Raw genomic sequence first — 56,010 nt, forward strand, 5'->3', positions numbered from 1 at the left:
GATGCCGTCGCCCGCATTGTCTCTGGTCGCTATCGGCTGGTAGTGCTGGACTTCATGCTTCCGGGCAAAAGCGGTATCGACATCCTTCGCGAAGTGCGTACCCAGTCATCCACTCCGGTGTTGATGCTCACCGCGAGGGGAAGCAATATCGACCGCATCGTCGGGCTCGAGCTTGGGGCCGACGACTACGTGTCCAAGCCGTTCGATGCCCGCGAGGTCGTCGCTCGCATCCGGGCTATCATCCGACGGACCGACGCTAACGTTAGTCAGCCCGACCTCCTTCGCCTCTCTGATCTCTCGATTAATCCTCTCAGCCGTACCGCCTATCGTGGAGCCGAACCGCTCGACCTTACGGCCGCCGAATTCGATATTCTCTCCGCTCTGATTTCCGCACCTGGTAAGGTCGTTCCTCGCGAAGAACTTTCGAACTGCCTGGGACGCGAACTCCTTCCATTCGATCGGAGCATCGACATGCACATCAGCAACCTCCGCAAGAAGCTTGGTCTTGGCGTAGACGGTCTGGACCGCATCAAAACCGTGCGTAGCTACGGCTACCTGCTCGCCGTCCCGGCTGACCCATCGCCATGAAGCGCTTTTTCTGGTCTCTCTACATTTCTCTGTTCATCGGCGTCGCCCTGACGGTCCTACTCCAATTCGTCTTTCTGCTTAGCGTTTCGACGCGATCGTTTGGTTTTCGGCATTTCCAGGAGATGAGCGCGTCCACGATGCAGGCTCCCGGGACTCTCGCCGCCAAGTATTTGGAAGAGCAGGGGCCCGATGCTTGCCGAGCCTATCTCCGCTCTCTAGGAACCTCGAAGGAACTTAGTTACGGTCTTGTCTCGAACGGGGTGGGTTACGGCGACTTGCAAGAAGGTTGGCGGAGCGTCTACGAAGCCAGTTTGAAGAAGCAAGGAAGGGAGGTCAGATTCTCGATGACCGGCCCGATCTCGGCTGCTAGCTATATTGGTGGCACGAGCCGCTCCGTCTTCATTGTCCAAGCTCCTCCGCTTGGCAGTCCACTCACCCTCATTCGGGTGTTCCTCATCATTGCGGTGCCGGTGCTGATGTGTCTTATCGTGGCTCGTCGATACGCGCTCCCGGTTGAACGCCTTCGTGCCGCTGCCCATCGGATCGCGAACGGCGACTTATCCGCCCGGGCCGGTGAAGGAAAGCGAAGATTCGCCGAACTGGAAGACCTTACGACCGACTTTGACCAGATGGCGACCACTCTTGAAGAACAGGCCAAGGAGCAGACCCGCTTTCTTGCCGACGTATCGCATGAAATTCGGTCTCCGGTCGCGCGCATGAAGCTGGTCAACGAACTGCTGCGGAAGAATCCGCCCAACCGAGAAGACCTACTGGATCGACTGGATCAGGATTGTGAACGCCTTGGATGGATGGTGGGACAGTTATCCTCGCTGTCTCGCCTCGATCACCACCAGGTTCTCGACACCCGCGAATACGACCTCGCCGGCCTGGCTCAGAGTGTGGTGGAGCAGTACTCGCTGGAGGCATCGGCCAAGAAGGTTTCGCTGAGCTACGAAGGTCCACTATCCCTTAGTCAGCACGGCGAACCTGGGTCGATCTATTCCGCCTTGGAAAACTTAGTTCGCAACGCGCTCCGATTCGCCCCCGCCAGCACGGCGGTAACGGTCCACCTCTCGACCTTGGACCATTGGGCAGCCCTCCAGGTGCTCGACCAAGGTCCAGGCGCACCAGAAGAGATCGTCAACCGCTTGACGAAGCCGTTCTATCGTGGCGTAGACCAACCGGCGGGAGGCCAGGATGGTTTGGGCTTGGGTCTTGCCATCGCCGGAAGAGCGGCAAAGGCCAACCACGGCACTTTGGAACTTAAGAACCGACCCGAAGGCGGCTTTTCCGCAACCATCAAACTCCCTTTGCTGAAGGCATAAAAAAGCCCTGGCCGAAGCCAGGGCTCAGTGAACTTACTTGCCGCCCATTCCGCGGTCGGGAGCCGTCATTCCTGGAGGTCCTCCGCCCGGCGGGGGAGCCGTGGAGTTTCCTTTCATATCGGAGCCCGGCGCCATGCCCGGGGCAGTCGTTTGAGCGCCGCCGGTTCCACCACCGTTGCCTCCACTGCTGATGCCTCCCGGACCTTTCTTGGCCGGATCCGTCTCCTTCCAAGGCGGAACGCCTGGCGTGTATTTCACCTGTCCTTGGTCCAAGTCTCCGGCTCCGCACCCAATGAGGGCGAGGAGCGCGGCGACCGCCAGCGATGCGATGAGGGTATTTCGGTTCTTCATAGGCTTACTGTCGCTTATCCCACATACCAACCGGCCACGGCCAGTCGGTTCCAGACGGCCAGTCGGCCGGCTTGGCCATTCCAGACTGAGCGCCCTGTGGGACGAGGGTTGCGGCGGGGGCCATGAACTTCGAGTGTCCGTCGCAGAAGCCATAGTTGGTTCCGTTGCCGAACATCTTCTGTCCACCACCCTGCATGGTGAATTCGCCGTAGTTGAAGAAGACTTCCGTCGCCCAACCTTGGCACCACTGGTGGTACCAGTTCGGTCGCGGGGCCATAATGATCGTGGTCGCAACCGAAGGAACGGACGTCTGCGATGCGCCGCCGGCCGAGGACGTCGGCGACATCAGTTCCTGCTCGTCGTTGGACGACCAACCCCAACCGCCTGCGGGCCAGGTGTAGTTCATGGAATAGGTCACACCGATCGCGGGCTTGTTGGGATCGCTACAGTTGGCAGGATCGATGGCGGGGTAAGTGGAGGTATTGCCACGATTCCAGTTGTCAACCGGCGAGCGCCAGATTTGCAGGTTCTTGACGTAAGGTGCAACCTGAATATGCCACGGTCTCCATTCGGAATTCCATCCCCAGCAGAAGGGATAGGTGTCGTCCACATCGGAACCATACATATAAATTCCGAGTGCGAGCTGCTTGGTGTTGGAGAGGTCGCTGGCCTTTTTGGCTGCGAGCTTCGCCTGAGCGAAGACGGGGAAGAGGATCGCCGCAAGAATTGCGATGATCGCGATGACGACAAGGAGTTCGATAAGTGTGAACGCCTTGGATGATGGTCTCTGCGTTGATTGTTTCATGATGTCTCACCTTTGAGCAAAACCGGGGTGGGGCCAAGCGTGGTCCCAGGGGAGAGTGAAATTGGAAGGGTTTCTTCGATCAGCGGGCCGTCGTAGCCGCTGACGTAGCGATCCAGAATGCGGACACCCATTTCCGCCAGAATTTCCAGATCGACGTGAATGGACGCCGCGACATGGCCAGATCGAGCAGGCCAGCGAATACCGTCGTAGCCGATAACGGAAAGCTGACTGGGAACAGAAACGCCGATGCGCTCGCAGGCATCGAGCACGCTGTAGGCCAGTTTGTCATGCCAGCAGAATAGAGCTGTCGGGGGGGTGGGTTGACCCAGGAGCTTCTGTAGCACCTCGTCGATGGCCTCGGCATGAACGTGTTCGCAGACCATCAGTTCCTTGATGCCCCGTTTGGCCAGCCATTTACCCAGATTGCGGACGCGGGTTTCGGCGTCGCGGATGTCGCTGCCTTCGCTACTGAATGCTGCAATGTTTGAGTGGCCGAGGTCGACCAGCGTTTTGGCTAAAATCTTGAGTCCGGTGTCGTTGTCATCTGCCACGGAAGGGAACATGCCCGCGTGATCGCGAGTGTTGAGCAGAACCACGGGGAGATCGCTTCGGCGCAGGAGCTCCATCAGCGGGTCCTTCGTGTCGGGAGCGAACATCAGCACACCGTCTGCCATGCCACCGTTGAGGAATTCGTAGCTCTCCTGGTTACTCCGCTGGTAGTTGCATTGGACCAACACGTCGTATCCGTGCGAACCGCCGGCGTACTCGATCGACGTCGCCAGCTTGTCCATGTACAGGTCACTGCTTTTGCGATGTCGGAAGCCGTTGTAGAAGGAGATGATATGGGAGCGCCCTTTGCGAAGGGAGCGGACGAGCATGTTCGGCGCGTAATTCAGTTCCGCAGCGGCTTTCAATACGCGGCCTTGGGCGTTTTCCGAGATTCGGCGAATCTCATGTTTCCCGCTTAAAACCAGGGAAGCCGTCGTGACCGAAACTCCGGCCTTATCGGCTACTGCCTGCAGCGTTGCCCTATTTTGGTTCCTCTTCGTTCCCATAAGCTTCGTTGCTCAATTATTTGAGCATTATACGACTCTTTCGGAAAATGTGAAGGGGTTTTGCATCGAAATTACAAAAATGCCCTCGTTTAGGTTCAAAAATTGGTCCCAAAGCGGCTAAGAAGTTGCGCAAATGATTTAGCAAGCTTTTCCTGCGCAATCCTACACCGACCCATTCGGGCCGATGTAGGCATGAAGACGGGATGAAGAAGCCAGTTTGAACCTGGGCAGCCATCATTTCCAAATAATTTCCAAACAAATCTTTGGGACTCTAGATCAACGCGGTCGATGAATCCGCGACAGGAGAGCACCATGGCACCGGAAGCACCACCAGGCATTCGCTAAACCATCTTTCCTTCCAATCCAAAAACCCCAACAACAGCCCGCCGCAAGGCGGGCTCCTTCTCATCCCTTACGACAGGAACAAACATGATTCGACCCAACATTCGAACCTGGGGACTTCGGTCCTCGTTAGCCGTCGCACTCGTCGCTACGCTGATTGCGTGCGGGGGAGGCGGAGGCACCGCCACCGTGGCTGGACCGTCCATCGTTACCCAGCCCAGCTCCGTATCCGTCGCCGAAGGCAGCGCGGCATCGTTCTCGGTGACCGCCTCGGGAAGCGACCTCCAGTACCAGTGGTACAAGGACGGGGCCACCCTCTCCGGTGCCACCACCAGATCCTACTCCGTCGCCGCTGCGGCTACGACCGATATCGGCAGCTACTACGTCGTCGTCTCCAACATTGATGGATCGGTTTCCAGCGATGTCGTCAGTCTCAGCGTAACCGGCAGTGGAGGGCTGGATACGACCATCAAATAAACCTCATGATCAACTGTAAACTTCACCGATTTTGCGCCTATGCCGCCCTCGTCGCAACGCTGAGCGGGTGTGCGGGCTCGTCCTCGACAGCCTCAGCAACTGGCCAAGCGACCATGACGATCACCTGGCCCGACCAGTCTCGTTTGATTCCCGAGGCATCCAACAGCATCAACGTTTCGCTATGGCAGGGTACGACCGTGATCGCTAGCAAAACCGTTGCCCGGCCCACGTCGAGCAACCAATCCACACTCAGCTTTACGGGTCTTCCATCGGGAACTCTCACGCTGGTGGCTCAAGCATTCCCGTCAACCGACGGAAGCGGAGTCGCCCAGGCTAGCGCCACTCAAAGCGTGGCCATCACCGCCGCGAGCACCACTTCGGTAACCGTGACCATGGCCTCGACGATCACAACTCTGTCGGTATCGCCCAGCACGGTCTCTTTGGACCCCGGATACACGCAGTCGCTGACCACCACGGCATTCGATTCAACGGGCGCTACGGTGTTGATCACCGCCTCGACCCTTACTTGGGCATCGTCAGATACGTCGGTCGCTACTGTTGATTCGCTGGGCGTCGTGACTGCAGTCGCCTCGGGTTCGGCCACCATCACAGCCACTGAAACAGAGTCGGGCAAGACCGCCACATCGACCGTCACCGTCTCTGGGACGGGCGGCGCGAATGTAACCGTCAAGTAAAGAGGCTAGACCAGTTCGTAGCGGGTGTTTCGTCGGTGCGGGGTGTATCCGGCATCGACGATCAGCCGCTCGAACTCCTCGGCGTTCAAAATGAATTTGTTACCTGCCGCCGAGACCACGTTCTCCTCGATCATCACGCTTCCGAAGTCGTTTGCACCGTACTTGAGGCCCATCTGGGCGATCTTTGGACCCTGGGTCAGAATCGAAAGCTGGATGTTATCGAAGTTGTCGAGGAATATTCGCGAGACCGCCAGCGTTCGCAGATAGTCGGCCGCTGAAGCCTTCTGTGGAATCTGAAGCTTGGTGTCCTCCGGCTGGAAGTTCCAAGTGACAAAGGCTCGAAACGGCGAGCACTCGTCTTGGAGATCACGGATGCGCGAGAGGTGCTCGATTCGGTCGTCGATTGTCTCGACGTGGCCAAACATCATTGACGCCGTGCCCTTGAGCCCCATCGAAGCCGCTGTGCGCATGCACGCCAGCCAGTCCTCGGTCTTGTCCTTGTAGGGGGCGATGATGTTGCGCACGCGGTCCACAAGAATCTCGCCACCGGCGCCGGGAATGGAGTGCAAACCCGCGGCGTGGAGCCGCTTCAGTGTCTCGGGGAGCGTCAGTCGGGAGATGTGGGCGACGTAGATGATCTCGGCCGGAGAGAGGGCGTGGAGGATCACGTTCGGGAATCGCTCCATGACCTTACTGAAGACGCGCTCGAAATAGTCGATCTTCAGCGCTGGATTGAGGCCGCCCTGGAAGAGAATTTCAACACCGCCCTTATCGACCGTATCTTGGACCTTTTCTAGGATAGCTTCGTCCGAGTGGGTGTAGCCTTCGTCGTTGCCCGGCGGCCGGTAGAAGGCGCAGAATTTGCACCGCACCCAGCACACGTTCGTGTAATTGAGGATGCGCCCGACGATGTAGGTGACGGTGTTCGGGTCGGTCCTCTGCTCGCGTCGGAAGTTCGCCAGCGCGGCGACTTCGACTGGATTTGGATGGTCGAAAAGAAACTTTGCTTCTTCGCTGGAGATGCGCTGGTTGGCGTAAACCTTATCTGCAATCGTGTCGATCGAGATGCCGGGAGAAGTTGTGAACGCCATACCGATATTCTACTCAGAATAACGGATGAAGTTTCAGAAATTGCCATAGGTACGCAGTCCTTTACAGCTTGAACCTGAGCTAGATTTCAACTGAATCTGAAAGTAGTTTTGGGTAACTAGACTAGCTTGAATCGCCCATATTGGTCCGAATTTGCTTTAACGTCTGAATGACCTTGTCAAGTGCTGGACCAAACTGGGAGTTCTCCGGTCCAGACGGAAATCTATCCTTATTCTGAGTTAGCCATTGCTCCAGTTCCTTTATAGAGGCTGTACATGCTTTCAAGTTCTGGTTTTCCTGGCTAAGCGATTCGGCTTCATTAATGAGTTCGTTACAAACTCTCCATATGCCAGCCGCCTGGAGTCCCCATTCTCCGGGAAAATTTCCTCCAAACGCAGTTTTAGAATCTATGGTTCCGTAAAGTTCTATCGGAATTTGGCGAGTAGTATTAGGCGCAAGTCCGACTTCCGTGACTACAACTCTTCCGAATGAACGTGACGACATTCGGTCATTTTACTTTGCAATTGGGCAAGTTCATCCATCTCGCTTTTTCGCCGCTCATTTGCGGTTCTGTGGTCAAGAATTGCTCGTTCCTGTTCGAGCCGTATTTGCTCAAGTTTCCTAGCAAGCCTTATAGTTGAGCTCACAAGGTCTTCTGCTTGTTTGTGTTCAATGCTCTGGCACTTATTATCTTTGGGAGGCTGGATTGAAATTATATGGGCATCGACAGAATTGTTCATGCCCCGACTTATACAGGATGCAGTCGGGGCGGACTGCACCCTGTATTCAGTCGGTTATACCGCTTCAAGTGGGAGTTGAGAATGCTCACGAACGGTTGAAGCTGAAATAAGCAGTTGCTCCCGGATTATTTTTCGCCAATATCCCAGTAGTGGACATTGAGATTAATTACATCTTTCATGAAAATTACAAGATAGTCGGAGTCAGTAATCCAAACGAATGGAGCATACACGTCCATCCCGTTCTTTTCCTGTTCGAGAACATCAGATAAAACTGCCCGTTGGGCACAAATAAGAAGAATTCTGTCAAGAGTTCCATCGTCGGCGAAATAGTACTTGTCTACAATTCCTCGGTATATAAACGTTTTGCTGTCTTGTTCAACAAGAACGGATGTAAAGACAGCATCAACGTTGCTGCTCGGGAACGGTCCAGCCATTTTGTCGAAATCAAGGATATTGGATTCGAAAAGGTAATACCAAGGATGGTCAAAACGCAACAACCTCGATTGCAGGTCACACCTACCGGCCCGGACAAAAACGTGCAAAATAACCGCAAACAAGTATGAGCATATGTACAAGACCGAGAAATACGCTGCGATTGCTCCAGCATTTGACGAGACATTTTTTAAAGCTAGGCTAAACTTGTCATTTCCGCTCGCGGGCCCGAAAAGTAGGGCCATAGCGTATTCTATGTTTACTCTTTTTTGCGGATAGAAATGGTCGATTCCAGTAATAAATGCCAAGTGAAGTACGACTGAAATCACTGCGCTGAATGCAGCTTCTTCGGCAATAGATTTGGCTTTGAATGGATGAGCCTGGAACGTTCCTCGCAAATATGAATTACGTGCAATAACGCCTGGCAACAGGAGAAGGAGTATTAGAAGCGCAGGCGCAGCGAAGTTCATCGACCTCGCTTATATTATCACTCTGGGTTAGAATTTGGATTAGTAATACGACCGGACCGGTCGGTTGCGCTCCTGATGACATAAGTTTTGTTGCCGTATCGAAACTCTCGCAGTCCCTCGGGCTTAAAAGCAGCGTCCACCATGTCACGTCGGGCTCGGGAATCCCGCAGAATCTCTTTCACCAAATTGGATTTGTGAGCTTCCATGTCTCTCTATTATGACGCCTGAAGGGCTTTCACTACTGCGTGGAGCGCAAATATTGAAGTAAAAGCCCTGCTTTTAGAGTTCATGCAGCTTCAAGCGGAAGTTGAGCCTGCGCACCAAGGACGTCTTTTCCAGCTTTGCAGATAGGCAGAAATGAACAGAGACGGCAGTTGTGTGGCACTGGTTTGGGCTGGAAGTCCTCGAAGTCGGCGAAGAAGACGTTGCTTCCATGCTCATCCTGCATCTTATGCACCATGTTCATTTCCTGACCATGATGGTTGACAATTTCAGTTCTAATCTGGTCCAGCTCATTTGAATTGACTTCATGCGCAACCCACGCTGGACGAGAATGTAAGAAGTACGGAACGGTACGAACTGACTCAAGGGCAATGTTCGAGTTAAGTGCGTAGAGTGAGTAGGCCGTCAACTGCTTCCTGCAGCTTTGATATGAGCTTGCTGAGAATTTGCCAGTTTTCCAGTCGATGAAGAAGAACTCGCCCTCGTGCCTCAACGCGAGGTCGTAAGGCGTGTAGATGCGTAGGCCATTGCACTCGCTAAGTCCAAGTTTTGCCGACGCATCAACATACGGAACTGCCGAGTTCGAGTTGTTGACATCAAGCCATTCCTTTCTGTCCGTCGTTTGCAGGAACTGCAGGGCCGGCGATTGGTAGAAGGCATCCAGTCCGTCGGACACGGCTTTTCGACCCGCATTTTCAAGTTCTTCACTCGGCCCAGAGTTGAAGTGGTGCATCAGGACGGACCCCGCACCCGGATTCTTTCCATCTTTTACCTTGCGTGCAAGGGCCAAGCTGTCGCTGAGCGCAGTGTCGAATCTCTGAATCGCATATTCTTTTGGGTTTGGTCCGAGGACACCATTCTTCTTATATTGGTGCAGCGTAACTGCAATGAAAGAATGGATGATGTCTCCGACGAGGAGGGGAATCGTACGCGCATTTTTCAAGAAAATGTACGTATTCTGCCTTTCTTCGCCCCATGGGTAGTAGTTGTAAGCAAACGCCCGGGGGCACCGCTTCAGCAGAGCTTGTCGCGAACAACTCCAACTTACGTTCCTTGCTGTGCCCATGTGAAGCCCTCCTGCAGTTCAGTCCCAAAGTCAATCCATTCCCGATTTGCTTTTCTCGTGGACGCATTTGGTGTGGGTCGACCACTGGACCGCCAATATGGAACTGCCTTAACGCTCATTACGGCCGTGGCAAGTTCAGGAAGCATTGCCAATGGCGTTGAGAATCTTCTTCCTTCAAACCGGAAGCAATACTCGTCCAAATAGCCCTGGATATGACGCTTCGAAAATGAACCTTGATGACATCCCCTGAGAATCCTTTTCAGCAAGGAGAAGACGCGGTGAATTCTAGGCAAATATCCTTCTGCGACTTTGCTACCGTCGCGCATTCTGTTTGACTGGTTTTCCTTGTAGGCAACCATGGGAGCATGGAAGAACTGCGGAGAACGATATGGACTGCCGTCTGAAAAGATAATTGAGCCAGGTGCAATTTGGTCTGACTGAAATGTGCGGACCTCTTTAGCGATGGTCTTGTTGCTTGTGACGAGTCTGAGTCTCGCGCGGCCGCTTCCAGATTTTCGCTGTTCAACCGCACCCGCAACGATGGTTTTAGTTGGGTCGGATAAACCAGCGAGGTTGGCACCTTCCTTTTTGGAGCCAAATACCATCAAGTCGGCTTCGACCGCCCCCGTCAATGGTGGGCGGCCATCCATTTCTTTGCTGATTGCTCGACGGATTTCCCGGAGCCAGCGCAAAGCGGTGTTATAGCTTCCAAAACCCATCACCCGTTTCAATTCCAGCGCACTAATGCTCTGCTTGGAACTGATAACGTAGAACAACGCTGTGAGCCACTCACGGAGCGGCTTTCGCGAATTGTGCAGAACGGTTCCGGACCTAAGGGAGGTTGCCTTGTCGCAAGAAGCACAAATCCATTCTTCGCGCTTAGTGCGAAGATAAGCCATCTGGAATCCGCAATGAGGACATACAAAGCCGTTTGGCCAACGAACGCTGAACAAGTAGTCGCGACAAGCCTCTTCCGTTCCGAAAGTGTCGTGGAATTCCAGCGTCGTTCTGGGGAAATTAGCAAAATTCATATTCCCCTCCGCAAGCATTGCATCTTGCAATCGGGCGATACATTTGCAACCATTCCCAAAGCTTTCTGTTGTCGGAAAGGTCCATATTCAGCCTTACAATAACGTAACTGGCAAGTTGGTCGGTAAACGAAACGTTCTCGACACAAGGAATCGTTGAGAGGGCTACTACAACGTGCATCATCGTTTCCTCGTCATCAAAGTTACTTTTCAGGAGCCATAACGTTGCCTCGGCGTAGCTATCGGTTCTTTCCCAACTCAGGCTGTGGAACATGTATTCGACTTCATTCGGCCCTGAAATCCTGAATCCAAAGCGTCGAGATGCAGCTTCCAAGAAAATCGCTCGAGCAGTCAATTCCATCGCAATTTCCGTGTTGTAGCCAATCTGGTTCATGCGTTACCTCCGAGGAAAGTTCTCGCGCCTTGGGTAGGCAAATTAACGAAACGGTTGTGAGATTTACTTCTAAATGACATTTAATCACCATCTAAGGCTCCATTTGAGCCATAGATTTATTAAACGCCGCTCGCTTCGGTAAATGGACCGGGGCCTTTACCAGTTTGGGCCAGTTAAATTACTTGTTTGAGCTCAGGAAATGGCGATTTCCATCATCGAGACCCGCCGGAAAGAGTTCTTCGGCAGGCTTTTGCAGGATGCTAATGAGAACGGCAGCTGTCTTCAATCTGGGTCGAGTCCACCCCAATTCCAGACCCTTAATGGTCGAAACCGAAACTGGATTGAAGCGAACTGGGTCTTGAACGACCAATTGCTCGGCCAGCTTAGTGAGTTGGTCACGAGTGAGTAATTTCTCTTCTCGAACTGCCCGAAGGTTATTCGGATATTTCCCTCGGACTTTCTCGTTCGGCATCAAGCATATTATTGGCTTGAGCGAATCGAATTTTCAATCTACTTCAGGACGACATTGTTTTCATATCGCCATAGTTTCCCGCTGGCGTCGCGTCGATATGTCAGTAGCGTAATGGCGTCTCCTGGATGCTTACCGAATGTGGCGTCGGCCAATGGGTCACCCGAATTAAAGCTGTTGAGGATGCTTCCGTTGGCCGCAATAAGGAAGTCTCCTGCTCGAATTCCGCTGTTCCATGCTGGACCTCCCTTGCTAATTGAATTGACGTACCAGCCCTGGCCAGGAGACAAGCCGCACTCCTGAGCGTTTGACGCAAGTATCGGTTCAAGACTCACACCAATCCCACTTGGCTTGGCATTCTCGGCACTCCGCCCTGATGTGACTTGATTCGCAGTCGCTCCCAGCTCAATCAAATGCTCGACGAAGCCATTTCCATCACGCAAAGCCAGAGATTTTGGCTTAGCCGAGTAGTTGTAGTCCACGATGGTCAAAGAAATTTTGGCTCCAGAGGGTCCAGTCACCACAAGGTATGGATAGTCGACTGCGTACTTCAACACGTTGCCGTTGGAATCCGTATACGAACCATCTGACTTAAAGTTATAAATCGTTCCAAGTTCTTGGCTCTTCCACGAGCCCACTAGGTTGGCCTCCATGGCGACGCCTTGCGAAGCGTGTCCAACCGATGAGCAGGATGCCATCACCAAAGCGGTTAACGCTAATGCAACACACATATCTATTTTTGAGAAGTAACTTGCCATTTGTGCCATATGTCTATCTTTGACATAAGTATATGTCTATCTTGGGCATGTCGATGATTGAAAGTCAAGCTATGGGCCATAGGCCGTGGTCAAGTCGATTTATTCGAATGAATACAAACTGATGGTTCGTCTCCTTCGAGAGGCGAGGGAAGGTCATGGCATAACGCAAGAGCAAGTTGCACAGAAACTAGACATAACGGCTTCGATGCTCTCGAAGTGGGAACTTGGACAACGGCGGATTGACCTGCGTGAATTGTCCCTATATCTTCAAGCATGCGGTGTTGACATCGTTGAGTTCGTCAGTTCCTGGCAACAAGCTATCGGTGACGGCGATGGAACCATAAGTCTCAAGAAGGGCAGACCTGGCGCACGCAATTAGTCCGTCGCCATGAAATGATAGTTAGCTTTGCCCAATTGAATTTGGCTGGGAACTCGCTGAACTTTCGAACTGAGGCACCGCACTATTTAAACGGTTGGCCTCAAAAAGAGCTTTGCGCTTCTCACGTTCTTCTTCCATTCGCTCCTGTTCAAACAGGCGATTCTCAAGAACAGACATATCAAGCTTCTTCACATCAACTTCTTTTCTGTCAAAGTACACTTTGAGCTCGTTGAGGTATGTAAGGCTAGGAGGACGGAAAGTTTTCAACTTTCTTTTCGTAACGAATACATCGGAAGCAAGTGCTTCCTCAGCATCAACCAGAGCACGAAGGTCACTTATCAATGCAGATGCATGGCCATATGCATCCCCAGCTTGACCATATTCAAACGACCTCGCGTCAAGGGTGAATCCTAAGCTTCCATCCATTACAAAACTTACATAGGAACTAAGGTGCTTGTCTGGAAGGTTGCACCAGTCGGGAATCAACCCATATTTCTCGGCTTCAAGAAGTGCCTCATCAGACAGTCGTGCGAAGTTATCGACATGACGCTCATAATTTGCTTGAGACCTTAAAGCTACTTCTTCAAGATTCGACTTTTTGTTGAGGTCAGAATAACGGGCATCACCCGCCGCAGACCTTGCTCCAACCACCGCGGCGATTAACCTTCGAAGTGTATCGGCCTTTTCCAAGTGGCGGTCCCGAGTGCGAACAGCAATGGCATGTCGACGGTCGATACCTTCCTTATATTTGGCAACCAGGATATTCCCGAGAATTGTTCCTCCTCCAATCGTGAGGAGGACAGGAATAAGAATTGTCCACCAATTAACTGCTTGTTGCGTCGCGTCAGCCACTTCCTAATATTTAACTACGGAATGAGGGCATCGGGTCGTTACACACAGCAAAACTGAATTCGTTGACGGCAACAAAGACATAACTCTCTGGCCAACATTACGCGCCTCCGTGTAAGCTGTGTGCGGATGCGGATAACTAAGCAGCCGAGTGGTGGTTCAAGCAGAACGGGAGGCCGAGGCGAATTCGAATTAGCGGAAGACGTTCCCGGTGGGCCTCGAGTAACGGACCTTTTTGAACATGACCTCATTCTGCAATATGGTTCTGTTGAACTGCCAACCGGAATATTTCTGACCAAACAAGGTGGTAAACGACGCCTCCGACTTCGAAACAATCGTGAGACTTTCCACATTGGGAGGCAAGCCGCGGCAATCCTGATGTTGCCAACACCAATTAGAGATGAGGCAAGACTTGAGGGCGGTCAACCAGTGCTCCGTTCGGACGGTTACTTGCTCCACCATATAGAATTGGAAGAAGTTGAGGTCCTTAGACCAGTCACTTTAGAGGATGGCGTCGTGAAATCTCCGGGCCTATTTAGAGCCAGAGCCAATACCATCATTTATGGCAATCAGGCGTTCCAAGCTGAGACATTGGCGATAGGACAACGTGTAAAAGAAATAGAACTCTTATGGCATGCCCGCAATAGCTTCCCAAGCGACCTCTCTAATCTTCTTGCGATGCACGAGTCTGCAGTTAAGTCTGGCTCGGCCGTGCCAAAAGCGCTGACCCAAATCGTTGAGTCCATTCAGAAAACGTTCGCAGCATTCTCTGCCGACATGGGAGTTGTCTACAGCGAACGCGAAGACGTCGTTCCAGCTATGCTCCGAGCCCTCCGGGAAGAAGTGGATGAGAAGGACAAGCCTCTATCCCTCGAGCAAATCCCACCGGACCAGTTGGACATTCGCCGGCGTGAAATCGAAAAGTGGCAAACCTGGGCAAGGCGACGCGGACCTCAGAGTACAAAGTTTAAACGGGAGGTTAGGGAGGCATACGATTGGACATGCCTCGTTTGCGGAAATAGATTTCCTCCAACTGACATAAGCCGCAATCCTGGAGTAGATGCTGCTCACATTTTGCCGTGGTCAGATTTTGACCTTGACCATGTAAGCAATGGTCTATGTTTGTGCAAACTTCATCACTGGGCGTTCGATGAGGGAATTCTTAGGATTGTTCACAGAGAAGGACAATACTTAGTCGAACTGGCTCCAGGTGCTGAAGAGCGCATTCTGCAACCCCAGTTTTCGCTAGAATCGTTGCGAGCGGTGACGGGAGTTATTCCGTCCTACAGACTTCCCAATGCTATTGCGGAAAGACCGAATCCACTATTGCTAAGCAGGCTATACGAGGAGCTGAACTAAGCTCGAGCGAGCAGAAGTTCTTTTTCTTGGTCAACATCGACAACCTCATGTTCGAAAGGCATCTGTGTTCCAAGGTAGAGCATCATACGCTCGGCTAGCCACTCGGCCACTGGAACTGTCACAGCGTTTCCAAGTGCGTGGTACCGCAACGAATCAAGTTTGTCTATGTCGGCCGGTTGCTCGTCGGGTAAAGTCCAATCCGTGGGAAAACCCTGAATCCCCTCACATTCCTTTGGCGTAAGACGCCTTACACGGCCGTCAGGATATGTCACATATGTTCGACTCCAGTCTGTGCCAGTGTGCCTGGCCGAACAAGCATATAAACAATAAGCTAGTCCTTGGACGATTGGTCCTTTGACAGAATCTCCAAAGCTGCTCTTAAAGGGGGAAATAGACTCCTTCCCATTCGGTCGGCGCGGCGCATCATTCCCGACGCTGCATTCGGGCTCAAAAAGTATCTTTGCGGAACCTCCCCGGTCTCGATGACATCCAACAATAAAGACTCTTTGGCGCGACTGGGCGACTCCGAAGTGTCGAGAATTAAGCACTCGCCATCCCACGCTATACCCGAGGTCGGCCAACGTGCGAACAACGATTCCGAAGTCCCGTCCGTCGTGGGAAGAGAGAAGTCCCGGAACGTTCTCGATAAGAAGAACTCGGGGAAGTTGCTCTCCAACGAGTCTCGCAAACTCGTAGAAGAGTCCTGAACGACTTCCTCGCAAGCCGTCACGTTTACCCATTCGGGCGAGTGAGACGTCTTGGCAGGGAAATCCTCCAACCCAGATGTCAGCGGCAGGGACATCTGCGGCTGTAACTTTTTTGATGTCTGTTTTCCTTTTGACATTGCTCCAGTTCTTCTCCAGAATAGTATTGCAAAACGTATCTATTTCGCACTGAAATGCGATTTCGTATCCGGCTCGTTGGAAGCCGAGGTCGAAGCCCCCAATTCCAGAAAAAAAGGAAGCCACTTTAGGCTTGACTACGGTGCTCATACTTCTGAGGCCCCGCGCTTTCTGGTCTTTCCAGAGATTTCATTCACGTCGCCGCCACAAGTTTCGACCAGCATCTCGCATGCTTTTCGAACCACATATCCGACAGATACATTGTTTCGTGAAGCAAGCTCAGTTAGGGCTTCATGCTGGGAACGAGGAAAGCTGACACTCTGACGAACCGTGGGTTCGTCCTCTTTCAGATGTTTTGCCGCAGCCCTCAATTTGTTCACCACAGTGCACCAAGATGCACCACTATACCGTGAATACGGTCGAAGAGGGCGAAAGGTCGCAAAAAACCCTTCGCAATTTATTCACAGCTTCACCTATATCGTGTTTTAGCTCACATTCCCAGAAGGTCATGACCGTCCAGCCTGACGCCTCCAGAAGTCTGCACTGCTCTTCAAATCGTGTGCGATTCCTTTGGACTTTGCGTAACCAATATTCAGTATTGGTTTTTGGTGGGCGAATCCTGCCGCGTGCCTCGCATCGTGGACAACCATGCCAAAAACATCCATGGATAAACACTGCGAGTCTGACTGAGGAAAATGCAATATCCGGTTTCCCAGGCAATCTTGCTACATTCTTTCTATAGCCCTTCAAGCCACTTTGCCAAATAGTACGACGGAACTCGATTTCGGGTTTTGTGCCCGTCGAGCGATTGGACCGCATCGACTTGCGAACGGGCTCGGTGGTTTCTAAAGAAGTTCGGAGCTTCTCGAAGTTAACCGACTTCATTAGTACATTGTGAACCGGCCGAGCAGAAATCTTGGAGCGAAACTTTGCTACTCGCAAGAAATCGAGGACATCTTTCAGATTTAGTTATGAACCGACGAAATTGCCGGCAACTTCTAAAGCTCCTGTCTTCGTCAAGTGAAAATCTGAGTCATAAGCTCGCCGTCCGAAGTCTTGGAGGACCAGACAAGCTGGCCCTCCGTGTGGAGCTTTCTTACTTGCCTTTTTTAGGAGCAGGCTTGATGGTCTCCACGACCGTGGTGCTCGGTCGGCGTTCGGCCTCGCGCACCGGGATGAACTGGCCGGTTCTTGCGTCGCGGCCGATTTGATGTGGAGAGGGTTTGGGGGATTTCATTTTTCCTCGTCCCGATTTTCACCGGGTTCATCATAATATACGCAAGAATTAGCTAAAAAGTAGCTACTATTTGGACAAAATGTGGAAAATTGTCGTAGAATGAATATGTAAATGAGTGAATCTGCTGCCAAACGAACGATGACTTTGAACCTGAGCGAGTCCGAAATGAAGGACCTCGAGGCTCTCTGCCTTCGTTATGACATGAACAAAACGGCCCTCATGAAAAAGGCTTTCCGAATGTTCTTGATGATTGACCAGCGGCTACAAAAGGGCGAAAAGCTATTCGCTGAAGATGAAAAAGAAAACAAGAAAGCGGAGCTAGTTGTGTTGTGAAATTGAAATTACGCGATGGCGTCACATTGGAACCGGTGGAAGCCGAACTGCTTTCCCCGGTGAGTTCGGAAGACTTGGTCGAAGCGGAATCCAAATGGGTGCCTCGACTCCGTGACGTCTACACCGAGATGGTGGCATTGGGCCAAATAGAACGAGTCTATGTCTGGCAATCTCGGTGGAAGAGCAAGGATGCACTCTTAAATGACCCCAACTACTTAATTATCGGCATAAGGGCCTCAAATCAGGTTCAAGGCTTGGCGAAGTTAATAGTGAAGGGCCACGCATCCAAGGTCGACGGCAATCTACCCATTGTATATATTGATTTCGTGGAATCTGCCCCATGGAACGTCAAGCGATATATGGACGCCATTGGCCAAAACCAGCGATTCAAGGATACTGGACTCGAACTTTTGAAAGCGGCGATTCGGCACAGCGTTGACATTGGATGCCAGGGCCGAGTGGGACTGCATTCCCTCGTCGAATCTGAAGGATTCTACAGGTGTGCGGGAATGACTGAACATGGCAAAGATGGAAACAAGAATGGACTGGTTTATTTCGAATTCGCTACGGCAGAAGCAATGACCCTCATAGGAGAAACACAATGACAGAACGTGAAAAATCTCTGCGTGACAAAATTGACAACTGCGCGGAAGAAAGTGGAAGCCTATTGGCTGCTCCAAGTAATGAAACGATTGACATCAGAGAATGGATAAGTCAGGTTAACAAAGAATATCCAGTTGAAAATACTGGCGAAGAAAAGACAATCGAGTTCAAGCGCCGCTTTCTCGCCAAGTCTTTTGAGCAAAGCGCACAGGCAATGCAGCTCGCGGCACGAAACTTTGATGTCTTCCCGGACGAAACCATTGAAGCTCTATACGAAGAAGCCATGGACTTACAAAAGAGGGCGGATGAGAATCCGTAACTTTGTTGAGTCGCTCAATTGACCCGGAAGTGGCCGCTTATGCGTTCCTTGATGAACTGGAAGTCGAAGATTACAGGCAAATCGACCCACAACTCTTTGCCGAATGCATCGGCTTAAAGGTCCGAGCGGTGAAATTGCCAGGGCTCGATGGATGTTTAATGAGGCTCGGCAAGCACGGAACCATCCTTCGTAATAGCCTGGTTGATTATCCTCCTCGGGTCCGATTCACCATCGCGCACGAGCTAGGACATTGGTTTCTGCATCCCAACCACAGCCAGGACTATCTCTTCGAAGAAAATGCCCTTGCGAGATACAAAAGGAGCCAAGTGGAAGATGAGGCAAATACCTTTGCCGGGGCACTTCTCATGCCGAGAAAGTGGTTCGGGAAAGGTCTCGTGAACATTCCACCGCTCGTTCAGCCAATCATCGAACTCGCAGACAAATTCGATGTTTCGATAATGGCCGCAACGAAACGATACATGGATTTGACGCTGATGCCCTCAGTGGCAATCTCCTCAGACGGAGAACATGTGCGGTGGACATGGCCGTCCAATGGAGCCAAGGTTTTCATAAGGGCCGGAATGGAAATCGACCCGGACAGCACAGCCTATGATTGTCAAGACACGCCAGAACAAGCAACCCGAATCGGTCCAGTAAAGAGCACCGGTGATATGTGGTTTCCCAATCCGTTCAGCGATGACGAAGTGCTCATTGAGGAGCAGTCATGTCGGCTCAACCAAGACATCGTTCTTACACTAGTTCGAATCATATAAAGAAGTAGTTTCAATCTTTTGTGAAAGCGGTTCCTGGTTCAAGCTGTAAGGGACTGCGTACCTATGGAAATTGCTGAAATCTGCCTATAGCCTTATCGAACTACTGGCGGAATCATCATCATGGGCGGCTTTTCGACAAGGCGTTGCCGTAAGAATGAGGCCATATACTGCTGGCTCGGTTCCCAGTGTAGGAGTCGGCTGTGGCGCATCGTGGCTCCGTCGAGGGGCGAGAATCCGACATATCGGTCGATGCTCTTCGTCGTCTTCTCAACCCGGATGTCGTTCGAGAGTACGACCCAGAAGGGAAGTCCGGTGCCGATCTGCGATGCACCGAGCGTCTCGGTGACGATACGCAGAATGGGCAGATAGTAGAAGGGGCTTGCCGCGACGGTCATAACGAGAGTGATTACGAATTTCACGTCGTCCGGCGTCTTGAGGGGTAGAAGGAGCACCAAGACCAGACTAGCGGCAAACCCGAGGATGGTGGACGCGGGTCGTACACCCTTGACCACGATATTCACGATCCCGCGAGCTAGCGCGACGCCAGCCAAGGCCAACGGCGCCCGGAGCATAAAGGCGTTCCAAAAGCCGAGAACGCCGACCGGCATCAGAGTCATTAGGTTGATGGTGGCAAAGATAAACGCCGCGGTCCAGACACACCCGTCGATCGTGCCCATCCACCGCAGGAATTTGAAGGCAAACCCCCAGAGGTACACCCAGATGTTGGCCTCGTCGAACGCAGAACCCAGCAGGACTACGTTTTCGCTCGATGGGAGCCTCAGGTTGTAGTCGTCGAGGTTGTCCCTTCCCGAACGCAGATAGGCGAGACGGAACAGGATGGTGACCACGAAGAGGCCGAACGCCTTGATGGCGGCCGTTCCGGGTGGATCGGAGACGGAGAACGCCAGGAAACCCAGGAGGGGAGCGAGTACCGACTCGACGACGCCCAATACCGCTCTCTTCAGAGATTTTGGAGGCGTATCGACCCACATGAACGGCGTGGAGACGCAGACAAGGCCATCCATCCTCGGCTTGCCTTGCTTCCAAAGGTTCCGCTCACACATGAGGGCGACGGTTCCGCCGTGGCTGTGGGCGATCACGAAGACTTGGTCGTACCGCTGGCGAAGCTCGTCGATTTTTTCCTCCAGAATCTGAGATCCTTCTTCGCGGGCTCGGTGAGAGTTGTTAAGGTTAAGAATGGCTCTTCTTGGCCACCGAATCTGGTGGATATCGGCGCTCGTCAGCCCTAGTTGGGACCCGAGAATTGGCTCGATCGAACGCGTATCGATGCTATTAGCAAATGTGCCATGGACGAAAATGACGGCAACTCTCCCCACAATGACCGACCCGTGGGGCGATGATAACACGAATCCGAATCTGCAGGGCAGTTTGGCGTGCCGATGGACCCAGTACTATCTTTTCTTATTCGCCGCCATCTTGGCCCGAATCTCCTCCGCCGCTTTCACGACCTCAGTGTCATGCTTACTGAGGGTTAGCTCTTCGTCCAAGTACTTGTTGGCAAGGTCGTTTTGACCATCGAACGCGTACAGCAGGGCCAGATTCTGGCGAGGCGAAACGAAGTCCGGCATGATATCGATACAGGTCAGGTACGCCTTTTCGGCCCCCACATAGTCACCGATCTCTTCGAGCGTCGCTCCATACGGGAAGATGATTTGGGGGTTATTCGGTTCCCAAGCCATCGCCAGTTCGAAGCAGTCCTTTGCCCGTTGCCACATCTTTCGCTTCATGAAGAAGAGCCCCCGGCGGGTGTGCGCATAGCTCATCGCCTCGCGGGTTAGGCGGTGCTGATGTCCATTTGGTTTCGAGAACATTTCGGGATGTTGCGCCATGAATTCATCGTCGGCCTTTAGGACTTCGTCATTCGTCGTCGGTCGTTCGAGCAACTGGACGAGGTACCCGTGCGGCAGGCAGTAGTCAGCTAGCCACGGGCAGGTTCCCGCCGTGAACTCGGTGAACAGCGGTCGGTGGCGAATCTCGTCGTCCGACACGACATAGGGCAGGGAAATCGGGTTCTGAGACGGCGTGGTGATGCACTTCGTCATGAAAGTCTTCTTCATTTCCAGCGTCCACTTCGAGGAATTCTGCGCGGTCAGGCCGTTTTGCGGCATACCAAACGTGAAGTACATGCCAGGCGCGAGGTGATTGGCAAAATGCTCGTAGCCAACAATGTGCGACGCGTCATCGGTAAAGGTCGAGAGGATCGCGTTGTCTGGAAGACCAGCTACGTAATCTTTGGCGTAGTCCACCGGCGCAATGTAGTTGCGCATGGTCTCTTGCGACAGATGGAATGGGAACGTACCGGCCAGGCCTAGAGCCGCAACCGAGAGTCCGCCGACGCGAATTTTGTCCGTGACCTTGTGACGCATGTCCAAGAGCCAGACGGCTCCCATTGCGCCAAGCATCGAGAGTCCCATGTAGATCGGGATATGCCAGTCGCGAACGCCGTAGAAGCGGATATACATGAGGTCCATGCCCTTCTGATGAAGGTGTCCCAAGAGCATGAGGATGCCGTAGGGAACGATGAGCATGAGGATCCATGAGAGCGGACGTCGGGCTCGGCGGAAGCCGAGAACGAAGCCGAAGACGGCCAAAACCGTGCTAATCGCGCCCATCTCACCGAAGAGGTTGTAGCTTCGAAACCACTCCTTGATGAAGCCGGTCGGAGCGGCGGTGAATGGCCGCGTATCCCATTGCTGGCGCGTCACGCTGAACACAAAATTCTGCCATGTGTTGGGGTGTCCCCAATTCATCACCGGGTTGGCGTGCGATCGAATTGGAAGGTAGATGAAGACGAGAAGACCGGTCAGTACGCCCCCGATTCCGCACAGCACCGACTTCCAAATCTTGACTTCCTTGCGCTTCTGGATGACCGGAAGCAGGAAGAGAAAACCGAGGATGACCTGGCTGGGGTGGTTGCCGACGGCGAGACCCCACAGCAGGCCCATCAACCAGTACCACTTGGCTTTGGGGTTGCCTTCGTTGGTCTGGATAACCAACAAGATGGCGGCCATGATGGCGGTCATGAGCGTGTACTGCTCGGCGATGAACGATTGCTCGAGGAAGGCACCCGTGCCCATGACGCTGAGCGCGGCGATGATGGCTGTCAGCCAGCGAATGGGATTGGCTCGGTCGCTGAAGTGTCGGAACACGAAGGCACCGGCAAAGGCCACCGTGATCGCGCCACAAAAGGCACTGAACAGGTTAGCCGACCTTGCGGCTTCGGCTCCGAAGGTGAACAAACGAAAGATGAGGTTGAGGATCATCCACGTCGGGGCACCGGGAGAGTGGGGAAGTCCGGCGCTGTACACGGCCAGCGAGAACTCACCGCTATCGTGGAACGAGACGGCTGGGGCGCAGTTGTATGCCAGGATGGGGAACGCGACGGCGAAGAGCGCGACCGTTACCCAGACGGCGGGAATGGACTCAGCACGATCACGCGTGCGAGTCCGAATGGCGGAAAGACCTCGAACCACACTTTAGGTTTCGGCAGGTTCGCGGGAATCTGGAGAAATTACCAGGTTGAACTTTGGTCTTCAGGGTTTGCAGAAATGCTGATAACTCCCCTCCGGTTCGCTTCGTGTTGCTCGCTTACCGACTCCCCGCTGGAGAGTAGCATGGTTATAACCTTCTGCCAAGTTTGGATCCACAAGTTCATTCAAAATCATTTCCAAGGGCACATTGAACCTGGTTTGGTGCGGACCGAAGGTACGAAATCGCTACTCTCCAGCGGGGAGTCGGTGAGCACAGCGAACTAGAGGGGAGAAGGTTGATACTACTTCGCCATCTGATAGAACCTGATGAAGCTGGCGTTCTTGCCGCCCTGCTCGACGCTGATCGTGGCCTTCTGGAAGTCGGCGGCGGTTGCCTCCTGGATCTTGCAGAACTTGTTCGGGTTGCGGTCGGCGATGGGGAACCAGTCGCTTTGAACCTGAATCATGATGCGATGGCCCTTCTTGAAGGTGTGCATCGTCTCATTCATCTTGAAGGCGACCTTGGTCACCTCGCCAGGCGTGATCGGCTTGGGGTTCGAGAAGCTGTCGCGGAACTTGCATCGGAAGATGTCACTTCTGACCATCATTTGGAAGCCGCCTAGCTTCTTGTTCGGGTCGGTAGCGGATACGTCTTCGCTATCCTGCGGATACTCATCGATCACCTTCACGACGAGGTCACAGTCGGTTCCCGTGGTCTTGATGAACATGTTCGCGTCGATCTTGCCGACGATCTGCGTGTCGCGGTCCAGGACCGCCGACCGGTAGGTCAGCACGTCTGGGCGAGTCTCGAAATAGCGCTGGTCGTAGATGAGCCAGTCACGCGGCGCGTTGCGGCTTTCGTTGTAGTTGGCCAGGTACGGCGTCGGGTTCGACGGATCGTTTTCATACGACGACTCGCTCGATGCGCCATCAGGTACCGACGTCAGCATCTTGTTCGCCCCTAGATACAGCGAGAATGGCGAAAGGTTCTTGGGCGGCCACACGTCGAATTGGTGCCATTTATTGGCCCCGGTTTCGAAGATGTTAGCCTCGGCGGGAGCGGGGATGTTCTTGTTGTTGAGGTACTTCTCGAAGAAGGGAAACTCGATGTGCTCCTGGTAGTAGTCGCCAGTGTTGGAGCCGAACGACACTTCGCCGAGCACGTCTCCGGTGCGAGTGAAACCGCCGTGATACCACGGGCCCATCACAATGAAGTTGGGTGTCTTGTTATATTTCTCGCCCGCCTGATACAGGTTGAGCGCGCCCCACATGTCTTCCTTGTCGAAGAATCCGCCGACGGTAAGCACGGCGCAATGGACGTCCTTAAAGTGATCGGGCAGAGATCGGTCCTTCCAGTACTGATCATAGGTGTCATGCGAGACCATCTCGTTCCAGTAGGGAATCAGGCCGCGGTAGTACTTCTTTTCGAGGTCGGCGATGGGGCCGGCGTCCAGATAGAACTGGTACCCGCTCTTGCCTTCGCGGTCGATGACCGGTCGTTGGCCACCCCGGGGAACGTCGAAGAAGGTCGAGAAGTCGAACGACTCTTGCAGATACAGCGCGCCGTTATGGTGGCAGTCATCGCCGATGAACCAGTTGCTGACCGGAGCCTGAGGTGAAACCGCCTTGAGCGCCGGATGGGTGTGGATGGCCCCGACGCCCGCATAGAAGCCAGGATACGAGATGCCCCAAAGGCCGATGTTGCCGTTGTTTTTGGGCACGTTCTTGACCAGGAATTCGCAGGTGTCCCACGTGTCAGTAGCTTCGTCGACCTTCTCTTTGCCTGTCTTCATCGGTCGAACGTTGACAAAGTCACCCTCGCTCTTGCCCTTGCCGCGCACGTCCTGATAGACGTAGATGTAGTTCGCTTCGGCCATCCATTTGTTGCGGATTCGCGGTCCACCTTGAAGCGAGCCAGCCCCATAGCATGTGCGCTCCATGATCATCGGCGACTTGCCGTCAAGCGCCTTTGGCACCCAGGCGATGGTGTATAGCTTCACGCCATCGCGCATGGGGATGTTGTACTCGTAGCCTTCGTACTGGTCGCGGTAGTTGGGCCGCTGTTGCCGCTGAGCGCAAGCGGAAGAAACGATTACTAAAGTCGCGAATGCTAAGGAGAACGGTTTCACTGAGGGGAATCTTACAGGATTTGGCCCTCGAGGTGGTGCAAGAATTCAACTTTCGGCCTCGTCGGACGTATGTTCAAATGGGACCGTCGGCGAAAGAACCGACAGCCGATGAGTTCGCGCAACACCTATACTGGAGCCAATCATGATGCTGATTCTCGCCGTCGCGATGCAGATTTCCAACCCGCCTGCCGTTCAGAAAGCGGAAGGTGCGGTGTTCGCAGTCAACACGCCTGACCAACGCGCTTACGGCTTTGCGATCGGGAACGGCAAGTACTTGATGACCTGCGATTATGTGGTCGGCTCGGACTCCAAGATTACGATCCACGACGGAAAGAACAAGGACTTCTTTGGCTACCTCGTCTTTCATGATGCGAAGATGAATGTGGCGGTGTATCGGATGGACCACACGGTTTCTCGTTCCTTAACGATTTCCGCCGAACCGCTTCCCGTCGGTAAACGGTTCTACGCGATCGGGGGTGGGTTTACGTTTCAAAGCACCCTCAGCGGCATTCGCCAGGATAATGGCCGATCGATTATTCAAATCAAAGAGCCGATTGGGCCTCAGCTACCCGGCATCCCGATCCTCGATGCGAAAGGAATCGTACTCGGCATGGTTCAGCCGATCAAGACAGATTCTGACAAGAGCGACTATGGCTTGGCGGCCTCCGACCTTGACAAGGTTCTCCGTCAAAACGCTGGTCCCGCCCAACCGACCACGTTTGTCGGTAAGCTTGGTCGGGTCGCCGAGGCCACCCGCGTGGCCGAATTGCCCGATCTAGACTCCCGAACCTATTTCGTGGCCAGCCAAGGGCAGTACCTCGTGGTCGACGACTACAACAACGAGTTCATGAAGGTTCTCCTGCCGAACGGCACGTACGGCTACATCTTGGCCGCTATGGTGACGATCGAGAGTCCTACGCTGACGATGGGCACTCCGGGCGTGGCGAACGGGTACGAGGTCCTGCGGGTGGTGAACACGTTTGATGCGTCAACGCTCCACGCAACGACAAATGAGGCCGATTGGCGCAAGGAATGCGCCCGGTTTGTGGCTTTGGTGTTCTCGACGGCGGGGCGAGAAATCTCAAACGACCTCGACGTTCAGCTCGACATCGGGCACGACGTGCCAACGGCGGACGACCTTCAAGCCGGTGATCGGCTGTACTTCGGGCAGAAAGGAAAGTTGATGGCGGCGATCTACCTCGGCAACGACCAGTACATCTCGGTTGGTCGAGATGGGAAGCTGGTCAAGGCGAACTTTTCGGGCGACTCAGCCAAGCCGTACTTTGCCGCTCGGCATTAGGAACGGCGTCGTTTCTTAGTCCGTGCTTAACACAACCACGTGGAACACTCAGCAGAGTCTTAAGCATGTGCCGGGCCACGCGCCTAGACGAACAGACCGGCACCTAGTTCAAGCCGCAGGTAGAACTAACAACTATGACTGAATACGATTCAGCAAAGATTGATGTTGCCTACGAGAGGTATGACAAAGAGGTTCGAGCCGGGAATTATGATTCGGCGGGCGAAGAATTGTTGGCTACTCTCGTGTCGATTGGAGGTTGTGGCGAAATTGCACTGGAAAGGCTCCGAACAACGAAAGTCTTCGTCGAAGGGTATCTATACATATTTCTTATGCTCGTAGATGACGATCGGTTTATTGGCGAATTTTCGAAATACTTCAACCACCCAAATAGCGACATAATTGCAGCCACATTTAAGGCCCTTGCGCAAAGGGCACAGGCTAGCGACCAGGTTTTGGAGCAGGCTTGTAGCGTGATGCTTTGGTCACAAAGGTCCGAACTATGCAATATATCAGCGATTGTGACGTTCCAAAAACTGAATTTGAGTGTTCCAAGTTTCCTCGCATCGCTAGGCCCAAATTCTTCGCAGCTGCGAAGTGAGCTTAAAGCATCTGGATTACCAATAGTCCAAAACAAGCGATTCACTTGGTGATCCAAGTGGACCTTAGGTTTAACTAGCCGGCACTCCGAAAATGAGGCTCACAAGGCACCTAAACATGCCACGACAGCTAGTTGGCACTAGCTGATGTACGAGCCATTCTGCATCAGCAATCGCTCGGTCCAGCGCTCGATGAGGTGCATATTTGGTTCGTCGACTTCGCCATCCTTATACCGGCGGATGAACGCTAGCAGGGTAGTGCCCTCGATATTCATCACGAAGCTGGGGATATGGGACCCTGACCCAATCAGGATTTGGGTCATTGGGTCCGTCCGAATAAGCTCGACACTCTCAAATCCGACTTCGCGGATTGAGTTGTTGAACCATGTCAGCGGCTGGTGATTGAACTCGCCCGTTTTGGTGTTGAGGGTCCACACGTAGTGGTTGTCCTCCAGGAAATAGTGCCCGGCGAGAATGGACGGCAAGCCGGGCATGTCTGCAACGATTCTGCTTCGATCGAGGCAAGGGAAATAAGTGGAACCCTCCAGGTCCTTCAGGTGAACGGCAGTCACATGCTGGTCGATTTGCGACCGGCGCACGATGTAGAACATCGGGACTCCATCATTTGTGCACGTAAACGCGCAAGCCTCACGATTGCAGAAGACCAAGTTCGTATAGCGAGGCACGATCAACACCGCCGCGTGGTCCGACTTTCGAACCAATACGGTATCCGGCACCTTGCCATGCTCGACGGAAGTCCAGGCGTACCCCTCGGGTGCGTCCCATTGACCCGCTCCCCACGGAGCGAACCGCGGCGATCCGTCCAAAATCGACTGGAGCCTCAGCTCCTGCGATTTCGTCATGAATTTCGAACTCAGTACATTCGAATGCATTGGGTTCAGTATAAATTTGACTTATGCCAAACGTTTGAAATTTGGGCCTTTCCCGGTAAGAAACAAGCATTCCTCCCTGGGGAATCGTTGAAATTCAAGCCTTTCGAGTGTAAGATGGGCATTCCTAAGACGCCATGAAGCACAAGTTTCGTGAGAACCTGACCGGCTACCTTTTCATTTCGCCCTGGCTCATTGGATTCTTTGTGTTCACGCTGTACCCGTTCTGCCAGTCGTTCTATCTCAGCCTCACGCGATACAACATCATCCAGGATCCGAAGTTCATCGGCCTGGCCAACTACCGCATGATGCTGTTCCAGGACGACTTGTTTTGGAAGTCGCTTTGGGTGACGATCAGGTTCGCGCTCGTCTCGGTACCGGTGGTGCTCGTGACCGGCGTTTTGCTGGCGCTTCTGCTCAACATCAACGTCAAGGGCATGACGGTCTTCCGCACCATCTTCTACCTGCCGTCCATCGTTCCCGCCGTCGGCACCACCGCGATCTTTATGTGGATTCTGAACCCACAGGTCGGCCTGGTCAACAAGATTCTCGCTTGGTTCGGCGTGCAGGGTCCGGTTTGGCTGAACGACCCGCAGTGGTCGATGTGGAGCCTGGTGCTGATGGCGATGTGGGGCGCGGGAGGATCGATGGTGATCTACCTGGCTGGCCTCAAGGACATCCCGCAATACCTCTATGAAGCGGCGACTCTGGACGGCGCAAGTTCGCTCACCAAGACGCGCGTCATCACCTTGCCCATGCTCTCGCCAGTGATCTTCTTCAACCTGGTGATGGGCGTTATCAGCACATTTCAATACTTCACGCAGGCGTTCATGATCTCGAATGGGTCGGGCGGACCGGAAGACAGCACGCTGTTCTATGCCCTTTACATGTTCCAGCGGAGTTGGAAGTACCTCGACCTCGGCTACGGAAGCGCGATGGCGTGGGTGCTGTTCGTGATCATCGTGGCGATCACGACCGTGATCTTCCGAACTCAGCGAAAGTGGGTGCACTATGGACGCTAAGCGATTGATCGTACGAGTAACAGTGGTCGCCGCATTGGCGGCCGTCGGCTACGGCTTGGTGACGGCCAAGATGCCGGGTAAGACTCTGCCGGGTCGCACCAAAGTCGTGTTTTGGCACCGCTGGGGTGGCTATTGGGAGAAGATCGTCGACAAAATCGTCGATCGGTTTAACCAGTCGCAGACGGAGTACGAAGTCGTTCCCTTGTTCGTGCCGTCGTCGGGAAGCGAGACCAAGTTCATGCTCTCGACTATCGGGGGTGACCCGCCCGACGTGATGTCGATGGGTTCGGACTCGATCCCCTCCATCGCCGTTGGCGGACTGCTGACCGACCTCGAAACCCTCATGACGCCCGAGGAACGCGAGTACTTCCACCGAGTGCCGTACCCTGGCGTTCGGGAGTGCGGACAGTTCCGAGGAAAAACGTACGGCATTACGATTGGGGCCGATCTCATGGCGTACTACGTGAACGCTGACGAGCTTCGGGCTGTTGGCGCTGACCCCGACAAGCCGCCGAAGACGTTCGAGGAACTGGTCGAGCTCGGCAAAAAGCTGACGAAAAAGGACGAGAAAGGGAACATCATCCGCATGGGCTTTAGCACTGGCGATCTGATGACTCAGTCCATCGCTTGGGGCGGAGGATTCTACGACGCCAAGACGGACAAGCTGACCATGGATACGCCCGAAAACGAGGCGGCGCTAACCGCCCTGGTGGAGCAGAGGAAGACGGTTGGGTATGAAAACGCCCAGCGGTTCTGGTCGTCGCAGAACACCGGCTCTAGCACTGGCGCATGGTCCTTCATTCCTGGCGCGGTGGCGATCACTTACGACGGTCAATGGCGAGTGGACGAGATCCACCGAGCCAAGCCAGACATGGACTACCGAATCTGGCCATTGATCCCGCCCGCTGGCGGCAAACCGTATGCGGGCCTGCTCGGCGGAAACTACATGATCATTCCAACCTCGGCGAAGCAAAAGAAGGGGGCGTTCGAGTTCGTGAAGTTCTGGAGCGGATTGACCCACCCCGAGCGAGCGGCCGAGTTCTACAAGTGGGGTGGCTGGGTACCGCTCTCGCCGGACGTGGCCAAGGCGCCGATCTATCAGGAATTCCTGAAGGACAACCCGCAGTTTAAGACGTTCATCGACATTCTCAGCGGGCCAAACTGCCATTCCAAGCCGCCGATCGGCTACCTGCAGTACTACATGGACCAAATTTCGCGGGTCGAGGATCAGGCGTTGCGGGGCTCGGTCACGCCCAAGCAAGCCCTTCAGCAGTTGCAAACAACCGTTGACAACGAACTTCGGAAGCGCAAGGAGCTTGGCTTTGACGACTGACGGACGGACGAGCCTACCGAAGTATCAGCGCGTGTTGGTGTACACGGTCTTGGTCCTGCTGTGCATCCCGCCCCTGCTTCCGCTCCTCTGGATGATCAGCACATCGCTGAAGGACGACACGCAGATCTACACCACCTCGGGCACGAGCACGACCGCGTTTAGCATCACCAGTTTGATCCCGAGCCCAGTCCATTGGAGCAACTATCCGCAATCCCTGCAGTCGATGCCGTTCTTCGTGTACCTGCGCAACACGCTCATGCTATGCTTCTTGACCGTCATCGGAAGCGTGGCCAGCAGCGCGGTGGTGGCGTACGGGTTTGGTCGCATCCAGTTCAAGTATTCGGGTTTCTGGTTTGCGGTGATGCTGGCGACGATGGCCCTGCCGGGGCAGGTCACCATGATTCCGATCTTCTCCATGTTCCGGTCGCTCGGCTGGTACGGAACCTATTTGCCGCTTGTCGTGCCAGCGTTCTTCGGTGCGCCATTCTTCATCTTCCTGCTCACGCAGTTCTACAAGACGCTTCCCACCGAATTCGCCGAATCGGCCAAGGTGGACGGAGCGAACGAATGGACGATCTTCGTCCGCCTGATTCTTCCGCTTAGCCGACCGGCGTTGGCCACCTGTGCGCTATTCGCTTTCCTGGGTGCCTGGAACGACTTCTTTGGCCCTCTACTATACATTAGTGATCCGAGTAAGTACACTTTGGCTTACGGGTTAGAGCAGTTCGTGAGTAATCACTACACGAACTGGGAACAGCTCATGGCGGCTTCGGTGATGTTCACCATTCCCATCGTGGTGTTGTTCTTCTTCGCCCAGAAAACCTTTATTCAAGGAATTGCAACGACAGGCGGCAAGTAGTGGGGTCGAATCAATACATTGTTCGAAGTCCGGATGGGCGGGAGTACGGTCCTGTCGATTTGGTCACGCTCCAGCAATGGGTTCAGCAGGGAAGAGTCACTCACGATACCAAAGTCCGCAACCTCGGTAACGGCATGCTCCTGATGGCGAGCAATATGCCGGAGCTCGACGGGCATTTTGCCGCTCTTTACCCTCGCCAGCACGCGGCCATCACCTCGGGAATGCTTTACGCAGGGAACCAGGCACCCGTCGCCGATCATTGGGAGGATTACAAGTTCGTCTTCATCATGAGCGTGTTGGGGCTCGTGCTTTCGCTCGCCATTGGCTGGTTTTCGATTGTCTTCTGCATTGTGGGAATGGTGCGGGCCTGGAAGGCAGCGAAGGAGCAGAAGCCGATGTCCGGCTTAGCGTTTACCATTGCCCTCTTTTGCATGTTCGGCGCAATTGCGATTCCGTTTCTGATGGGCTTTTGGATTGAAAGCGTCCTCAAGAGCTTTCTCCATATTGGAAAAGCGTCGGACAAATAGGTTTTCCGGGTTTGAATCCGCGACGAAATCGTGAATAATGTTGCGGTTTATGCAGTATTCCGTGCGGGGTTCCGATGGCAAGCTTTATGGTCCAGTCGACTTACAAACGATTCAGTCTTGGATCGCGGAGGGTCGGGTAGTGGGATCGACCGAGGTCGTCGATCAGCTTTCCAATCGAACCGCACCAGCGGCGGAATTTACCGAATTTGGTATCGGTTCGGCGTCTCCTGCTGAGGCACCGCCCGCGCACTACTCGGCCTACCCACGGGCACAAGCTCAGCCAGCGGCGAATGTGAAGGTTCGTACGCGGTTGTGGGGCATTGTTGGATGGACGGTTCTAGCCGTGATCGTTTCGTTCTTTTTCAGCTTTTGGCCGATCTGGATCTGCGGTTGGAATATCGTCGATGGATTCCGCGCTCGGGCGGCTCGCGACCCTCAAGCACCTGCGTGTATGGCGGTGGCCGTGGGGGGCTTCATGGTCATCACCCTTTGGTCGCTTATCAAGTACAAGATTGGCGCCTGGTAAGTACTGAATTTCGAGAGAAGCCTAAATTGCGCTTTATTTACAATTCTTTCATCCGTATTTGCCGGACTTGCGTGAATAATAGGAGGGTTTTATGCAGTATTCAGTACTCGGAACGGACGGAAACAAGTACGGTCCGGTTGATTTACCAACACTTAAGCAATGGGTTTCGGAGGGGCGGGTGTACCCGACCACGCAGGTCACCAATCACGCGTCCAACATGACATTGACGGCATCGCAGATGCCCGAACTCGGGTTGGCAGCCGCAAACGCCTACGGAGCCGTTGCGCCCCCAGCCGCCTTCAGTCAGTATCCTCGTGGAGCGACGATGGGCGGAATGCCCGTGCAGACGAGGAACTATCTCGGCATCATCATCATTCGAGTCTTGCTCGGCGTCGGGCTCTCCTTGATTTCCAGCTTTGGCGGCCTTATTTTTACCGGCTATGCGCTGTATTACGGCATCCGGGCGTACTCGTCGGGTCGTGACTCCAACGGTCTGGCTTGTCTATTGATTTCCGCCCTGGGCTTCACGTTTGTTGTCCTTTATACGATCTACAAGTTCTCGACCGGAATGTTCCGGTACTGATTTACGGTGCAAGGCGATGGATGTTCCATCCGTCGCCTTGCCGGATGTACGCAAAGCGATCGTGCAGGCGAGCTTTGCGGCCCTGCCAGAACTCAACATAGGTCGGAATCAGTCGATAGCCGCCCCAGTGATCGGGGCGTTCTATGGTTGATTGCTCCTGCATTTCTCGCATCGCCTGCTCCAATTCCTTTCGATCATCGACGATTTGACTCTGTGGGCTGATCGCCGACGCCGCTTGGCTGTCCTTGGGGCGTGACGCGAAATACGCGTCGGACTCTTCGGTCGGAACCTTCGCCACTCGCCCCTCGACACGGACCTGGCGCTCCAGTACGCCCCACCAGAAGCAGAGCGCGGCGTGGGGATTTTCTCCGAGTTCCATGCCTTTGCGGCTGAGGTAGTTGGTGTAGAAAACGACGCCCTCATCGAGGCCCCGCAACAACACCATACGGGCCGAAGGAAGTCCCCCTGCGCTTACGGTGGCGAGCGTCATGGCCATCGGCTCGATCACCTTCGCGTTGGTGGCATCCTGCAGCCAGAGGCGAAGCTGTTCGATAGGATCAGCGAGTAGGTCGGGAAAATCTAGCTTGCCGGACGTGTATTCGGAGTGTCCGCCATCGAACATGGTCATGCCTGTATTTTGGCAGACGGGGCATCGGCTAAAATCATTCGTGCCCGAACTGCCCGAAGTCGAAACCGTCCGTCGAACGCTGGAACGAACCCTCGTTGGAAAGAAGATCATCGATGCCGAAATCGCCACCGATGACATCGTCTTCAAGGGCCTCTCACCAACCATCGTTCGCGACGCAGTCGTCGGGCGGACCGTTAACGCGGCAGGGCGGAGAGGAAAGTACTTCTGGCTCGAACTGGACGAGAAGCCGTGGCTCTTTGCCCACCTCGGTATGGCCGGTTGGCTCCGCGAGATCGGCGCGCCAACGATCCGGCTTCGGGAGCACGGCCAAGCTCCAATGGAGGACGCCGAAGGACGGCCGAAATTCCTCAAAATGCTCCTGACCGCCGAGGACGGGCGTAAGGTCGTCATGACCGATGGTCGGCGTCTGGCCCGCATCTGGCTGGGTGAGTCCCCCGACAAGGACCAGGCGATCTCCAAGCTGAGCCGAGACATGTACCTCGACCTACCGACGGCCGAGGAAATCCACGCGAAGGTCGTCAAGAAGAGTGCGCCGATCAAGGCCATTCTGCTCGATCAGGCCGTGTTTGCTGGGGTCGGCAACTGGATTGCCGACGAAGTGCTGTACGTGGCCGGGATTCGACCTTCACGGCTCGGAAACTCGCTCAGCCTCAAGGAGACCGCTAAGCTCCGCGAGGCGATTCGATTCGTCCTCGACCACGCGGTGAGTGTTGGCGCCGACAAAGAGCAGTTCCCGGATACTTGGCTCTTTCACTACCGCTGGGGCGGCACGAAAGGCGATGATCTGATCGAAGGTCAGCCGATCGTGAGAGAGCAGATCGGTGGCCGCACCACCGCGTGGGTGCCTTCGCGGCAGAAATAGCTTTACAAGTAGGTGAGCTTCCAGCTAATCTGATGGCGTGCAACCGCCACAAAATTACGCCCAGTACCCACGAGGTCATGGTGGACCAGGGCGACCGTATCGCGGACCAGGCGTCTACCTCGACTACATCACCGAATCTTTCCAGATCGTGACGCGAAACGCAGGCGTTTATGTGCTTGGCTCGTTGATTATCATAGCTATCGTCTACGCCATCAATATTCCAGTTAGCCTACTCAGCAATACGATTGCATATGGATCGCCGCTGGGAACGCCCCGAGCCACAAGACTAGAAGACTTTTTACCGATGATGGCAAAGGCACTTCCGATCAGCATGGTGGCGTCAATCATTCCTGGCGCGATCATGCAGACTCTCTCGACTGGTATCGCTTTATGCGCCATCGAAGAAGCCGACACCGGAACAACAACCTTCGGAACTCTATTCTCAGGATTCAAGTGCTTCGTACCCCTTATCGGGACAAGCTTCATCTTTCAGATACTTTCGCTCGTTGGGTTTTGCCTCTGCATTGTTCCGTTCTTCTTCATTGCAGGACTACTTTGCTTTGCTCCTATAATCGTCGTGAAAGAAGGATTGGGCCCTATCGCCGCCGTCCAGCGCTCTGTACAATTGTTGGGTCCATTTTGGCTCGCGATGGGCGGATTCTACTTCTTGGCCAGTCTTGTTGGCGGACTGGGCATTTGCGCCTGTATAGTCGGGTTCATCTTTACCATGCCGGTCCTCTACGTGTGCATCGGCCTGCATTATCGAGAATTCCGAGGCCCACTGAATCCAGGATTCCAAGTCGGATACCCAGCAGCTCCGCCCTATGATCAGCCACCGGGACGATAGAAGTTAGACTTCGACCTTCTTCAGCGCTTCGAGGGCGGCTCGAATGTTGTAATCACACTTTTCGAGCTGCTCTCGGGCTTCGTCCTTGGTGGCATTCGACAATTCGCACACGATGCGTACGCACCGTTCGCGGAGCTTCTTGTTCTTGGCCTTGACATCGATCATCAGATTCTCGATGACCTTTCCGTTGAGGACCATCGCCCCGGTTGAAATTCGGTTTAGCGCCAGCTTTTGCGAGGTGCCGGCCTTGAGCCTGGTCGAGCCCGTAAGGACCTCGGGGCCGGTATCCAGGAGGATGCCGAGGTCGGCGGCTTCCAAAAGTGGCGTGTTCTTGTTGTTCGAGATTCCGCAGGTCCACGACCCCTTTTGGCGGGCATGCTTGATCGCCGACACGACGAACGCGGTGGAACCGCTGGCGGCCAGGCCAATAACCACGTCTCGCGGGCCAACGCCCATGAGGTTGAGAATCTGGATCGACGCCGTCGGGTCATCTTCGGCGTCTTCGACTGCCTTCTCAGTGGCGGCAGAGCCACCCGAGACGATGGCAATGAATCGATCCGGCTCGATACCGAATGTCGGCGGCATTTCGGCCGCGTCGGCGGTCGCGATCCGGCCGCTGGTACCCGAGCCGATGTAGAAAATTCGTCCACCCTCGGCAAACGCCTTCGCCACGTGCTCCATCGCCTCGGCAATGCCCTCTTGGGCTCCCTGCATGGCGCGGAAGACATGATATTCCTCCTCATCCATCAGGCGCACGATTTCGCGCGCGTTCATCTGATCCAGGCCGTATGAGCGTGGATTCCGAGCTTCAGTTGCGATGATTCATCTCCTTTGCTAATTCAACTGCGCCGTAAAGCGGCGGCTTTGTAAGCTTTCTAATATCGAACTCGACATGCGGCAGTTCGGTTTCAAGAATCTGCCGAAACGTGTCCTTAAACATGCTGGATGACTTCCAGACTCCGCCGCTGAGCGAGACGGTAAGAGTCCGGCTGGTCGCGTGGTGCTCCTGCACGTGCTTGACGAAAATCTTGGCCAACTGGCCGGTGTGCTTCTGCACGCACTCCAGCGCATAGGCGCGGCCTTCGGTGGCATCGTGCCCCAGAGCCTTCACCAATCGGGCGAGAATGGTCGCTGGAGAGGGCGCTTTGTAGATGCCGGTGATGATGGTGGTTTCCTCAAGCGAGCCAAACACCTCTTCGATGTTGCGCTTTGCAGCCTCGCTGAGTGCATCCGGGTTATGGAGGAACGTCAGAATAACTTCACGGCCAAATTTGTACCCAGACCCTTCGTCGCCGAGAATATAGCCGCGTCCACCGCTTTTCACGATGCGACCGTTGTCTCGGGAGCAGATCAGAGAACCGGTCCCGGCGATGACGCAGACGTCGGCGGCATCGGAAGCGAACAGGGCGGCTGTGTAATCCGGCTCGGCGCGAAACGAACGAGAGTCGGGAAACGTGTCCCGCAGAATGCCGATTCCTCGGTCGCGGACGCTGTCGTTGATGAGCCCAGCGAAACAGCCGCAGACGTAATCGGGAACCGGACAGCCTTTGGTGGCGTTCGTCAGGTTCTTTCGCAGACGTCCTTCCGGGGTGCTGACAAGGTTTGCCGCGCCGCTTTGACCTTGAAATAGAATCTTGCCGCTATCGTCGACTGCAAGGACTCGGCTGGACGATCCCCCGCAATCGAGACCAACGTAGATGCTCATTTAGGACTAAAATGTTACCTTGAACACTTCGATATGATGCGGCTTTTCGCTTTCCTGCTCGGTCTTCTCCTCGCGGCAGGGGCGGCGTTCGCTAATCGCGCTATCGTGTTCATCTCACCCAGCGACGCCGGACCGGCGGTGAGCCCGGAGACGGTGACGCATCCACTATGGGTGCTTTGGCCCGCGGCCACCGATGGCAGTGGAGTCAATCAGCTCGCGGCGATCGCCACCAAGAGTTCGCCTTCGGTGTCGGTAGAGAACTTCCGATTCAGCCCCGATGGCCCGGATCGGTTCGTTAATCGAGTCAGTGACTCGCTGGCGCGGTTTGGCTTGCCGCTAGATCGCAACGACGACCACCTGCAGGTTCTGTCGGCTACCAACGAAGGGGTGGATCAAGGCATTTTGGCGATGGGTGCCTGCCTTGGTCAATCCGTCGAACTCGCCCACCTACCGGACGGGAAAGGTGTGACCTATCTTGCGCATGTGCGCTCATGGAACGATGTGGCCGAGCTCTCGCGCAAATTAACGGATCGAACCTTAGTGGTCGAGTTTCCACCGCCCTACAACCGGCGCTACAGCCGCCTTTGGATCTATGAACGAGGGAAGGCTGTAATCGATCTGCCGGTTGGGGTCATCGAGGCGAAGAATCTCACAACCATGCCGCCGAGGGAAGTCGCACAATGGCCAGAGGTGAAAAATCCGGGTGAATCCATGCATTCTGGGGCGCCAGACCGGTGGCTGGCTGTTGGCGAGATCGAGCCGTACGTACGGGTTGGCGTCTACGTGCTGATTTGGATCGCCTCGTTCGTGTCGCTTTGGTTCTTGTCGCAGGAAAAGTCCGGGACTGCCTCGCGCATCCCGTTCTACTTGGTTTTCAGCCTCTTCTTCGCGTTCGAGGCACTTCATCTCGTACTCCCTTGGACGGGCATTGGTCTCTGGTGGCTGTGGACTCCACTCCTGACGGCTGGCTGGACGGGCTTGCTGATCTTGGCCGACAGCAAACTTGGTACCGAAGATCAGAACATATTTGTCGGCATCGTAGCGTTCTCGTTGATCGCCTTATCGCTGTTCCAAAGCGAAGGATCGCCGTTTTCCGAGCTTTATTCGCAGGGGCGAGACTTTACGGTCGCCTTAGAATCCTTTCAGCTTTTCGCAGCTTCGGCGATCTTGGTCACCATGAGGGGACGAAGTGGTCCGGCTTGGACGCTGTCCTTCCTGGCTTTGCCCCTGATCATGGTTCGCGCCATTGCTCCAAGTCAATTCGTTTTGTTAGTCGTAGGGATTCTCTGTCTCACTGTGATCATTGGCCGAGCTTGGTCATACGTCGGCGGCGGTCTGCTGACACTGACGTACTTCATCGGCATTGGTCTTGCGGGCGGGCATCCGGTTTGGAGAACCTACGTGCCAGTTACCAGCGGTCCACAGCCTCTCAACTACTTCGAGATCGTGCATCAACTCTTCAAGCCGGAGTTCGGTATCGCGATCCTGGCTTTGCTATTCGGAATCGTGTTCGCGTCGCGATTCGGAGCTCACCGGCTCCGCAAGGCTTGGTACGACCTACCGACGATTCGGCCACTCGTGCGAATCCTTCCGGCCACGTTGGTAGCGGCGTTCCTAATCCCAAGCGCCATCGCGGTCCTACCGTGGATGGTCGCTTTCCTGTATCTGTTCTGGACCCAGGAAGCGCTTCGCCAGTTAACTTAGTTCGGAATCGTGAGCCATTCCTTCAGGCGTTGCTTTTCTTCTGGTGTGGCAAATGGATTCGGTCGAAGTCGATAGTCGCTGGCTCGATAGGTTCGCCCCGGCAGGATGAACGTCAGCTTCTTGCCGTCGCGATCCACATGGACCTCGACGTTGCGTTGTTCAGTCAATTTCGCATACTCCACCAAGTCGCCGTCTCTCAATCCTTCGTCGAGATTCGAAGGCGTCGCGTTTGTTACTCGGTCGTTGTCGTCCACCAGGTACAGCGGATCGGTGTAGGTTTGGTCCGGCACCGTCAATCGAAGACCAAGCATCTTGACGAGGTCGTAGGGTAGCGCTAATGTGGAGCGGACCATTCCGTCATAGATCGGACCGTACTTATCGGACGTCAGCTCAATGATTCCTTGCTTGATCGCGTCGTCTTGGAAGCCTGGATTCGGGAGCTTATATTTGGCGTAAAACGACCGCATGAGGTCATCCAGCGAGTGTTTGCCTTGGGTCGTGCCGCGAATGTAGGCATCCGAAAGAAGGCCGACAATCAGGCCTTTGTTGTAATACGAAAGATCCCCGTAGCCGAAGCCGCCGCCTTCCCACGTCTTGCGACAAACTTCTTCAAGCGTCAACTGCGTGCGAGTGCGGCTGTTCTGCACATCCTCGATCTGGTTGGCGTACTCGTCCAGTAGCTGAGAGCGGGAGAGGAATCCGGCTTGGTAGGCGTGAAGCTGAGCGTAGTAGTCGGTGACGCCCTCGCTGAACCAAATGTTCGGGCTCCGCTGTTCCTTGGTGTAGTCGAACGGACCAAGAATCCATGGCCGAATCTGCTTGACGTTCCACGCGTGGAAATATTCGTGGGTGGCCAGCGCGTCGAGGTGGATCGTCTCGGTGTTGGCCACCGCGATGACGTTGCAAGCACGGTGCTCGAGACCACCGGCAAAGTCGCCAACTTCGAGGTGCACGAAGTAGATGTACTTCTTGAAGCTCGCTCCACCAAACATGCGAAGGGCGGGAAGGGAACCGCGCTTCAGCCGCTCGGTCTCCGCGTCGATGTCGCACTTCGGGGTCGGATCTGCCACCCAAATCACTTCATAGGGAATGTTGTTGACGGTGAAGTGCTTGCGGATGAACAGACCCATCTGAATCGGGTTATCGATGAATTCGTCGTAGCCATCCGCGGAGTAGGTCCCCTTGCCATCCGTTGTCATGGCGGTGGCCAAATCCCAACCCTCAGGAAGGTCGAACGTTGCCCGGCACGGGTCCTTCAGGTGACCCTCGGCAAACATGAAGGCCGACGCGCCATTGATAAAGCCCAGATTCGCCCGCAAATGGGACCGGAAGAAGCCGAGGCCCGCGTCGTTCGCGCGGATACGATAGCTGATCGTGATCGGCTTTTGGTCAGGATCGTCAATCTTGTATCCCCGCGAATCGACCTTTTGGACCTTCAACTGATTGCCGTCCGAGTCGTACGGGTGGAAGTCGTAAAGCTGCTTGTCGTAGTCGAGAATGAAGTAGAACCCCGGGCACCAAGCCGGAATTCGCACCGTCTCCGTCTTCTGCGGGTTGGTGATCGTCATCCGAATCGCGAAGGACTTGGAGGCCGGATTCGGTTTGACGTTGTACTCGATGTCGGCGTGCGCGATCGCGCTGGAGATCACCGCGAATGCGACTAGGAGTACCTTCGTCAGGGATGTAGATTTCATTCTTCCGCTCATTCTGACGGATACTAATCGACTGGGATACCCCAAAAGGTTCCCAATCGCGAGATTTTAGGCGAAGTAGGTCTTTAGATTGGCGATGGCCTGCTTGTAGTCGGCGGGTTCAAAATCGCGGCACTCGAGGCTGACGCGGTCATCATAGCCGAGCTCGAGTAGACGAGCGAAGAAACCTTCCAGCATGGAGTCGTTTGGCTGGGGAAAGCGGCGACCTTCCAACTGGGCGAGGTGAAGGTGGGTCGGTTTGTGCGGCAGTTGGTCCGCCCAAAACTCCTTGCTCGGCGTATCGAGGCCGCCCTCACGACCATTGGTGTCCCACTCGTGGAGGATATGGAAGGCGTCGGCGGTGTAGCCGATCTTGTGCTTGGCCAAAACGCGGGAAAAGGTGGCGCAGTCGGTACCGACGTTTGTCTCGGACCTCTCCAGGGATTCGGGAGCTGGAATAGGGGTTCGATACTGAGTTGCGTAGTCAAAAAAGGTCATGTACCGAGCGAAGACTTCCTCCGGAGAGTCGGCTCCTGCCCAGGTATCGACCAAGGCGGAAGATTCGAAAGGGAAGTGGATGTCGTCGGGACACCGACGCTGATTCCCGCTCCCAATCACGGCCACCTGAACTCCGAGTTCGTGGAGCCTCGGTTTGGCAATGTCGAAATAGGGAATGATCAGGCTACGGAGTGCATGATCGAACATGCGGAAGTGGCCGGGAAAGAAAAGGTTACACGCCTCGATTGGCAACCCTTGGTACGGCGTCGTGTCCCACGGGTCTCTGGTCGCAATTTCGGAGACCGAAAGCTCGACGTAGTCGAATCCAGCCTCGACGGCAAGGGGCGCTTTCTCCAGTGAAATGCAAATCCCGACTTTCATCTTTTGGGCGATGTTACCATTGCTTATCGAACCCCTCCCCTTTTCGCGAAGCTAAAGGGGGAGGGGCAGGGGTGGGGGTCACCAGTGATCGGCCAATTCTTGTCCCCGCTGAAGAGCCCGCGAATCGCAAATGATGCGGAGTCGAGACACCCACTCATGAACTCCAACCCCGCTCTCATCGAAGAGTTCGAGACTTGGGATTCGGATTGTAAGGATGCCTTTTTCCAGGAGAAACTCATCGCGCCGTCTGTCGCGACTGCGAGTCAAAGAATGTTGTTCGCCGTCGACCTCGATGCAAAGCCTGAGCTTAGGGCAGTAGAAGTCAAGGGCATAGGGGCCAAGTGGGTGTTGTCGCCTGAACTTAAAGCCGATGGCCTTGTCCGAAAGGTACCGCCACAGAAGCTTCTCCGATTCACTCATTTCCGAGCGCAATTTGCGCACTCGCTCAATGTTTTCGGGATTGAGATTTCGTTCCTTTTCCCTCATGGCCGCTGACCCCCATCCCAACCCTTCCCCCTAACACATAAAGGGGAAGGGCAAACGGTTCCTACAAAGCCACGGTCATAACCGCGCGCATAACTTCATCGGGAGTCGTCCAGCCGGACATCGCTTTGGCTTTTCCATCGTCGAGCATTGTTCGGTGACCCTGTTTGCGAGCGACTTCGGCCAGCACCGCAAAGGTCGGATTCTCGGCAATAGCCGCTTTGAATTCCGGCGTGCCGATGATGATTTCAAAGATGCCAATTCGGCCCTTGTAGCCGGTGTTCTTGCACTCGGCACACCCTCGGCCCTTCATAAAGGTTCCTTTCTCTAGTTCCTCGGGCGTGAACTTCAGTGCGGCAATTTCGTCCTCCGTCGGCTTGTACGGCTGGCGGCACTTCGCGCAGTTCAGACGAACCAGGCGCTGGGCGAGGATCGCCAAACAAACACCGGCGATCAGGTACGGCTCAGCCTCCATATCGACCATACGTCCGATGGTCTCGATGGCGTTGTTGGTGTGGAGCGTGGACAGCACCAAGTGCCCGGTCAGACCAGCCTGAATACCGATAGCCAGCGAGGCAGGGTCGCGCATTTCACCAACGAGCATGACGTCGGGGTCTTGTCGAAGGAAGGAGCGCATGACGCGGGGGAAGCCCATTTTCTCGGTGACCTGCACCTGTGCGATGTTCTTCTCGTATTCGTACTCGATCGGGTCCTCGACGGTGACGATGTTGCGCGTCTTCGCGTCCATGACGTTCAGCGAAGCGTATAGCGTGGAGGTCTTGCCAGAACCAGTCGGGCCAGTAACCAGGATAAGGCCATACGGCGCGTTGATCGCCCGCGACCACTTTTGGTAAATATCATCCGGCATGCCTAGCTTCGTCAGGTCGACCTTCATCGCATTCGGGTCGAGAATACGCATGACGAGCTTTTCACCGTTGAGAGAGGGCAGACACGAGGCACGAGCGCTGAGGCGGCGGCCCATGTACTCCATGTCGATACGGCCGTCCTGAGGCTCGCGCTGTTCGTCGATTCTCATTCCGGCGGCCAGCTTCAAACGGGCAAGAACGTTCGGCGCCTGCTCCAGCGGGAGTTCACCGGTGGAGTGGAGAATGCCGTCCTGACGGTAGCGGATGCGAAGCTGATCTCGCTCGGGCTGGAGGTGGATGTCGGATGTTCCGGTCTCCAAGGCATTCATGAAAATGTTGTCAACGATACCGACGGCGATCGACATATCATCGCCACCCATTTCGCGAGACTGCCCACCTTCCCGAATAATCAATCGAAATCGCTTGGCGGCGCCAAAGTTTGTCTGTGCGTAATCCGTGTTCATGCCGTGAGGGAATCATACTATGACTTGATGCCCAGACCCAACCCTTTTTTGCTCGTTACGATGCTATTCTGGGGTTTCAATTTCATTTCTTTGAAGGTTCTGTATCCCGTCATGGAGCCCGGGGCTATCATGTTCTGGCGCTACTTCGTGATGGGGGGCGTGCTCGTCCTCGTTTGCAAGTTCACCGGACACTCGCTGAAGATTCCGACCGAGCACCGAAACCGTATCCTTTTTGCCGGACTCAACTCGATGGGGATTTACATGATCCTCTTCATGGAAGGGGTGAAGTTCACCTATGCCGCTGAGGCGGCGATCATCCTGGCTTCGAACCCAATCATCGTGGCGATTTGGATGATGGTTCTGAAGCAGGAGCCGAAGTCGTACGCCAAAGTTTTGGGCGGGATCATCGCCCTCGGCGGTGTTGCGGTGGTCATCTTGGGTCGTCCCGGCATGATGTCCGGCTCGGTGGATGCGCTCAACCGCATCAAGGGCGACCTATTGATGCTTCTTGGAGCGATCTCTTGGTCGTGGTCAGTAGTGCTGTGCAAACCGATCTCCAGCGAGATCAAGCCTCTCCCGCTTTTCACCATGTCGATGCTGGGCGGTCTGCCTGTGATCTTTCTCTTCGGTTTGATGCCTGCTCTCCAGGTCCATTGGGGCGACCTTTCGCATTGGCAATGGGCGAACTTCGCGCAGATCTCGTTCGGCTCCGGCGTAATCGGCATGGTGTTCTATTACAAAGGCATCTCTCAGCTTCCGGCGAGTGTGGCGACCCTCCACCAGTTTTTGGTGCCGATTCTCGCGACCGGCTTCGCCTCTTTGGTCTTGGGTGAGCATCTAGCTTGGATTCAGGCAGGCGGGCTCTTGATCGTGATCGCAGGCGTCGCGGTTGCCAATGGTCTTATTCGCTCAACTCGAGCGATAGCGGCATAACCCTCATAAACCTGGTAAGACTACCAGTACTTTCCATTTGTACAATTTATAGCAACTTTGTATAATGCGTGAACAACGGATGTACAAATGTCAATCGATTTGTACAATTCGAAGATTTTTGTACAATCACAGAGGATTTTGTACGAAATTAAGGCGGCCATCGAATGGCTGCTTTCTTTTTGAGAGAAAACAAATGAACAAACTTTCTATCCTTTTGGCCGTCAGTGCGGCCTCAATCGGTACGGCCCAAGCCCAGACCATCGGCATCAACTTCTCGGGGGGCGGACTTTCGATGGGCTCAGGTGATGAACCCGGCGTCGTCAGCGGTGCCAACTGGAACAATCTCACGACCGGGAGCGGATCGGGCGTGGCGCTGATGGACAGCAGCGGTGCCATGACTTCCGCTTTACTGAGCTTCTCAGCGGCGGGAACCTATGACGAGTTCAATAAGCCGTCGACCGCCAACTCAGCTACAAACCGTCTTTACGGCGGTGGTCTTTATGGAGACCCAACGCAGGCCGAGATTCGAGTCTCCGTCTCCGGCATCACTTACGCCGACTACGACGTATACGTGTATGCATCCGCTGACACATCGCATACTAACACCCTGTCTATCTCTGATGGCTCGACGACCTTCTACTATGCTAGCCCGGGCAGTGTGAATTCAGGTGCGTCCAACCTCCTTCTGACAACAAGCACGTCGTCGGCTAGCCCGACGGTCGGCAAGGCTCAATATCAGGTCTTCCACGAACATGGCTCTTCGTTCACGTTGAACACCTTCGGCTCAGCGGCTGGAGTTCTTAGCAACAATGTCTTTGGACTGCAGATCGTTGCGACGCCGGTCCCAGAACCAGCGAGCTTCGCCGTTCTTGGACTTGGAATTCTTCCCCTGGTGCGACGACGCAAGCGAAATCGCGTCTAATCGACGAAACCATTTGCGACTCAGATGGAGCCAAGGTGTACGCCTTGGCTCCATCTCTTTTAGCCTGACGGTTACCGGCTTGAGTCAGGCTCCGGCAGGTAAACTGAGCCGAACAATGAATGAGTCTGAGACTCCGATTGAGGAAACCGTAAACCAAGAGGAAACCGCCGAAGCGGGAGCCGACCTGCTAGAGGGCGACCTTCAGCTTCTCGATGACCAAGTTTCCAAGCTCACGACCGAGAAAGAGCAGATTCACGAGCAGCTTCTGCGGACGATGGCCGACTTTCAGAACTTCCGAAAGCGGACCCAGCAGGAGCAGGGCCTGATTCGCCAGTATGCGACCGAGTCGCTGGTCCTCACGCTTCTGCCGGTCATGGACAATTTCGAGCGCACCGTTCGCGCCTCCGAGGCTGGCGCGCCGATCGAATCGCTGATCACCGGTGTTAAGGCCACCGAGAAGCAGTTCCGGTTCATCATCGAACAACAGGGCGTCTCGCGAATCGACTCGGTCGGCAAACCGTTCGATTCTGACCTGCATGAGGCCCTCGGCACGGTCGAGACCGACAAATATCCGTCGGACACTGTCGTCGAAGAGATCGAGCCAGGTTACAAGATGGGTGAGAAGGTCATCCGTCACGCCAAAGTCCGCGTCGCGAAGTAACCATGAGCCGAAAGCACTTTGGGACCGACGGCATCCGTGGAGTCGCCAACAAAGGGTTGAAGCCCGAACTAGCGATGGCCCTTGGCCGCGCCGCAGGACGCTGGCTCCGCGAGCAATCCGGCGGCGTTCCTCGCATCGTCGTTGGCCGTGATACCCGAAAGAGTGGCCCCATGCTCGGTATGGCCCTTTCCGCCGGATTCAACTCAGCAGGTGTTGACGTTGTCAGCCTTGGGGTCGCACCGACGCCAGCGGTATCGTTCGTGGCTCGCACCGGCGAATTTGGCCTCGGAGTCATCATTTCTGCGTCCCACAATCCATTTCCCGATAACGGTATTAAGCTGGTCGGTCACGACGGACGAAAACTGCCCGACGAGGTCGAGGCGGAGATCGAGTCGTTCATGGAGACCGACGAAGAGCGTCCGATCGGCGGCTCAATCGGTTCGCTGACCCAAGACGCGGGCTTGTTGGAAGACTATCTCTCGTTCCTCGAAAAGATCATTCCCGGCGGGCTAAGGGGCATTTCCGTCGCCGTGGACTGCGCGCATGGCGCGGCGTACGACTTGGGACCCGAAATTCTTCGTCGCCTGGGTGCGGAGGTCTTCGTGGTCGGCGATGCCCCGGATGGCGTGAACATCAATGAGCTTGGCGGTGCGACCAAGCCCGAGACAATCCAGGAGTTGACGAAGTCGACGGGCGCAACCCTCGGAGTCGCGTTCGATGGCGATGCGGACCGAGCCGTGTTTTCTGATAGCCGAGGTCGCCTTATCAACGGAGACCGCACTATTGGCCTGTGGGCCTCGCACGAACTGAAGATGGGGCGGCTGAACCCTAAAGCTGTTGTGGGCACGGTGATGAGCAACGGCGGCTTTGAGCACTTTGTCGCCAGCAAGGGCATCCACCTTGAGCGTACGCCAGTCGGCGATAAGTACGTCTCGCAAAAGATCACGGCGTTGGGCGCTCAGATCGGCGGTGAGCAAAGCGGCCACATCATCTTTCCCAAGCACGGTCCAACCGGCGACGGCTTGGTCACCATGCTCGAAGTCCTGCGCGTGATCAAGGAGTCGGGGCGAGACGCGGCGACGATTTACGAAGACTACGAGTCCTGGCCGCAGATCCTGGTCAACATGGAAGTCGCTGACCGCTCAACCTGGAACGACGGAGAACTGGTGCAGACCGCACTGGAACAGGCTACGAAGGACCTCGTCGGCCACGGACGCATTAACGTACGCGCGAGCGGCACACAGCCCATCGTCCGCGTGATGGTCGAAGCCGACACCTACGATCTTCGCGACCTGGTAGCCGCTTCGGTCGTGGGCGCGATCACCAAAGAGGCCGGCGGGAAAATTTACAGCCGGGTTGATTTGACTCATGCGCTGGGCGACTAGCGCTACAAGGGTAGATTTCTCTCATGCTCCTCGCGATTGACGTCGGAAACAGCCACTCGGTGTTCGGTATCTGGGACGGCGCCCGTTGGATCGCCACTTGGCGGCACCAGACGGACGTCGAAACCACCGAAGACGAACTCGCGGCCTGGCTATTCGAAATGATGCGTGTGGCAGGGGTGACACAGAATCCGACGAAAGTAGCCTGCGCCAGCGTGGTGCCGGGCATGAACCGAAACCTGTCGCTCATGGCGAGCAAGTTCTTCGGCGTCGAAGTTGAATTCCTAACCGGATCGTCCAACCACGGCGTCGTGGTGGACTACAATCCGCCGACCGCGGTTGGAGCAGACCGCATCGCGAACGCAATAGGCGCCTTGGCTCGGTACTCCGCGCCGATCATCGTGGTCGACTTTGGCACTGCCACCACCTTCGATGTGATCGATGCCAACAGCGTTTACGCCGGTGGTGCGATCATGGCTGGCCCGATGACCTCCATGCAGGCGTTGGCGAATAAGACGGCCAAACTGCCCGCTATCGACCTGGTCGCACCGGAAACCGCAATAGGGAAACATACGACGCACTCGATACAGAGCGGCGTGATGTTCGGCTACGCCGGGGCCATCGACGCGATTGTGCGAAGGATTGAAGGCGAGCTTGGCTCGAAGCCTAAGGTCATCGCGACGGGCGGCCTCGGAGAAATCTTCACCCAGATGTGCGAGACCATCGAGAGCTACGACGCGATGCTCACCCTCGATGGAGTCAGGCTGTACGCTGAGAAAGCTATTTAGCGTTCGAGATCAGCGCCGCCACGTAACCGATCGGCTTGCCTTTCTCGATGTTGCTGTGGCACTTGTAGCACGAATTCACGCTCGCATGGACCGCTTTCGCCACAATCCACGCGTCCTTGCCGTTGATCGAAACTTTCTGTGTGTCTTCCTCGACGCCCTTGCGACGGATATCGATAGCGAACTGCTCCAGCGCCTTCGATTCGTTCTCCCATCGAGTGTTCGACTGGTCCGTGCCGTCGTCGTAGTTCGGCATGACATAGTGCACATCGCTGAGGCGAATCTGAGAGAGGGGAGAAGAGTCGGCCCTGACGCCGTTCTCTGTTTCGACTTCGAGATCCTTTGCGCCCTTTTGAACCGGTTGAAGTCCAAGCACCGCCGACCGAATATGCACTTCTCCATCGAGGGAGCGAATGGCATCGTAGGCGGTCAAATCTTCAGAGTCCTTGCCGTGAAGTGTCGGGATGCGGTCACTGCCGAACACGCCGTCGCGAGGCGGGGTCTGGAGGAACTTCCGCATCGCATCGATATAGTTCTCGATATCTTCCTGATGGGGCGCAACGGGAGGGGCTTCCTTCGAATCGGCCTTGCTCAACTCCTTGGAAAGCTTCTCGAACTTCTCCTTCAAATGAGAGTCCACTTTCTTGCTTTCCATTTTTGGCGCGACGGCGCGACTGAGGGTTGCGTAACTGATCGCGGCGGCGACGCCCACGAATCCCAGCGAGAGAACGGCGATGCTCAACTTCGATTTGATGATTTTCACGGCTACTTCTTCTTGATCAGGAAGGTCATAACATGCCCAATGGGCTTGCCATATTTGATGTCGCTATGACAGTTATAACACGACTTTTCCTTCGGTGTGATCGACTTTATGAGCACCCATCCATCTTTCCCGTTAACGGTCACCTTGTCGGAGTAGGTTTCGTAGTCTTTGTGGTCAAGTTTGTTGGATAGTTGAACCACCAAACGCCCGACATCAGCGGCCAAAGCCTTCAAACCTTCCTTTCTCACTTTCGTATCGGTTGGCTTTACCGATCGGTCAAAGGCGAGCCCCGTCATGGTTGGATTGAACCAGTCACCTTCGTCATAGAGCCGCATGAAACAGGTCGCGCGAACATTCGGATCCTTGAGGAAGTCCGGCGGCAACTTGGTTAGCAGGTCAACCATTTTCCCCGTGTCTCCCCCAATATGATCTGGCTTTTTCGGTTCCTTCTTCTCTCGGCTTTCGATCAGCGAATAGACTCGGTAGTCCTTGGTGAGGTCCTTAATCTCTTGGTAACCTTCGACTTGATGGGCAAAGACAAGGTGGATCGACGGAGCACGATTGCTGCCAAAGCGGCCGTCGGTGGGTTGCTCTAGCAGACTCTTTTGCACAGCCGCAGTGTAGGTCTCGATGACCTTGTCATGAGGAAAGGACACAGTCTTGGTGGAGGCGTCGCCCGATAACCTAACCGCCGCCAAGCCACCGCCGGTCAAAGTAACGAATCCGATCAATAAAGTTGTGGGTTTCATCTAGGTCTCCTAAGGTGCTTTTTCGATCAGAGCTGCCATCACATAACCGATGGGCTGACCTTCTTTGATGTTGGTGTGACAGGAGTAGCACGTCTTGTCGCTCGCCCGCACCGCTTTCGCCATGAGCCAAGCGTGATGACCTGCAACATCAAACGACGTCGAGTAGTCCTCGTAGTCTTCTTTCATGCACTCGGCATCGAGGTCGGTGACTCGCTTTCGGACTTCGGCGGCGATGGTCTGCGATTCTTGACGTCGGTCTGCGCCTTCGAGGAAGGTCATGTGCACCGGCGTCACGCGGTAGTGGGGAACTTGCCCAAGGAATCGTCCTTCTTTGGCCGACTTTTCGTAAGCCGCGATGACCTCATCGGGCATTTTGCCTACTACAAACGAATTGATCATGTACTTGTCCGCGGCGAGATCCTGAACCTCTTTATAGCCCGGAATTTTCTCTCCCGTCGCACCGTGCAAGGTCGGCACCCGGCTAGCCCCAAACAGCCCGTTTCGAGGGGGAACTAGCATAAAGCTTCGCACTGAGGTGAGATAGGTGTCGATGTCTTTGTCGTGAGCGAACTTGACGGTCTTCGACTTCTTTTCGCCCGAAGTTTTGTGGTTCTTATCCAAGTCTCCATCGCCGCGCGGCACGCTGGTGGCATACGTTAGCGAACAAATGGATGCGACCAATGTGGCCGATATTCCCCAAAACGCGATTTTCGATGTATAAGGCTTCATCGCAATCCCCACTTACACGAAACGGACGCGCCAGTTACTCGCTAGTTACGACAGAATTTTGTGATTTTTGAACCCCATCCACAAGAGTACAACCGTCGCCGCCGACATATCTAAAATGACGTCGGCGTAAGACCCAACTCGGTTCGGCATAAAGCTTTGTCGGAACTCGTCGCATATCGAAATGCAAAGCGGGAAGGCAAATGCTGTTAGCATCGCTCGCCGCCGGTCATCGACCACCCGCGACAGGTAGGTGCCGAAGAGCGCCATGAGCGTTCCGTAAAAGGTGACGTGGATGATTTTGCGAATCCAGATCACGAGTCGAATGATTTGTTCGGATGTCAGGCCAAGGAACGTGAACCACGGGTGCATCTTGTCAGCTCCACCGGTCGAGGCGCTGAAATAGGCCACCGACCAGTTAAGCAGGATCGCAGTCACCAGCCACAGGTCTTCCTTTTTCAGCCGCTTGTTCGCTAAAAGAACTGAAGTTCCTATTCCCGCCAAGGCGATCTCAATCATGAGCGAGATCGGACTAATGTCTCGTCCGTCTCGACGCTCGCTAATTAGCCAAAACAAACCAAGAGGTCCGAGCCAGAAAAGAAGCAGAGATTCACCATTTGGGCGCCTTCGTAGCTCGGGGCAGACAAGGAACAAAGCTCCTAATCCGAGAATTTCGCATACCACCGGCAACAGGTATGGCGAATCGTTCGTGCGGAAAATCGCCAACCCAAGCACGACTAAGATGGGACTGGCGTACTTTGCAACTTCCCGCATGAGATACCATTACTATTATGCCGGTACCAGACGCAGCAACTTTTGCGCGCATGCTCGACGCTGCCCAAAAAGGCAACTACGCCCTCGCTTCGATCAACGTGACTTCGAGTACGACCCTCAATGCGGCGTTGGCTGCGTTTGCAGAGACCAAAACGGATGGCATCATCCAGTTCAGCACGGGTGGATCGGAGTTCGCCAGCGGACCGATCAAAAGCATGTCTGAGGGTGCGATCGCGCTGGCCGAGTACACGCACCGCGTGGCCAAGGACCTGCCCTGCTATGTGGCGTTGACCACCGACCACTGCGTCCCGCCGAAGGTCGATGCGTTTGTCCGTCCGCTGATCGCAGAGAGCAAATCCCGTGTCGACAAAGGTCTGCCGCCGCTATTTAATGGCCATATGTTCGACGGATCCGAACTGAACCTGAAGGACAACATGACCACGGCCAAGGATCTTCTCGCGGCAATGGCCCCTCTCGGCATCATCCTGGAAGTTGAAGCTGGTGTGGTCGGCGGCGAAGAGGACGGCATCGACAACACGGGTGTGGGCCACGAGAAGCTCTACACCACCCCGGAAGACATGCTGTACGTGTACGACCAACTGAGCCCGATCGGCCGCTTCACGCTGGCCGCCACGTTTGGCAACGTGCATGGCGTTTACAAGCCCGGCAACGTCAAGCTCAATCCGGAAATCCTGCGCGAAGGCAACGAGGCGATGAAGGCCAAATACGGCAAGATTCTCGACCTCGTGTTCCACGGCGGAAGCGGAAGCCTGCTTTCCGAGATTCACGCCGCAGTAGACTACGGCGTCGTGAAAATGAACGTGGATACCGACTGTCAGTACCACTACTCGCGCCCGGTCGTGGACCACGTGATGAAGAACTACGACGGCATGCTGCGCATCGATGGGGAAATGGGCGACAAAAAGACCTACGACCCACGAAGCTACATGAAAAAGGCAGAAGCCGGCATGAAAGCTCGCGTCATCCAGGCCGCTACCGAACTGCGAAGTGTTGGTATTTCGTTAGTGAATGGCTAAGAGCTAGAGCGGAGTGGTAACCTATCGGGAATTCTTATGATCATCAACGAGATCATTGGGCATAAGGTGGTGGTCCATGTCGAGAATGGCACCCAGGTCGTCATGCACCGAGGCGTGCTGGAACAGGCGGATTCGCTCTTTATTCGACTGAAAAAGGATAATGAGACGATCTACTTCTGCCTGGTAAACGTCATCGCCATTCATCCGGTGTAATGCCACGCGTCGCTTGCGTCCAGATGGACGTTACATACGGCGACCGCGACGGTAACACGCGTCGAATCAACGATCATATCCACGTCCTGAAGGCTCAGAACGTGGATATCGTCGTTTTTCCCGAGTGCAGCATTGGCGGATATTGCGTCGAGACGCCCGAACAGCGATCAGAAGTCGCCGTTCCCGCTTACTCAAACCACTTGCTTCAGATTCAAGAAGCCGTCGACGTTCACGACATGATCGCAGTCGTCGGCTTCGCCGAGAGCGGGGAAGGGCACTGCTTTTACAACTCGGCCGCCCTCTTTTGCCCGGGCGAGAACCCTCGTGTCTATCACAAAACCCACCTCCCCGAGTTGGGCTATGACCGGTTTGTCACGCCGGGCGACGACTTTCCCGTTTTCGACACCAAGCATGGACGCTTGGGCCTCCTCATCTGCTTTGATATCCGCTTCCCCGAGGCCGCTCGCATTCTGGCGTTAAAGGGAGCCGATGCGATCCTCCTTCCTACCAATTGGCCGACCGGTGCTGACATCAGCGCCGACCTGCTTGCGCTGGCTCGCGCGGTAGAGAACAAGGTCTACGTGGCGACGTGCAATCGAGTCGGCACCGAGAAGGGCTTCACGTTCATCGGCAAGAGCAAGATCATCGATCCAATGGGTACGATTTTGGCTTCAGCAGGGGCGGATGAGAAGGTACTAATTGCTGACTTGGACTTCGAAGTCAGCCGAAATAAACGCAATGTGACGGTGCCCGGCAAGCACGAAACGACAATCTTCGACAGTCGGCGGCCTGAACTTTATGCATCATTTTTCGGGCATACTGTTCCAATTACTGTCGAAAAGCAGTAAAGTACACAATCCCTGCGAGTGAGTTATTGACGATGAAATTAGGCGGAAAAACGATTGTAGCGTTGGCTTGGGCTGGATTCCTTGCCGTCATCATCGGTTGCGGCGGCAGCAGCACCGATAGTGGAACAACCTCCACGACGGCGACGACCTCGACCTCGGCGACAACGAGCACGACCTCGACGACGAGCACAACTTCAACCACGAGTACGACCTCTACGACGTCGACCACCAGCACCACCTCGACCACGAGCACGACTTCGACGACCTCTACAACGTCAACAACTTCGACCACGTCTACGACGTCCACTACGGGCACGATGGGATCGCTCCCTCACGATTCGATCCTCTACACGATCGGCGACGGCACCTTCACCTTCCTGAAGTCCATCAAGTCGGACGGAAGCAACGACACTTCGCTCGCTTCGTTCGCAGTTGCGACTACCAAGGCGGTTGCTCCGAACCCGACGAAGACAAACCAGTACGCTTTTGCCAGCATCGACCAGAACACGTCGCAAATGACGCTCTATCTTGGCAACTCGGCTCTGAGCACCAGTTCCGCAACGCTTCTCACGTCGACTTCGTTCGTTGACATCGACGACATCCAGTTCACACCAGATGGAACCTACATCATCTTCAAAGCCGATTCGGGTCTTGGCTACAAGATGTATCGAATCCCGGTCACCGGCGGAAACGAAGTCTCCCTGGACGACGTGTTTGAGTTCTCGGTTAGCCCGGTCAACGGAAGCCACCTGATCGCCTACTCCAAGCCGCTGGCCACGACCTCCGAGGTCTACACCATCGACTACACCACCGCCACTCAGACGCCGATCACTAGCCTCGGTGCCGACGTCTTCTACCCGACTTGGTCGAGAGATGGAAGCACGATCCTGTTCGGCTACCTCGCCCCGTCCGCGGTCAACGCCGACCTGTATAAGGTCTCGTCCAGCGGCGGTACGGCCACTCAAGTTACGAACTCGTCCAATGTGTACGAGATCATGGGCTTCTTCAACGAGGACATGACGAAAATCGCCTCGGTTGGCTTCGACGCCTCGAACAACCTGAATCTTTCCGTCATGGGTGCTGACGGATCGAACGTGAATTCGATCCTTTCCGACAACTCCCTCGGAGTCACCTGCTACTGGACCGACAGCAATGGCCGAGCCATCGCCGTCAACCTTCCGCACTTCCAGATCGGCCCGCGAAAGCGACGCGCCCACTAAGAAGGCAGAACCTTGAAAAGCCCGGAGAAAACTCTCCGGGCTTTTTTTGCGCCACAATCTATACCTCGTGATAAGGATCGTTGGTGCAGGATTTGCTGGGGTCGAGGTGGCTTGGGCTTGCGTGTCCCGCTCCGTGGAGGTTGCGTTGTACGAGATGCGCCCTGTCAAGTCGAGCCCGGCTCATACCACCGACTACTTTGCCGAGCTCGTCTGCTCGAACTCGCTGAAATCAAAGCTCCCAACCAGCCCGGCTGGACAGTTAAAGGCCGAGATGGCCGCGCTGGGGTCGATCATTCTGCAGCTAGCCGAGGAGAATGCCGTGCCCGGCGGTGAGGCTTTGTGCGTGGATCGCAACGCGTTTGGTCGGGCCGTCACTCAGACTATTAGCGAACATCCATTGATCTCCGTGAGCAGGGAAGAGGTCACGCCTGCGATGGTCGAGGAGTGGCTCGCGCAAGGCGATCAGGTCGTCCTCGCCTCTGGCCCTTTGACTTCGCCTGCTTTGTCCGATTGGCTGGCCAAGAAGACGGGCCGTAGCCATCTATACTTCTACGATGCCGTCTCGCCGACGGTCGAGGCGTCCTCGCTGGATATGAGCGTCGTCTTTGCGGAGAGCCGCTACGGGAAAGGTGAAGGCAACGATTACCTCAACTGCCCTTTCAACAAAGAAAACTATGAGGCGTTTGTCGCGGCGCTGGTGACGGCTGAGCGGGCTCCATTCCATGCCTTCGAAGCCGGCGGCGTGCGGGGGGAGGTGGAAATCGACGAAGACTATAAGCTCCCCGGCGAGCACCAACTGCTCGAACAAATCAAATACTTCGCCGGATGCACTCCGATCGAGGCGATTGCCGAGAAGGGCGCGCGGTCGCTGGCCTTTGGCAACTTTAAGCCGATGGGGCTGACCAATCCTGCTACGGGTCGCAGGCCGTGGGCCGCCCTCCAGCTTCGTCCCGAGAATAAGGAGAAGACGCTTTATTCGCTGGTGGCCTGCCAAACCCGGCTGAAGTTTGGCGAGCAAAAGCGAGTATTCCGTATGGTTCCCGGCCTAGAGAACGCGGAGTTCGTCCGCTATGGAGTTATTCACCGCAATACGTATATCGAAGCTCCTAAGGCCCTTTTGCCGAACCTAGAAATGCGCGACGTTCCGAACCTCTTCATCGCCGGGCAGTTGACCGGCGTCGAAGGATATGTCGAATCGGCGGCTATGGGCATCTTGGCGGGCCTCTGCGCCGTTGCGAAGGCGCAGGGCCGGGAAGTGCCCGTCGCTCCCCGAGAAACGGCGTACGGGGCTCTTCTGGCGCATTTGCAGGACGAGACGCCGCGCGAGTTCGCGCCGATGAACATCAACTGGGGCATTTTGCCCGATCCCGACCCGGTTCCGCGGGATAAGAGTGTGAAGCGGGCAATGAAGATCGAAGCCGCGCAAGCGGGCCTGCAGTTTTGGCTGGAAGCGTTAGCGCTGTAGCGGAAACTCCGCCACAACCTCGTAAGCGCCATCCGGCTTCGTGTTGAACAGCGTCACCGACTCAACCGTCCACTCGATGTCTTCGGGTTTCGCCCCAGAGTGCATGAAGTCGCGCAAGCGATGACCTAGCTTCGTCGAAGCCGGTTTCATACGACCCAACGTAATGTGTGGCACAAACCCCTCACGATCGCCCGGCAGAACCGCCGATAGAGCCTCGTACAGCGCGTTCAGATCGCCTTTGACGCTCTCCACGCCCAGCCACAACACGCCAGGACGCTTGTGGTCAGGAAAAGAGTCGATGGAGCCAACCCGCAGCCGAACCTCCTTTGCGCCTGTCAGCGCCTGGGCTGCCAACTCCCGAACCGCCTCGACATCTTCGTCACCCAGAAATACCAGAGTCACGTGCCACTTCTCGGCCGAAACCCATTTTAGCCCTTGCCGATCCAGCTTCGTCTGAACCTTGGGAACATACTCGGACAGAGCATTGCGGGCAATCGGAGACAGGTCGAGTGCGAAAAAGAGCTTCATGGATTCGTGCGAATATCGCGCATCCATTTTGCATGAAAATCGAGGAAAAGGCGATTGCGACCGCCAGCATGGGCAGTTTTTCCTTTCAAGTCGGCCGAAACTGAGGGAATGGTTTTCGGAAAATAAGGATCGACCAAGAGCTCGACATCGGCCACACCCTCGGGATGTCCCACAATCGGATCATTCGCCGTATTCAAGTCATCGATCGCCTGCTCCACCGACTTACCCCAGAAGTCCTCGATGTTGACCGGATCATCGGGACGGTCGAACCGCCACATCCAGTACCGCACATCGCCTTGCTTCACCTGAATGGCCTCGCCTACCGGCGTATTGATCGTACCGGGACACGACCAAATGTCGTTGTTCTTGAGATAGGGGCCAATGATCACCTCGGCCCATTCGCATCGGGGGTCAGAGGGAGGCCACGTGGTCCATGGACGATAGCCAAGCGTCGTCTTGAGATCGCGCCTGTCCGGCATCCGATCGTCGTAATCCGACATGTAGAGCGCAAACCCGGTGCCGATCTGCTTCTGGTTGGAGAGGCAGGCCACACGTTTGGCCGCCGCCTTCGCCTGGCTAAAAACCGGAAACAGAATAG

Annotated in this window: 60 protein-coding genes (2 of these 60 cut by a window edge); 30 read left to right on the plus strand and 30 right to left on the minus strand. The window is 55.1% G+C overall.

Annotation, left to right across the window (positions count from 1 at the left end):
* Positions 1-588, plus strand: partial view of a response regulator gene (locus GC165_13015; GenBank protein MBI1333787.1) — the 3' portion only. It extends 126 nt beyond the left edge of the window; only the last 588 of its 714 coding nucleotides appear in the window; the start codon falls outside the window, past its left edge; it ends in the stop codon at positions 586-588.
* Positions 585-1,913 carry a HAMP domain-containing protein gene (locus GC165_13020; protein MBI1333788.1) on the plus strand — a complete coding sequence of 443 codons (1,329 nt, stop codon included), beginning with the start codon at positions 585-587 and terminating at the stop codon, positions 1,911-1,913. The genes GC165_13015 and GC165_13020 overlap by 4 nt, the downstream gene beginning before the upstream one ends.
* 33 nt (positions 1,914-1,946) lie before the next feature.
* Here GC165_13020 and GC165_13025 read toward each other — a convergent pair whose 3' ends face one another.
* Genes GC165_13025 through GC165_13035 form a run of 3 tightly spaced genes read right to left on the minus strand, consistent with a single transcriptional unit; the run spans position 1,947 to position 4,124 of the window.
* The gene (locus GC165_13025) at positions 1,947-2,264 is read right to left on the minus strand and encodes a hypothetical protein (protein ID MBI1333789.1); all 318 of its coding nucleotides are present in this window, start codon (positions 2,262-2,264) and stop codon (positions 1,947-1,949) included.
* 4 nt (positions 2,265-2,268) lie between these two features.
* Positions 2,269-3,069 (minus strand): prepilin-type N-terminal cleavage/methylation domain-containing protein, encoded by an 801-nt coding sequence (locus tag GC165_13030; protein ID MBI1333790.1) that lies wholly within the window; start codon positions 3,067-3,069, stop codon positions 2,269-2,271.
* Positions 3,066-4,124, minus strand: coding sequence for a LacI family DNA-binding transcriptional regulator (locus GC165_13035; protein ID MBI1333791.1), 1,059 nt, complete (start codon positions 4,122-4,124; stop codon positions 3,066-3,068). Before GC165_13035 ends, GC165_13030 begins: the two co-directional genes overlap by 4 nt.
* Before the next feature lie 429 nt (positions 4,125-4,553).
* Here GC165_13035 and GC165_13040 point away from each other — a divergent pair, with 429 nt between their 5' ends.
* On the plus strand, positions 4,554-4,943 hold the full coding sequence (locus GC165_13040; GenBank protein MBI1333792.1) for a hypothetical protein: 390 nt from the start codon (positions 4,554-4,556) through the stop codon (positions 4,941-4,943).
* A 5-nt stretch (positions 4,944-4,948) separates the two neighbouring features.
* Positions 4,949-5,638 (plus strand): hypothetical protein, encoded by a 690-nt coding sequence (locus GC165_13045; protein MBI1333793.1) that lies wholly within the window; start codon positions 4,949-4,951, stop codon positions 5,636-5,638.
* 5 nt (positions 5,639-5,643) lie between these two features.
* Here GC165_13045 and mqnC read toward each other — a convergent pair whose 3' ends face one another.
* The 7 genes from mqnC to GC165_13080 form a co-directional block, all read right to left on the minus strand.
* Positions 5,644-6,729, minus strand: a complete 1,086-nt coding sequence (gene mqnC / locus GC165_13050; GenBank protein MBI1333794.1) for a dehypoxanthine futalosine cyclase — start codon at positions 6,727-6,729, stop codon at positions 5,644-5,646.
* 121 nt (positions 6,730-6,850) lie between these two features.
* Entirely contained in the window at positions 6,851-7,231 is a 381-nt protein-coding gene (locus GC165_13055) for a hypothetical protein (GenBank protein ID MBI1333795.1), read from the minus strand.
* A 361-nt stretch (positions 7,232-7,592) separates the two neighbouring features.
* Positions 7,593-8,369, minus strand: coding sequence for a hypothetical protein (locus GC165_13060; GenBank protein ID MBI1333796.1), 777 nt, complete (start codon positions 8,367-8,369; stop codon positions 7,593-7,595).
* A 286-nt stretch (positions 8,370-8,655) separates the two neighbouring features.
* On the minus strand, positions 8,656-9,657 hold the full coding sequence (locus tag GC165_13065; protein ID MBI1333797.1) for a hypothetical protein: 1,002 nt from the start codon (positions 9,655-9,657) through the stop codon (positions 8,656-8,658).
* On the minus strand, positions 9,636-10,706 hold the full coding sequence (locus GC165_13070; protein ID MBI1333798.1) for an IS1595 family transposase: 1,071 nt from the start codon (positions 10,704-10,706) through the stop codon (positions 9,636-9,638). The genes GC165_13065 and GC165_13070 overlap by 22 nt, the downstream gene beginning before the upstream one ends.
* Positions 10,675-11,079 carry a hypothetical protein gene (locus GC165_13075; protein MBI1333799.1) on the minus strand — a complete coding sequence of 135 codons (405 nt, stop codon included), beginning with the start codon at positions 11,077-11,079 and terminating at the stop codon, positions 10,675-10,677. Before GC165_13075 ends, GC165_13070 begins: the two co-directional genes overlap by 32 nt.
* 510 nt (positions 11,080-11,589) lie before the next feature.
* Complete coding sequence (locus tag GC165_13080) at positions 11,590-12,279, minus strand: PDZ domain-containing protein (GenBank protein ID MBI1333800.1); 690 nt, start codon at positions 12,277-12,279, stop codon at positions 11,590-11,592.
* Positions 12,280-12,391: 112 nt separating this feature from the next.
* On the opposite strand from GC165_13080, the gene GC165_13085 reads away from it, so the two are divergent.
* The gene (locus tag GC165_13085; GenBank protein MBI1333801.1) at positions 12,392-12,685 is read left to right on the plus strand and encodes a helix-turn-helix domain-containing protein; all 294 of its coding nucleotides are present in this window, start codon (positions 12,392-12,394) and stop codon (positions 12,683-12,685) included.
* A gap of 21 nt (positions 12,686-12,706) precedes the next feature.
* Here the strand turns inward: GC165_13085 and GC165_13090 are convergent, their stop codons facing one another.
* Positions 12,707-13,537, minus strand: coding sequence for a hypothetical protein (locus tag GC165_13090; protein ID MBI1333802.1), 831 nt, complete (start codon positions 13,535-13,537; stop codon positions 12,707-12,709).
* 375 nt (positions 13,538-13,912) lie between these two features.
* On the opposite strand from GC165_13090, the gene GC165_13095 reads away from it, so the two are divergent.
* The gene (locus GC165_13095) at positions 13,913-14,893 is read left to right on the plus strand and encodes a hypothetical protein (protein ID MBI1333803.1); all 981 of its coding nucleotides are present in this window, start codon (positions 13,913-13,915) and stop codon (positions 14,891-14,893) included.
* Here the strand turns inward: GC165_13095 and dcm are convergent.
* The gene (gene dcm, locus GC165_13100; GenBank protein MBI1333804.1) at positions 14,890-15,885 is read right to left on the minus strand and encodes a DNA (cytosine-5-)-methyltransferase; all 996 of its coding nucleotides are present in this window, start codon (positions 15,883-15,885) and stop codon (positions 14,890-14,892) included. The two genes, GC165_13095 and dcm, sit on opposite strands and share 4 nt — an antisense overlap.
* A 252-nt stretch (positions 15,886-16,137) precedes the next feature.
* Positions 16,138-16,620, minus strand: a complete 483-nt coding sequence (gene vsr / locus GC165_13105) for a DNA mismatch endonuclease Vsr (protein MBI1333805.1) — start codon at positions 16,618-16,620, stop codon at positions 16,138-16,140.
* 463 nt (positions 16,621-17,083) lie between these two features.
* Between vsr and GC165_13110 the strand changes: the two genes are divergently transcribed.
* From GC165_13110 to GC165_13125, 4 genes are read left to right on the plus strand one after another with little or no spacing between them, the layout of a single operon-like run.
* Positions 17,084-17,305 (plus strand): transcriptional regulator, encoded by a 222-nt coding sequence (locus tag GC165_13110; GenBank protein ID MBI1333806.1) that lies wholly within the window; start codon positions 17,084-17,086, stop codon positions 17,303-17,305.
* Complete coding sequence (locus GC165_13115) at positions 17,302-17,910, plus strand: hypothetical protein (GenBank protein ID MBI1333807.1); 609 nt, start codon at positions 17,302-17,304, stop codon at positions 17,908-17,910. The genes GC165_13110 and GC165_13115 overlap by 4 nt, the downstream gene beginning before the upstream one ends.
* Entirely contained in the window at positions 17,907-18,227 is a 321-nt protein-coding gene (locus tag GC165_13120) for a hypothetical protein (GenBank protein MBI1333808.1), read from the plus strand. Before GC165_13115 ends, GC165_13120 begins: the two co-directional genes overlap by 4 nt.
* 2 nt (positions 18,228-18,229) lie before the next feature.
* The gene (locus tag GC165_13125; GenBank protein ID MBI1333809.1) at positions 18,230-19,000 is read left to right on the plus strand and encodes an ImmA/IrrE family metallo-endopeptidase; all 771 of its coding nucleotides are present in this window, start codon (positions 18,230-18,232) and stop codon (positions 18,998-19,000) included.
* Positions 19,001-19,092: 92 nt separating this feature from the next.
* Here the strand turns inward: GC165_13125 and GC165_13130 are convergent, their stop codons facing one another.
* The 3 genes from GC165_13130 to GC165_13140 form a co-directional block, all read right to left on the minus strand.
* Positions 19,093-20,367, minus strand: a complete 1,275-nt coding sequence (locus GC165_13130) for a hypothetical protein (protein MBI1333810.1) — start codon at positions 20,365-20,367, stop codon at positions 19,093-19,095.
* A gap of 45 nt (positions 20,368-20,412) precedes the next feature.
* Positions 20,413-22,494 (minus strand): DUF2723 domain-containing protein, encoded by a 2,082-nt coding sequence (locus tag GC165_13135; GenBank protein ID MBI1333811.1) that lies wholly within the window; start codon positions 22,492-22,494, stop codon positions 20,413-20,415.
* Between the two features lie 299 nt (positions 22,495-22,793).
* Positions 22,794-24,620, minus strand: a complete 1,827-nt coding sequence (locus GC165_13140) for a CocE/NonD family hydrolase (protein ID MBI1333812.1) — start codon at positions 24,618-24,620, stop codon at positions 22,794-22,796.
* Positions 24,621-24,762: 142 nt separating this feature from the next.
* Between GC165_13140 and GC165_13145 the strand changes: the two genes are divergently transcribed.
* The gene (locus GC165_13145; protein ID MBI1333813.1) at positions 24,763-25,920 is read left to right on the plus strand and encodes a hypothetical protein; all 1,158 of its coding nucleotides are present in this window, start codon (positions 24,763-24,765) and stop codon (positions 25,918-25,920) included.
* Between the two features lie 134 nt (positions 25,921-26,054).
* Positions 26,055-26,570, plus strand: a complete 516-nt coding sequence (locus GC165_13150; GenBank protein ID MBI1333814.1) for a hypothetical protein — start codon at positions 26,055-26,057, stop codon at positions 26,568-26,570.
* A gap of 86 nt (positions 26,571-26,656) precedes the next feature.
* Here GC165_13150 and GC165_13155 read toward each other — a convergent pair whose 3' ends face one another.
* Positions 26,657-27,409 carry a hypothetical protein gene (locus GC165_13155; protein MBI1333815.1) on the minus strand — a complete coding sequence of 251 codons (753 nt, stop codon included), beginning with the start codon at positions 27,407-27,409 and terminating at the stop codon, positions 26,657-26,659.
* Positions 27,410-27,543: 134 nt separating this feature from the next.
* Between GC165_13155 and GC165_13160 the strand changes: the two genes are divergently transcribed.
* The 6 genes from GC165_13160 (at position 27,544) to GC165_13185 (ending at position 32,256) form a co-directional block, all read left to right on the plus strand.
* Positions 27,544-28,428 (plus strand): ABC transporter permease subunit, encoded by an 885-nt coding sequence (locus tag GC165_13160; protein ID MBI1333816.1) that lies wholly within the window; start codon positions 27,544-27,546, stop codon positions 28,426-28,428.
* A complete protein-coding gene (locus tag GC165_13165; protein ID MBI1333817.1) occupies positions 28,418-29,761 on the plus strand; it encodes an extracellular solute-binding protein in 1,344 nt (447 codons plus the stop codon). The genes GC165_13160 and GC165_13165 overlap by 11 nt, the downstream gene beginning before the upstream one ends.
* Positions 29,715-30,620 (plus strand): ABC transporter permease subunit, encoded by a 906-nt coding sequence (locus GC165_13170; protein ID MBI1333818.1) that lies wholly within the window; start codon positions 29,715-29,717, stop codon positions 30,618-30,620. The genes GC165_13165 and GC165_13170 overlap by 47 nt, the downstream gene beginning before the upstream one ends.
* Positions 30,620-31,147, plus strand: coding sequence for a hypothetical protein (locus GC165_13175; GenBank protein ID MBI1333819.1), 528 nt, complete (start codon positions 30,620-30,622; stop codon positions 31,145-31,147). The genes GC165_13170 and GC165_13175 overlap by 1 nt, the downstream gene beginning before the upstream one ends.
* Positions 31,148-31,196: 49 nt before the next feature.
* Complete coding sequence (locus GC165_13180) at positions 31,197-31,673, plus strand: hypothetical protein (GenBank protein ID MBI1333820.1); 477 nt, start codon at positions 31,197-31,199, stop codon at positions 31,671-31,673.
* Between the two features lie 91 nt (positions 31,674-31,764).
* Entirely contained in the window at positions 31,765-32,256 is a 492-nt protein-coding gene (locus GC165_13185; protein ID MBI1333821.1) for a hypothetical protein, read from the plus strand.
* Position 32,257: 1 nt separating this feature from the next.
* On the opposite strand, the gene pdxH is transcribed toward GC165_13185, so the two are convergent.
* Positions 32,258-32,884, minus strand: coding sequence for a pyridoxamine 5'-phosphate oxidase (gene pdxH, locus GC165_13190; protein MBI1333822.1), 627 nt, complete (start codon positions 32,882-32,884; stop codon positions 32,258-32,260).
* On the opposite strand from pdxH, the gene GC165_13195 reads away from it, so the two are divergent.
* Both GC165_13195 and GC165_13200 read left to right on the plus strand, forming a co-directional pair.
* On the plus strand, positions 32,877-33,767 hold the full coding sequence (locus tag GC165_13195) for a hypothetical protein (GenBank protein MBI1333823.1): 891 nt from the start codon (positions 32,877-32,879) through the stop codon (positions 33,765-33,767). The genes pdxH and GC165_13195 overlap by 8 nt on opposite strands.
* 37 nt (positions 33,768-33,804) lie before the next feature.
* Positions 33,805-34,614, plus strand: coding sequence for a hypothetical protein (locus tag GC165_13200; GenBank protein ID MBI1333824.1), 810 nt, complete (start codon positions 33,805-33,807; stop codon positions 34,612-34,614).
* 3 nt (positions 34,615-34,617) lie between these two features.
* On the opposite strand, the gene GC165_13205 is transcribed toward GC165_13200, so the two are convergent.
* Positions 34,618-35,388 (minus strand): N-acetylmuramic acid 6-phosphate etherase, encoded by a 771-nt coding sequence (locus tag GC165_13205; protein MBI1333825.1) that lies wholly within the window; start codon positions 35,386-35,388, stop codon positions 34,618-34,620.
* 34 nt (positions 35,389-35,422) lie between these two features.
* Positions 35,423-36,319 (minus strand): hypothetical protein, encoded by an 897-nt coding sequence (locus tag GC165_13210; protein ID MBI1333826.1) that lies wholly within the window; start codon positions 36,317-36,319, stop codon positions 35,423-35,425.
* Positions 36,320-36,352: 33 nt separating this feature from the next.
* Between GC165_13210 and GC165_13215 the strand changes: the two genes are divergently transcribed.
* Positions 36,353-38,023 carry a hypothetical protein gene (locus tag GC165_13215; protein MBI1333827.1) on the plus strand — a complete coding sequence of 557 codons (1,671 nt, stop codon included), beginning with the start codon at positions 36,353-36,355 and terminating at the stop codon, positions 38,021-38,023.
* Here GC165_13215 and GC165_13220 read toward each other — a convergent pair.
* The 4 genes from GC165_13220 to GC165_13235 form a co-directional block, all read right to left on the minus strand.
* Positions 38,020-39,729, minus strand: coding sequence for a hypothetical protein (locus tag GC165_13220; protein ID MBI1333828.1), 1,710 nt, complete (start codon positions 39,727-39,729; stop codon positions 38,020-38,022). The genes GC165_13215 and GC165_13220 overlap by 4 nt on opposite strands.
* Positions 39,730-39,783: 54 nt before the next feature.
* The gene (locus GC165_13225; protein ID MBI1333829.1) at positions 39,784-40,593 is read right to left on the minus strand and encodes a hypothetical protein; all 810 of its coding nucleotides are present in this window, start codon (positions 40,591-40,593) and stop codon (positions 39,784-39,786) included.
* Positions 40,594-40,671: 78 nt separating this feature from the next.
* The gene (locus tag GC165_13230) at positions 40,672-41,079 is read right to left on the minus strand and encodes a DUF559 domain-containing protein (GenBank protein ID MBI1333830.1); all 408 of its coding nucleotides are present in this window, start codon (positions 41,077-41,079) and stop codon (positions 40,672-40,674) included.
* Between the two features lie 61 nt (positions 41,080-41,140).
* Entirely contained in the window at positions 41,141-42,406 is a 1,266-nt protein-coding gene (locus GC165_13235; GenBank protein ID MBI1333831.1) for a hypothetical protein, read from the minus strand.
* A 27-nt stretch (positions 42,407-42,433) separates the two neighbouring features.
* On the opposite strand from GC165_13235, the gene GC165_13240 reads away from it, so the two are divergent.
* The 5 genes from GC165_13240 (at position 42,434) to GC165_13260 (ending at position 47,092) form a co-directional block, all read left to right on the plus strand.
* On the plus strand, positions 42,434-43,339 hold the full coding sequence (locus GC165_13240; GenBank protein ID MBI1333832.1) for an EamA family transporter: 906 nt from the start codon (positions 42,434-42,436) through the stop codon (positions 43,337-43,339).
* A gap of 64 nt (positions 43,340-43,403) precedes the next feature.
* Positions 43,404-44,261 carry a PEP-CTERM sorting domain-containing protein gene (locus tag GC165_13245; protein MBI1333833.1) on the plus strand — a complete coding sequence of 286 codons (858 nt, stop codon included), beginning with the start codon at positions 43,404-43,406 and terminating at the stop codon, positions 44,259-44,261.
* Positions 44,149-44,922 carry a nucleotide exchange factor GrpE gene (gene grpE / locus GC165_13250; protein ID MBI1333834.1) on the plus strand — a complete coding sequence of 258 codons (774 nt, stop codon included), beginning with the start codon at positions 44,149-44,151 and terminating at the stop codon, positions 44,920-44,922. The genes GC165_13245 and grpE overlap by 113 nt, the downstream gene beginning before the upstream one ends.
* 2 nt (positions 44,923-44,924) lie before the next feature.
* Complete coding sequence (gene glmM, locus GC165_13255) at positions 44,925-46,307, plus strand: phosphoglucosamine mutase (GenBank protein ID MBI1333835.1); 1,383 nt, start codon at positions 44,925-44,927, stop codon at positions 46,305-46,307.
* 23 nt (positions 46,308-46,330) lie between these two features.
* Positions 46,331-47,092, plus strand: a complete 762-nt coding sequence (locus GC165_13260) for a type III pantothenate kinase (protein MBI1333836.1) — start codon at positions 46,331-46,333, stop codon at positions 47,090-47,092.
* Here the strand turns inward: GC165_13260 and GC165_13265 are convergent.
* The 4 genes from GC165_13265 to GC165_13280 are packed head-to-tail and all read right to left on the minus strand — an operon-like array spanning position 47,085 to position 50,101.
* Complete coding sequence (locus GC165_13265) at positions 47,085-47,852, minus strand: hypothetical protein (protein ID MBI1333837.1); 768 nt, start codon at positions 47,850-47,852, stop codon at positions 47,085-47,087. The genes GC165_13260 and GC165_13265 overlap by 8 nt on opposite strands.
* A 2-nt stretch (positions 47,853-47,854) precedes the next feature.
* On the minus strand, positions 47,855-48,601 hold the full coding sequence (locus GC165_13270) for a hypothetical protein (protein ID MBI1333838.1): 747 nt from the start codon (positions 48,599-48,601) through the stop codon (positions 47,855-47,857).
* A 9-nt stretch (positions 48,602-48,610) separates the two neighbouring features.
* Complete coding sequence (locus GC165_13275; GenBank protein MBI1333839.1) at positions 48,611-49,330, minus strand: hypothetical protein; 720 nt, start codon at positions 49,328-49,330, stop codon at positions 48,611-48,613.
* A 45-nt stretch (positions 49,331-49,375) separates the two neighbouring features.
* Complete coding sequence (locus GC165_13280) at positions 49,376-50,101, minus strand: hypothetical protein (GenBank protein ID MBI1333840.1); 726 nt, start codon at positions 50,099-50,101, stop codon at positions 49,376-49,378.
* Positions 50,102-50,118: 17 nt separating this feature from the next.
* Between GC165_13280 and fbaA the strand changes: the two genes are divergently transcribed.
* The 4 genes from fbaA to GC165_13300 all read left to right on the plus strand — a co-directional run bounded on the left by fbaA (position 50,119) and on the right by GC165_13300 (position 54,884).
* Positions 50,119-51,138, plus strand: coding sequence for a class II fructose-bisphosphate aldolase (fbaA, locus tag GC165_13285; GenBank protein MBI1333841.1), 1,020 nt, complete (start codon positions 50,119-50,121; stop codon positions 51,136-51,138).
* Between the two features lie 212 nt (positions 51,139-51,350).
* On the plus strand, positions 51,351-52,199 hold the full coding sequence (locus GC165_13290; GenBank protein MBI1333842.1) for a carbon-nitrogen hydrolase family protein: 849 nt from the start codon (positions 51,351-51,353) through the stop codon (positions 52,197-52,199).
* A 32-nt stretch (positions 52,200-52,231) separates the two neighbouring features.
* Positions 52,232-53,419 (plus strand): hypothetical protein, encoded by a 1,188-nt coding sequence (locus GC165_13295; GenBank protein MBI1333843.1) that lies wholly within the window; start codon positions 52,232-52,234, stop codon positions 53,417-53,419.
* Positions 53,420-53,465: 46 nt separating this feature from the next.
* Positions 53,466-54,884, plus strand: coding sequence for a methylenetetrahydrofolate--tRNA-(uracil(54)-C(5))-methyltransferase (FADH(2)-oxidizing) TrmFO (locus GC165_13300; GenBank protein ID MBI1333844.1), 1,419 nt, complete (start codon positions 53,466-53,468; stop codon positions 54,882-54,884).
* Here the strand turns inward: GC165_13300 and thpR are convergent.
* On the minus strand, positions 54,873-55,439 hold the full coding sequence (gene thpR / locus GC165_13305) for an RNA 2',3'-cyclic phosphodiesterase (protein MBI1333845.1): 567 nt from the start codon (positions 55,437-55,439) through the stop codon (positions 54,873-54,875). The genes GC165_13300 and thpR overlap by 12 nt on opposite strands.
* Positions 55,409-56,010, minus strand: partial view of a prepilin-type N-terminal cleavage/methylation domain-containing protein gene (locus GC165_13310; GenBank protein MBI1333846.1) — the 3' portion only. 70 nt of this gene lie beyond the right edge of the window; the window shows 602 of its 672 coding nt (coding positions 71-672); the start codon falls outside the window, past its right edge — the gene reads right to left on this strand; the stop codon is at positions 55,409-55,411. The genes thpR and GC165_13310 overlap by 31 nt, the downstream gene beginning before the upstream one ends.

It is taken from the genome of Armatimonadota bacterium, from assembly GCA_016125185.1.
Taxonomy (GTDB): domain Bacteria; phylum Armatimonadota; class Fimbriimonadia; order Fimbriimonadales; family Fimbriimonadaceae; genus Fimbriimonas.

Bases quoted from the DNA above. Each gene is read 5' to 3' on its own strand.
- GC165_13020 (MBI1333788.1), top strand. From the start codon at position 585: ATGAAGCGCTTTTTCTGGTCTCTCTACATTTCTCTGTTCATCGGCGTC.
- GC165_13025 (MBI1333789.1), bottom strand. From the start codon at position 2,264: ATGAAGAACCGAAATACCCTCATCGCATCGCTGGCGGTCGCCGCGCTC.
- GC165_13030 (MBI1333790.1), bottom strand. From the start codon at position 3,069: ATGAAACAATCAACGCAGAGACCATCATCCAAGGCGTTCACACTTATC.
- GC165_13035 (MBI1333791.1), bottom strand. From the start codon at position 4,124: ATGGGAACGAAGAGGAACCAAAATAGGGCAACGCTGCAGGCAGTAGCC.
- GC165_13040 (MBI1333792.1), top strand. From the start codon at position 4,554: ATGATTCGACCCAACATTCGAACCTGGGGACTTCGGTCCTCGTTAGCC.
- GC165_13045 (MBI1333793.1), top strand. From the start codon at position 4,949: ATGATCAACTGTAAACTTCACCGATTTTGCGCCTATGCCGCCCTCGTC.
- mqnC (MBI1333794.1), bottom strand. From the start codon at position 6,729: ATGGCGTTCACAACTTCTCCCGGCATCTCGATCGACACGATTGCAGAT.
- GC165_13055 (MBI1333795.1), bottom strand. From the start codon at position 7,231: ATGTCGTCACGTTCATTCGGAAGAGTTGTAGTCACGGAAGTCGGACTT.
- GC165_13060 (MBI1333796.1), bottom strand. From the start codon at position 8,369: ATGAACTTCGCTGCGCCTGCGCTTCTAATACTCCTTCTCCTGTTGCCA.
- GC165_13065 (MBI1333797.1), bottom strand. From the start codon at position 9,657: ATGGGCACAGCAAGGAACGTAAGTTGGAGTTGTTCGCGACAAGCTCTG.
- GC165_13070 (MBI1333798.1), bottom strand. From the start codon at position 10,706: ATGCTTGCGGAGGGGAATATGAATTTTGCTAATTTCCCCAGAACGACG.
- GC165_13075 (MBI1333799.1), bottom strand. From the start codon at position 11,079: ATGAACCAGATTGGCTACAACACGGAAATTGCGATGGAATTGACTGCT.
- GC165_13080 (MBI1333800.1), bottom strand. From the start codon at position 12,279: ATGTGTGTTGCATTAGCGTTAACCGCTTTGGTGATGGCATCCTGCTCA.
- GC165_13095 (MBI1333803.1), top strand. From the start codon at position 13,913: ATGTTGCCAACACCAATTAGAGATGAGGCAAGACTTGAGGGCGGTCAA.
- dcm (MBI1333804.1), bottom strand. From the start codon at position 15,885: ATGAGCACCGTAGTCAAGCCTAAAGTGGCTTCCTTTTTTTCTGGAATT.
- vsr (MBI1333805.1), bottom strand. From the start codon at position 16,620: ATGAAGTCGGTTAACTTCGAGAAGCTCCGAACTTCTTTAGAAACCACC.
- GC165_13110 (MBI1333806.1), top strand. From the start codon at position 17,084: ATGAGTGAATCTGCTGCCAAACGAACGATGACTTTGAACCTGAGCGAG.
- GC165_13120 (MBI1333808.1), top strand. From the start codon at position 17,907: ATGACAGAACGTGAAAAATCTCTGCGTGACAAAATTGACAACTGCGCG.
- GC165_13145 (MBI1333813.1), top strand. From the start codon at position 24,763: ATGATGCTGATTCTCGCCGTCGCGATGCAGATTTCCAACCCGCCTGCC.
- GC165_13150 (MBI1333814.1), top strand. From the start codon at position 26,055: ATGACTGAATACGATTCAGCAAAGATTGATGTTGCCTACGAGAGGTAT.
- GC165_13155 (MBI1333815.1), bottom strand. From the start codon at position 27,409: ATGCATTCGAATGTACTGAGTTCGAAATTCATGACGAAATCGCAGGAG.
- GC165_13160 (MBI1333816.1), top strand. From the start codon at position 27,544: ATGAAGCACAAGTTTCGTGAGAACCTGACCGGCTACCTTTTCATTTCG.
- GC165_13165 (MBI1333817.1), top strand. From the start codon at position 28,418: ATGGACGCTAAGCGATTGATCGTACGAGTAACAGTGGTCGCCGCATTG.
- GC165_13180 (MBI1333820.1), top strand. From the start codon at position 31,197: ATGCAGTATTCCGTGCGGGGTTCCGATGGCAAGCTTTATGGTCCAGTC.
- GC165_13185 (MBI1333821.1), top strand. From the start codon at position 31,765: ATGCAGTATTCAGTACTCGGAACGGACGGAAACAAGTACGGTCCGGTT.
- GC165_13195 (MBI1333823.1), top strand. From the start codon at position 32,877: ATGGTCATGCCTGTATTTTGGCAGACGGGGCATCGGCTAAAATCATTC.
- pdxH (MBI1333822.1), bottom strand. From the start codon at position 32,884: ATGACCATGTTCGATGGCGGACACTCCGAATACACGTCCGGCAAGCTA.
- GC165_13205 (MBI1333825.1), bottom strand. From the start codon at position 35,388: ATGAACGCGCGCGAAATCGTGCGCCTGATGGATGAGGAGGAATATCAT.
- GC165_13210 (MBI1333826.1), bottom strand. From the start codon at position 36,319: ATGAGCATCTACGTTGGTCTCGATTGCGGGGGATCGTCCAGCCGAGTC.
- GC165_13215 (MBI1333827.1), top strand. From the start codon at position 36,353: ATGATGCGGCTTTTCGCTTTCCTGCTCGGTCTTCTCCTCGCGGCAGGG.
- GC165_13220 (MBI1333828.1), bottom strand. From the start codon at position 39,729: ATGAGCGGAAGAATGAAATCTACATCCCTGACGAAGGTACTCCTAGTC.
- GC165_13225 (MBI1333829.1), bottom strand. From the start codon at position 40,593: ATGAAAGTCGGGATTTGCATTTCACTGGAGAAAGCGCCCCTTGCCGTC.
- GC165_13230 (MBI1333830.1), bottom strand. From the start codon at position 41,079: ATGAGGGAAAAGGAACGAAATCTCAATCCCGAAAACATTGAGCGAGTG.
- GC165_13235 (MBI1333831.1), bottom strand. From the start codon at position 42,406: ATGAACACGGATTACGCACAGACAAACTTTGGCGCCGCCAAGCGATTT.
- GC165_13240 (MBI1333832.1), top strand. From the start codon at position 42,434: ATGCCCAGACCCAACCCTTTTTTGCTCGTTACGATGCTATTCTGGGGT.
- GC165_13245 (MBI1333833.1), top strand. From the start codon at position 43,404: ATGCGTGAACAACGGATGTACAAATGTCAATCGATTTGTACAATTCGA.
- grpE (MBI1333834.1), top strand. From the start codon at position 44,149: ATGTCTTTGGACTGCAGATCGTTGCGACGCCGGTCCCAGAACCAGCGA.
- glmM (MBI1333835.1), top strand. From the start codon at position 44,925: ATGAGCCGAAAGCACTTTGGGACCGACGGCATCCGTGGAGTCGCCAAC.
- GC165_13260 (MBI1333836.1), top strand. From the start codon at position 46,331: ATGCTCCTCGCGATTGACGTCGGAAACAGCCACTCGGTGTTCGGTATC.
- GC165_13270 (MBI1333838.1), bottom strand. From the start codon at position 48,601: ATGAAACCCACAACTTTATTGATCGGATTCGTTACTTTGACCGGCGGT.
- GC165_13275 (MBI1333839.1), bottom strand. From the start codon at position 49,330: ATGAAGCCTTATACATCGAAAATCGCGTTTTGGGGAATATCGGCCACA.
- GC165_13280 (MBI1333840.1), bottom strand. From the start codon at position 50,101: ATGCGGGAAGTTGCAAAGTACGCCAGTCCCATCTTAGTCGTGCTTGGG.
- fbaA (MBI1333841.1), top strand. From the start codon at position 50,119: ATGCCGGTACCAGACGCAGCAACTTTTGCGCGCATGCTCGACGCTGCC.
- GC165_13290 (MBI1333842.1), top strand. From the start codon at position 51,351: ATGCCACGCGTCGCTTGCGTCCAGATGGACGTTACATACGGCGACCGC.
- GC165_13295 (MBI1333843.1), top strand. From the start codon at position 52,232: ATGAAATTAGGCGGAAAAACGATTGTAGCGTTGGCTTGGGCTGGATTC.
- thpR (MBI1333845.1), bottom strand. From the start codon at position 55,439: ATGGATGCGCGATATTCGCACGAATCCATGAAGCTCTTTTTCGCACTC.